This window comes from Sphingomonas sp. AC522 (genome assembly GCF_979258125.1).
On sequence record NZ_OZ409836.1, the window covers coordinates 1,618,835 to 1,672,698 of the forward strand.

Below are 53,864 nucleotides of genomic sequence, written 5' to 3' on the forward strand. Positions count from 1 at the left end.
CGTGTGGCAGTACAAAGGTCATCGGTCGGATCAAGTGCGGCGCGGCGCTCAGCAGCCGCTCGCGCTCGTGCAGCGCCTCGCGCACCAGCCGGAACTCATAGGTCTCCAGATAGCGCAGCCCGCCATGGATCAGCTTGGTCGACGCCGAAGAGGTATGGCTGGCGAGATCGTCTTTTTCCACGAGCAGCACCTTCAGCCCATGCAGGCTCGCCTCGCGCGCGATCGCGCAGCCATTGATCCCGCCGCCGACGATGAGAAGGTCATATTGCACGCTCACTGCGTACGGCGTTGGATAATTCGCCGCGAGTCCTTATCTTGAGGATCAATGACAAAGCCAAAAACCAGATCCGGGCTGCCGACCCGGCAGCAGATCCTCGACTTCGTTTCGACCACCGATACCCCCGCTGGCAAGCGCGAGATCGCCAAGGCGTTCGGCCTGCATGCGCAGGATAAGATCGCGCTCAAGCAATTGCTCAAAGACATGGCCGATGAGGGCCTGATCGACAGCGCCCCGGGCCGCGCCTTCCATAAGGCCGGCGGCGTGCCCAAGGTCACCGTACTGCGCATCGTCGACGCCGAGGGCGACACGATCTGGGCAGTGCCCGAGCGCTGGGAGGCCGAAGGCATTCCCGAGCCGCGGCTGCGAGTCCGCGAGCGCGAACGCAAGGGCGCGCTCGGTGTCGGCGACCGGATCCTCGCGCGCACCGAAGAGGCCGGTAACGGCTGGATCGCGCATCCGATGAAGAAGCTCGCGCGCGGCGAAGAGCAGATGCTCGGCGTCGTGCACGAAGAGGGCGGGCGCCTGTACCTCCAGGGCATCGACAAGAAGGATCGCTCGAGCCTGCCGATCTCGGACCGCAACGAAGCGATGCCGGGCGATCTGGTGCTCGCCGAAAAGGCCGGGCGCCCGCCGCGGATCTTCGCGCGCGTGACCGAGATATTGGGCGATCCGTTTCAGCCGCGCAGCTTCTCGCTGATCGCGATCCACAAGCACGGCATCCCGAATGTGTTCTCGGACGATCTGCTGGCCGAAGCCGAGCGGATTTCGAAGCAGCCGCTCGGCAAGCGCGAGGATCTGCGAGATTTGCCGATCGTCGCGATCGATCCGGCAGATGCGCGCGACCATGACGATGCCGTCTGGGCCGCGCCCGACGACGATCCCAAGAACGAAGGCGGCTGGAAGGCCCTCGTCGCCATTGCCGATGTCAGCTTCTACGTCCGCCCCGGATCGGAGCTCGACCGCGAGGCCCGCAAGCGCGGCAATTCGGTCTATTTCCCAGACCGCGTGGTGCCGATGCTGCCGGAAATCCTCTCGGCCGAAGTCTGCTCGCTCAAGGAAGGTGAGGACCGCGCGGCGCTGGCCTGCCACTTGCAGGTCGGCAGCAATGGCGAGCTCAAGTCCTGGCGCTTTACCCGAGCAGTGGTCAGCATCGCCGCCAATATCGCCTATGACGATGCCCAGACTATCATCGACGGCCTGACGACCGAGCGCGCCTTGCTCGACGAGCGGTTCGCCCCCGGCGCAGAGAAGCGCGTGGAGATCGAGCCCGCGCTCAAGCATCTGTGGGATTGCTGGGCCGCGCTCAACAAGGCTCGCCAGAAGCGGGAACCACTCGACCTCGACTTGCCCGAGCGCCGCATCGTCCTTGACGAGAAGGGCCGCATCCTCTCGGTCGCTCCCCGCGAGCGGCTTGATGCGCACAAGCTCATCGAGGATTACATGATCGCCGCCAATGTCGCCGCGGCCAAGGCGCTCGAGGCCAAGAAGGCGCCGGTGATGTACCGCATCCACGAGCCGCCGAGCCGCGAGAAGCTCGTCGCGCTCAAGGATTATCTCAAGACCTTCGAGATGGAGTTCGCGCTAGGCCAGGTGATCCGCCCCGCGACGTTCAACCATATCCTCAAGAAGATCGAGGAAAGCGACGCCCGCGACGATATCATGACCCAGGTGCTGCGCACGCAGACGCAGGCCTATTATGGTCCCGAGAATGCCGGGCATTTCGGGCTCTCGCTGGGCAGCTACGCGCACTTCACGTCGCCGATCCGCCGCTATGCCGATCTGATCGTGCATCGCTCGCTGGTGAGCTCCTACGGGCTCGGCGACGGGGGCCTTACCGCGGGCGAGGCGGAGGGCATGGAGCGGATTGGCGAGAGCATCTCGCAGCTCGAGCGCCGCGCGATGGAGGCCGAGCGCGACACCGTCGATCGCTATGTCGCAGCCTATCTCGCCCAGCATGTCGGCGAAGTGATGGATGCCAAGATCACCGGCGTGCAGAATTTCGGCTTCTTCGCGACCGTCGAAGGAATCGGCGGCGACGGGCTGGTGCCTGCGCGCGATCTCGGCAGCGAATATTTCCGCTACGACGAAGCCAGCCAGCGGCTGATCGGCGAACACACCGGCGAATTCTTCGCGCTCGGCATGAAGCTCAAGCTGCGGCTGGCCGAGGCCAATCCGGTTACCGGCGCGCTGCGCTTCGAGCTTCCCGATGGCAAGGGATCGGCTGGCGGCAGTGGCGACGAACGGCGCGGGCGCGGTGGACCCAAGCGCGTGATCAAGCATCGCGGACGCCCGGCCAATATCCGGCATCAGGGGCGTAAGCGATAAGCGATTGAGCGGACCTGGCTTTCGTGGCAGCTTTGCTCCGAAGCAGGGGAGGTCTCATGATCGCAGGTTCACCGGCACCGGCCATCGCGGCAATGGTGATGCGCGCGCGGCGCAAGATCGCGGGGCATTTCTTCGTCCACCACGCGACCAGCGCCGAGGACGCAGTCGCTTTCGTGCCCCAGCGCCCGATCATGCGCCGCCAGTTCGAGCGGATGCAGGCACGTGGCGTGGTCCGTCAGGCGGGCGCGGACAAATACTGGATCGATACCGCCGCCTATCAGGCGGACATCGACCGGCGCCGCCGGATATTGGTGCCGGTGGTGGTTGTGCTGGTCGTAGTGGCGTGCGTGGCGATCATGCTCGCCGGGTATCAGGGCTGACCCCCGATAGCAGGGGTCCACCGGGTCAGATCGATCGAAAAGCTCAGTCCCGCGCGCTCTTCCAGCCGCTTCTTGAGCGGCTCGGCCATCAGCGCGCCGGGCGTCCACACGCCTCCTTCGCCCTTCACGTCGCGGATCAGGCAAAGCGCCGATTCCGCGATCATCTTGCTTGTCGAGCCATAGCCGGGATCGCGATCGCCCTTCACGGTCGAGGTAACCCGCTCGCCCGAGGGCATCTCCGCGACGAAGGCGATGTCGTAGAAGCCGGTTTCACGTTCTTCCTTTGAGGGGCCTTCGCCGGGAGCGGGGCCCTTGTCGGCGTTCATTGGGTTCATCTTGGCGATCGCTTCCGCCGCCGCCTTGCCCAGATCGCCCAGGCCGGGCGCGACCATCATCTCGTCATATTGGAAGTCCTGGCCATAAGGGTGTCCGGCCAGGAAATTGGTGCGGTGGACGTTCTTGGTGTTGATCACCGCCATCATGAACGGCGCGACCCAGGCGCCCACTGCTTCGTCATATTCCGGCATCATGCCCTTGGGCTGCGATGGCCCCTCGAAGCCGGGCGTGAGCGAGAATGGATCGATCAGCGCCTTGAATACTGACGGGTCCTTCATCGCCGCGGCGGCGGTCGCCTTGCCGCTGGCGAAGGTCCCGCCTGAGAAGGTGCCCTTCATCGCGCGGACGCGACCTTTCACGCGCGGTGCGGGCCTGCCGAAGCGGCTGATGCATTCCTGCTCGACGGTCCACACGCCGAGATCGAACGGGATCGAATCGAACCCGGACGAGAAGACGATCCGCGCGCCGCTGGCCTGCGCCGCGGCGTGATATTTGCCGATCATGGCGTGCATGAAATTGGGCTCGCCGCAGAGATCGACATAGGCCGTGCCGGTCTCCACGCAGGCTGCCAGCAGGGGCTCGCCATAGAGCTGATAGGGGCCGACCGTGGTGATGATCACCTCGGCGCGGGCAGTGAGCGCCTTTAATGCGGCAGGGTCGTCGGCATTGGCGGTGAGCAAAGGCGTATCCGCAGGCGCGCGGATCTCGTCGCGGACTTCCTGCAATTTGGTCAGCGAGCGCCCGGCCATCGCCCATTTCACATCGCTATAGTTGGCCGCAAGATATTCGGCGACCAGGCGCCCGGTGAAGCCGGTGGCGCCATAGACGATGATCTCGAATTCGCGGGCTGCCACAAGCGCTCTCCATACCGGTTTTTCTAAACCTGGGTTCAAGCAGAGATAGGCGAGGTTGGAAAGAGGCTAAGCGGGGTCGTTGAACTGCAGCGCCGCGAGCCGGGCATAGAGCCCTCCCTTCGCCACCAGCTCAGCATGGGTGCCGGTCTCGGCGATGCGGCCTTCGTCCATGACGATGATCCGCTTAGCGGCGCGGACGGTGGCGAGGCGGTGCGCGATGACCAGGGTGGTGCGGTGCTCCATCAGCCGCTCGAGCGCGTCCTGGACGAGGCGTTCGCTCTCCGCATCGAGCGCAGACGTTGCCTCGTCGAGCAGCAGGATCGGCGCGTCGCGGAGCAATGCGCGGGCGATGGCGATGCGCTGGCGCTGGCCGCCGGACAGACGCGCGCCGCCTTCGCCGAGGAAGGTGTCGAGGCCCTGAGGCAGATCGCGGAGGAAATCGGCGGCGTTGGCGGCTTCCGCGGCGGCCCAGAGCTGCTCGTCGCTCGCTTCCCAGGCGCCGTAGCGGAGGTTGTCGCGGGCCGAGGCGCCGAAGATCACGGTATCCTGCGGCACGAGCGCCATGCGCGCGCGGACTTCGGCAGGGTCGGCTTGGCGGAGCGGCACACCATCGACGCGGACTTCGCCGCTATCGGGATCATAGAAGCGCTGGACCAGTTGGAAGAGCGTCGACTTCCCGGCGCCCGAAGGGCCGACGACGGCGACGGTTTCGCCCGGCTGCACGTCGAGCGTGAAATCGGCGAGCGCGGAGACTTCCGGACGGGTAGGGTAGCGAAAGATTACATTGTCAAACGTGATCCGGCCTTGCGGCGGCTGGGGCAGGGGAACCGGATTGGCGGGCGGGGCGATGTCGGGCTGCTGGCGGAGCAGTTCGGCGAGGCGGCTGGCGGCGCCCGAGGCGCGGAGCAAATCGCCATAGACTTCGGTCAGCGCGCCGAACGATCCGGTAACGAGCCCCGCGGTGATGACGAATGCCGTGATCGCCCCGCCCGAGATGCGGCCCGCGGCGACGCCCGAGACGGCGTCCCACATGATCAGCGTGATCGCCGTGAACAGCAGGCCGATGACCAGAGCAGTCATGATCGCGCGCAGGGCAAAGCGCTTCTTGCCTGCGGCGAAGGTGCTGGCGACGGCGGCCTCGAAGCGCTGGCCCTCGCGCTTTTCCTGACCGAATGCTTGGACAATGCGCATCGCGCCGAGCGTTTCGGAGGCGATCGAACCGACATCGGCGACGCGATCCTGGCTGGCGCGTGACAGCGTGCGAATGCGTCCGCCGAGCCAGACGATCGGGAGCACGACGAGCGGGATACCGATGATCAGATAGGCCGCGATCTTGGGCGAGAGCGCGAAGAGATAGATTATGCCGCCGACGCCAGTGAGGAAATTGCGCAACGCGATCGAGACCGTCGAGCCGACGACCTGTTCGACGATCGCAGTGTCGGACGTGAGCCGCGAGGCGATCTCGCTCGGGCGGTTCTCCTCGAACCATTTGGGGGGCAGGCGAAGTAAATTGCGGTGCACTGCGGTGCGAAGATCCGCGACAGTCTTTTCGGCGACCCAGGAGACGAAATAGAAGCGTACCGCAGTCGCGAGCGCAAGGACTGCGACGACCAGCAGCAGGCCCTGGAAATAGATGCCGATCCGGCTGGTGTCGGCGCCGGCCGCGAAGCCATTGTCGACGATCAGCTTGAACGTGGCTGGGATCAGCAAAGTCGCGGCGGAGGAAGTGAACAGCGCCAGCGTGGCGATGGCGAGCTGGAGCGGATAGCGGCGCGTAAAGCCCCAGATCACCGCCAGGTTGCTGAGCTTGCGGTTCGGTTGCGGGGCGGGTTCGGCCATGGCGGGGGCCTAGCGCTATTGCGGGGGAAGGGGAACACCCGAGCATACTCTCACGTTGGTGAATTCCCGGCGTTGCACTGCAGCAAGGCGCCGCTATAACAACCTACCCCATTGCCGCCTGGTGATAGGGGAAGGTGAAGGATCGCAATGCTTTACAACGCCTATGAAATTCAGCGCTCGCTGCTCGCAGGTGCCAGCGCGATGGCGAATTTCAGTGCGGGGCTGCTCAACAATCCCGCAAATCCCTTTGCCTATTTCGGCGGCGGACCGGTTCTTGGCTCCGCGCTCGAGGTTTTCGCCCATGCGTCGGCTCCACGCGGCAAACCCGAATTCGGGCTCGACCGCACGACCGTCGATGGCCGCGAAGTCGATGTCCATGAGGAGATCGTGCTGCGCAAGCCCTTTGGCCAGCTCAAGCATTTCCGCCGCGAAGGCATGGAAGGCGGCCCCAAGCTGCTGATCGTCGCGCCGATGTCCGGCCATTATGCCACGCTGTTGCGCGGCACGGTCGAGCGGATGCTGCCGCGGCATGACGTCTACATCACCGATTGGCGCGATGCGAAGCTGGTGCCGATGGCCGACGGCAAGTTCGATCTCGATGATTATATCGATTATATCATCGAATTCCTGGCGTTCATCGGCAAGGATGGCGAGGCGCGGCCGCACATGCTTGCGGTGTGCCAGCCCTCGGTGCCGTGCTTCGCCGCGGCTGCGCTGATGAGCGCGGATAAGCACCCCAATCGCCCGGCGACGCTGACGATGATGGGCGGCCCGATCGACACGCGCGAGGCGCCGACCGCAGTCAACACGCTGGCAACCGAGCGGCCGCACAGCTGGTTCGAGAACAACGTCATCGCGACGATCCCGATGACCTATCCGGGCGCGGGGCGGCGGGTCTATCCGGGCTTCCTGCAGCTCGCCGGTTTCATGACGATGAACCTCGGCAGCCACATGGTCAGCCATTGGGAGATGTTCAAACACCTCGTTCAGGGCGACGGCGAAGGCGCTGATTCCACGATGAAGTTCTACGAGGAATATCGCTCGGTCTGCGACATGACCGCCGAATTCTATCTCCAGACCATCGATACGGTGTTCCAGGATCATTCGCTGCCCAAGGGCACGATGACGCATCGCGGACGCCCGGTGGATCCGGGCGCAATCACCGATGTGGCCGTACTGGCAATCGAAGGCGAGAAGGACGATATTTCGGGCATCGGCCAGACCGAGGCGGCGCTGACACTGTCGACCGGTCTGCCCGAGGCGATGAAGCACTATCACCTCGCCGCGGATGTCGGCCATTACGGGATCTTCAACGGCTCCAAATGGCGCAACCGGATCGCACCGGTGGTCGACCAGTGGATCGCGGCGCATAAGGGCTAGCCCGCGAATCTTCCCAATCTTCGCAGTGGCCATGGGGGTCTGAGCGAGCGGGAATTCGGGTGGCATTCGGGGCAAGGCCTGGCGCCTTGGCGCGTTCGCTGCTGCCTGATTTGCGACGACGATGAGAAAGAGCAAAGGGGGACTCTTTCAGACGATTTCCTACATTGGAAGATGTTTCTGCCGCTGAGGCGCTGAACCCTCATTTGTCATCCCCGCGGAAGCGGGGACCCGGGTGCCGGAGCGGGGCTGCTTGGCTCTCGGTCCCCGCTTTCGCGGGGATGACAATTAATTGTCTGCGCCGCCCGGCTCGGCGATCTTGCGGTGGGCCTCGGCCTTCATGGCTTCTGGGGTGACGCCGGCGCCCAGGACCTGGACCTTATTGGCCAGCCCCGAGACGATATGGCCCTTGCCGGCCAGCATCGCCTTCCAGCCGTCGGCCGCCACGCCCGCCGGATCGGCTTTTTTCGCCTGGCCGATTTTGGTGTCGAGCATGCCCGCGCGTTCGAAGAACGGCGTTTCGGTCGCGCCGGGCATCAGGGTGGTGAGGGTCACGCCCTCCACATCCTTGAGCTCGTTGCGCAGTGCCTCGGTGAAATTGTCCACATAGGCCTTGGTGGCGTTGTAAACCGCGTTGAACGGCCCGGGGACGTAGCCGACGATCGAGCCGGTCACCAGCACGCGGCCTTGCCCCTTCGCGATCATTCCCGCCAGCACGCGCTGGACCAGCAGGAAGGTGCCGGTGATGTTGGTATCGATAATGTGGCGCCAGGTCGCGAAGTCCTGCTCCATGAAGGCACCGCCCATGCCGGTGCCCGCATTGGCGCAGAGCACGTCGACGTGGCGCCCTTCCGCCGCCGCGAGCAGGCGTTCGACACCCTCGGGCGTGGCGAGGTCCGCCTCCACCCCGACCGCGCCCAGTTCGGACGCGGCGGCGTGGATCTCGGGCTCGTTGGCGGCGATGATCAGCTCATAGCCGTCCCTGGCCGCGCAATCGGCCAGCGCGCGGCCGATGCCGGTCGAGGCGCCGGTGACGATCGCGAGGCCGGTCACTCCTTGCCAGTGCCCGGCTCGGCCATCTTGCGGTGCATCTCGGCGGGGACCGACTGCGGCATGATGCCCGAGGTCGCGACCTGAAGCTTGTTCTTCCAGCCCGAGATGATCGTCGCCTTGCCCGCCATCAGCGCATCCCAGCCATCCTTGGCGACGTCGGCGGGATCGGACTTGCTCTCCGACTGGCCGACGCTCGTGTCCATCATGTCGCCACGCTTGAAGAACTCGGTCTCGACCGGGCCCGGCTCCAGCGTCGTGATCGTGATGCCCTCATGCTCCTTGAGCTCGTTGCGGATGGCGGCAGTGAAATTGTCTACGAATGCCTTGGTGCCGTTATAGACCGCCTGGAAGCTGCCGGGGACCCAGCCCGCAATCGAGCCGGTGACCAGCACTTTGCCCTCGCCGCGCGCGACCATCTGGTTGAGCACCTTCTGCAGCAGATAGACCGTGCCGGTGATGTTGGTGTCGATCACGTGACGCCATTCGGCGACATCTTGCCCGAGGAAATCGCGGCCAAGGCCATGGCCGGCATTGGCGCAGAGCAAGTCGACCTGGCGCCCGCCAGCCGCGTCGAGCAGCCGATCGACACCCTCGAAGGTCGAGAGATCGACTTCGAGCGTCTGGGCGCCGGGCAGGTTAGCGGAAGGATCGACGAACGGCGTGTCGGCGACGAGGAGCATTTCGTAGCCCTCGGCTGCGGCCAGCTTGGCGAGTTCGGCGCCGATGCCGGTGGATGCGCCGGTGATGATCGCGAATTTGGACATTGGGTGGTCCTTCTGTTTCTTGCTCCTCTCCCTGCAAGGGAGGGGCGGGGGTGGGTCGAGTGCTCGCGTTACGGCGCCGCGCCGTTCAGGGGTTCGGTAGCGTCAGGAGGCTACCCACCCCCCGACCCCCTCCCTTGCAGGGAGGGGGAGAAGAAGGGCTATTCCGCCGCGAGCGCCATGCCGGGCTTGAGCACGACCTTGGTCACTTCATTCTGGTTGTCGTGGAACATCTTATAGCCCTTGGGCGCGTCCTCGAGCGGCAGCGTGTGGCTGATCAGGAAGGTCGTATCGATCTTGTCCTCCATGATCGCGTTGAGCAGGCCCGGCATATAATGCTGGACGTGGGTCTGGCCGGTCTTGAGAGTCAGGCCCTTCTGCATGAAAGCGCCGAGCGGGAATTTGTCGACGAAGCCGCCATAGACTGCGGGCATCGAGACGCGGCCGCCCTTGCGGCAGGCAATGATCGCCTGGCGGATCGCGTGGATCCGATCGGTGCCGAGGAAGGTGCTCGCCTTGATCTGATCGATGACATTGTCGGCGAAGAAGCCGTGCGCTTCGAGTCCCACAGAGTCGATCACCGCATCGGGGCCGATCCCGCCGGTCATCAGCATCAGCGCCTCATAGGTGGCGGTTTCCTCGTAATTGATCGTCTCGGCGCCGAACTTCTTGGCGAGCTCGAGCCGGTGCGGGAAATGGTCGATCGCGATGACGCGCTCGGCGCCCATCAGGAAGGCCGACTGGACCGCGAACAGCCCGACCGGACCGCAACCCCACACCGCGACGGTGTCGCCGGGCTCGATATCGGCATTCTCCGCGGCCATCCATCCGGTGGGGAGGATGTCCGAGAGGAACAGCACCTTCTCGTCCGCCACGCCGTCCGGGATGACGATCGGGCCGACATCGCTGAAGGGCACACGGACATATTCGGCCTGGCCGCCGGCATAGCCGCCGGTCATGTGGCTGTAGCCGAACAGGCCGGCCATCGGATGGCCATAGGCCTCCATGGCGATGTCCTGATTGTCGGCGGGCAGACTGTTTTCGCACGCCGAATATTGGTGCTTGCCGCAATGATAGCAGCCGCCGCACGAGATCGTGAACGGCACGACGACGCGCTGGCCCTTCTTTAGCGTGGAATTGGCGCCGATTTCGACGACTTCGCCCATGAATTCATGGCCGAGAATGTCGCCCGATTGCATCGTCGGGATATAATGGTCGTAGAGGTGAAGGTCCGAGCCGCAGATCGCAGTCGAGGTGATCTTGATGATCGCGTCGCGCGGGTTGAGAATCTCGGGATCGGGCACAGTGTCCATGCGGACGTCGTGCTTGCCGTGCCAGGTGAGTGCGCGCATCAGTTCCGCTCCTCTTGGAGTTGCTGGAGAGTGTAGGAGCCGGTGGCGATTTCGCCGGTTTCCATGAGTTGCTTGAAGCGGCGGAGGTCGCGGCGGGCCTGGATGGCGGGCTCGCGCTGAAACATCTTGGCGACCAATTTGCCGATCGCGCCGCCGGGGGGATCGTAGAGGATCGTGGCGGTGACCACGGTGCCGCGGCTGCCGGCGTCGCGGAATTCGACGCGGCCGCTATTGGGTACGTCGGCGCCTTCTTCGGAGGCCCAGGCGATCAGCTCGCCGGGGCGCTCGTCGGTGATCACCGAATCCCATTCGACCGTTCCGGTCGGCGATTTGACCACCCAGTGCGAGCGCTTGTCGTCGATCACTTCGATGCGCTCGACATTGTCCATGAAGCTCGCGAGATTGGCGAAGTTGCGCCAATAGGCGAAGAGCTCGTCGCGCGGCCGATTGATCGTCTGTGCGCGCGCGGAGACCGAGCTGCCCTGTGCCTGGGGGAGGGTGCTGGCTGTGGTCTCGGCAGCGGAATGTTTGGACGTTGCCGAGGGGGCATCGTCCTGCGGTCTGTCGAGCGTATCGCCCATTGCTTGTCCTTTCCGGAAGATTGTTCCGGCTCAACAAGGCGATTGGGGCTACGTTCCTATCGTTTCGGGGGCGCTGAACCCAGGTTAGTCAAAAGCGCTGGTGGCGGTGATGCTCCACATCAGCCAAGCCGCCGCGGCCCAGATCGCGACGATGATCGCCACGCCGATCCAACTGACCGGGCGCTCGGTTTCGATCGCGGCGCGGGCGCGGTGCTCGGTCATGAGATCGGCGGGGACGAGCTTTTCGAACAGCCAGATGCCGAGCGGGATGATCACCGCATCGTCGAGCAGGCCGATGATAGGAATGAAATCGGGGATCAGGTCGATCGGCGACAGCGCATAGGCCGCGACCAATAGCCCGACCAGCTTGGCCGAGAGCGGCGTGCGCGGATCGCGGGCGGCGAGCCAGATGGCATGGGCTTCAGTGCGGATGCGGTGGGCGAGGGTTGGGCCGGGCATGCCCTACGGGTGACCCGCTGGGGCGCAGCGCGTCAATCAAAACCGTCATCCCGGCGAAAGCCGGGATCTCATGCGGCTCCTGTCCCGCTCCATCGCACGAGATCCCGGCTGTCGCCGGGATGACGGTTTGGATCAGCTTTCCGCCGTCGTCCCCACCACGGCGTGGCTGCCTTCCTCGCTGCCCTTGATCTTGCCGCCGAACAGCATCTTGAGCTTGCCCGAGAGGCTCATGTCGCTTTCCCACAATTCGGCGCTGTCGATGTCGAAGCGGAGCAGCGCGAGATTGGGATCGTCCTTGCCGCCCGGAAACCAGGCCTCGACCTGGCTGTTCCACAATTTGTCGATCTGGGCGAAGTCGTTGTCGATCGCGGCCGTGCCATCCAGGCAGGCAAAATAATCATGCCCCTTGGAGACGAAATGCGCCATCGCCGGGCCGCCCTTGGCGAGGCGATTGTCCCTGCCGACGAAGAAGAACAAAGTATCTACCTGGTCCTTGTCGAGCTGCGCGGTCAGCGGAATGTGATGCTCGTGGCTGTCCATCAGGCCCATCATCAGGAAGGGACTTTCGGCCATCTTCTTCCACAGATCGGCTTTGAGTTGGGCGTTGTCGGCCATCGGCTTGCTCCTTCGGGATTGATTTCCCTTTGGTAACGAGCGGCTCGGCTCAGGCGTTCCCGAGCGCCGCGGCGGCGCCGAGCAGTTCGAGGTCGTTGCGATTGACCAGCGCGACGGGAACCTCGGCAAGCTGGCGGCGGAACGCGGCCTTGCCCTCCATCCGGCGGCGGAAGCCGGGATCGAGCAATTGCGGCTGGAGCGCGCGGGCGATCGCGCCGGTAAAAAACACCCCGTCCCACGCCCCGAACGCCATCGCCAGATCGCCGGCAAAGCTGCCGAGATGCTCAACGAACATCCGGACGACTGCAGTCGCGGCGGGATCGCGGCCGATGCCCCGCGTAACGTCTTCGGGCTTTGCCAGCTTCTGACCGTCCGACAGCGCCTCATACGCGAGAAGCAGACCGGATGCGCTGAGCAGCAGTTCGACATCGACCGGCATGCCCTTGCGCGCGCAGAAATCGGCGAACTTGCGCTCGTCCGGCGTGACGGCGGCGAAGGACATGTGTCCCGCCTCGCTCGATATCGGGACCAGCCGGTCGCCGGCGCTGATCAGCGCGGAGACACCGAGGCCGGTGCCGGTGCCGATCACGACATAATTGCCGCCGGGCTCGACGGCGCGAGGAGCGGGTCCGTGCAACGAAGTGAAGGCTGAGATGGGCAGCAAGGTCAGCGCCAGCGCATTGGCGGCGCATTCGTTAAGCGCCCGCGGCGGCACGCGCAGCACGGCCTCGACCCCGGCCAGGGAGATATACCAGCGGCTGCCGGTCAGGTTGATCAGGTCGCCGCGCGCCGCGCCCGCGACCGCGAGGACGCTCGGCAAGCGTGCCTCGCGCAGGCCGACATCGGTGAGATAGGCGACGAGCGCGCTGGTGAAGGTCGGATGCTCGCTGGTCATGAAGCGGCGGACGTTGCGCGGCTCAAGCCCGGCGTCTCCGCCGGTCAAGCCAAACCGCACCGATTGGCGCCCGATATCGGCGACCAATGCCAAGTCGCCCATAGGCGCGCCCTCTCCCAGCGGCTTCCCTGTCGGATGTCCGCAAACTGTTATCGCTAACACTCGTTACGAATTCAACAAAGGTTAGTGAGTGGCAGCGTTGTCAGGATGGTAATGCGCAAACGTGCGGGGATGCAAGGGCATTGGCCGCGAACCGTCATCCCCGCGAAAGCGAGGACCCAGAGCCAAAAACGGCGCTGCCAGTTAACCCTGGGGCCCCGCTTTCGCGGGGGATGACGAAAGCTTAGAGAACCTCGAACAGCCCCGCCGCGCCCATGCCGCCGCCGACGCACATCGTCACGACGACATATTTCGCACCGCGGCGCTTGCCTTCGATCAAAGCGTGGCCGGTGCAGCGTGCGCCGGTCATGCCGTAAGGGTGGCCGATCGAGATCGAGCCGCCGTTTACGTTGAGCAGCTCGCCCGGAATGCCGAGCACGTCCTGGCAATAGAGAACCTGGACGGCGAAGGCTTCGTTGAGCTCCCACAGGCCGATATCGTCCATCTTGAGGCCAAAGCGGTTGAGCAAGGCAGGGACGGCATACACCGGGCCGATGCCCATCTCGTCGGGCTTGGTGCCCGCGACCGCCATGCCGACATAACGGCCAAGCGGCGTGAGGCCGCGCTTCGAGGCGAGCGATTCCTCCATGAGGACACTGGCGGAAGAGCCGTCCGAAAGCTGCGAGGCGTTGCCCGCGGTGACCGTGCCGTTCGGGAGCACGGTGTTGAGCGACTTGAGGCCTTCGAGCGTGGTGTCGGCGCGGTTGCCTTCGTCCTTGGTGAGCGTGACTTCCTTCTGCGTGACTTCCTTGGTCTCCTTGTTGACCAGGTTCATCGTCGCAGTGACCGGCACGATCTCGTCGTCGAACTTGCCCGCCGCCTGGGCGGCGGCGGTGCGCTGCTGCGACTGGAGGGCATATTCGTCGCAGCGATCGCGACTGATGCCGTAGCGCGCTGCCACGACTTCGGCGGTCTGGAGCATCGGCATATAGACGTCGTTGTGCATCGCCAGCAGCTCGGGATCGGGCTGCACGCGCATCTGCGGGGTCTGGACCAAGCTGATCGATTCCAGGCCGCCGCCGATCGTCACGTCCATATTGTCGACGATGATCTGCTTGGCGGCAGTGGCGATCGCCATCAGGCCCGAGGCGCATTGGCGATCGAGGGACATGCCTGAGACGCTGGTCGGCAACCCGGCGCGGAGCGCGACCTGGCGGGCGATATTGCCCGCGGTGCTGCCCTGCTGGAGCGCGGCGCCGAATACGACATCGGCAACTTCGCCGCCCTCGATCCCGGCACGCTCGACCGCGGCCTTGACCGAATGGCTGCCGAGGGTGGGGGCGGGAAGGTTGTTGAACGCACCGCGATAGGCGCGGCCGATCGGCGTGCGGGCGGTGGAGACGATGACTGCGGAGCGGGACATGGATTTTCTTCCTTCTGCGGAATTAAACGTAAATCAGGCTGATCCACTCGGCGATCAAGGCGGGCTTCTCCGCACCTTCGATCTCGAGGGTATATTCGTTGATCTGCTCCCAAACACCGGGCTTGCGCTCGGTGAAGCTGAGCAGCTTGAAGCGCCCGCGCACGCGGCTGCCCGAACGGACAGGCTGCATGAACCGCGTTTTGTTACCCCCATAATTGACGCCCATTTTCGCCCCTTCGATCCGGGGCGTGTCGGTCTTTGCCGCCAGCATTGGCATCAGCGAGAGCGACAGGAAGCCATGGGCGATGGTGCCGCCGAACGGCGTCTGCGCGGCGCGGACGGGATCGACATGGATGAACTGGTGGTCGCCGGTCGCCTCGGCGAAGGTGTCGATCATCTTCTGAGTGACTTCGACCCAGTCGGAGACGCGCTCGGTGCCGACGCTTTCCGCCATTTGCTGAACGGTGATCGTATCCACTTGAGACTGCCTCCCGCGCGGGTTTCTCGCATAGCGCCCAGCATCCCTAGAGAGATTGGCGGGGCTAGAGCAAGCCTCGCAAGACCGAGAATATGAAAATGGCGACTGACGTAGCGTCTGGCGCTCGCGCAGTTGCCGGATGGCGGCTCCATTAAAGCGGACCCGATCTTCTAAACGCTCTTTGGGCGGTGCGCGCTCGTTCGAGTCGATCTGTCGCATCTTCGTCTAGCCGGTCGCGTGGCGGTGGCGCGGCCGGGGGTGCTCATGTTTTTTCCGAGGCAACGAAAGACCAGGGAGAAGACCGATGATTTTCCATGTTTCCACCGACGCTCAGAATCCGCAACGCGTCGCCAGCGTGATCGCCGAGCTTTGGGATGGCGTCGCCACGCCTTTCCCAGCCGTGATCGAGGATAGCTGGATCGCAATGGCGGGCGACGAGCGCAACAGCGCGATCGAATTTTACCCCGCGGGCACCGAATTGGTGCAGGGCGAAGGCGCTGCCGGCGGGCACGGCGTCAAAGGCGCGAACGGTCAGGGCTCGTCCGTTCATTTCGCGATGGCGACGGCGAAGACTATCGAGCAAGTCCAAGCAATCGCCGCACGCGAGGGCTGGCCCGCCAAGGTATGCAGCCGCGGCGCCGCGTTTCGCGTGATCGAATTCTGGATCGAAGGCACGCGCATGATCGAAGTGCTCACGCCCGAGATGCAGGCCGAATATCTCGCCGCATTCACCGTCCAGAACTGGCAGGGCTTCCTGGCGCAGCACGCGATGGCGCAGGCCGCCTGATCAAACCTCGCCGTTTATGTGGAGGATATTTCCGTCCGGATCCTTGAACCAGATCGCACGGAACTGGTCCTTCACATGGAGGCCGTCAGTGACGCGATCGAACCCGTCGGGATATTCCTCGAGCTTCACGCCCTTGGCGCGTAGATCGGCGGCGATCGCCTCGACATCCGCGCCGCCATCCCAGACGACGGCATTGGCCCGATTGGTGCCGGCAAAGTCGCTCTTGTAGACATGCAGCTGCGTGCTGCCGGTCTGCAGCGCGAAGATGTCGCCATGGTCCGCGACGAGGGGCAGTCCTAGCGCTTCGGAATAAAACCCCTTGGCGGCGGCCACATCGCTGCAAGCGACGATCGCTGCCGAACTCTTGTCCTTGAGCATTGCCTCAGTCCTTTCCGGGCGGGTCAGGTTTCGTCGGGATCCTTATCGACGCGCATCACCGGCTGGACGTCGGGATAGGGCATGATCAGCGTTCCGTCCGGCGCCGCCGTAAAGGCCGTCTGGATCGGGTAAGGCAGGTTGATACCCTCTGCGGCGAATCGGGTGAGGATCGCCGTGACGACTGCATCGCGGGTCTTGTTAGCCGCGGTCCAGTCGCTGCCGTCCAGCTCGATAATGAACTCGTAATCGAGTGTGCTGGCATTGAAATTGGCGAAGCCGGCACGCGCCGTCCGCACGCCGAGCCCGTCGCCGATTTCGGTGAGGATCGCGGGCAGGCGGTTGAGCGTCTCGGGCGCGGTCTCGTAGGCGACGCCGAGCATCCAGTTGAAGCGGATCAGGCGGCGATCGCTGTGGTTCTGGATTTCCTTGTCGAGCAGCTGGCGGTTCGAGATGATCCGCAGCTCGCCAGTGACCGAGCGAATGCGCGTGGACTTAAGCCCGATCGCTTCGATCGTGCCGTCGGTGCCATCATATTTGATGTGGTGGCCGACGCGGAAGGGCTTGTCGAAGATGATCGACAGCGCCGCGATCAAGTCGCCGAAAATGCCCTGCGCGGCGAGGCCGATGGCGATACCGCCGACGCCGAGACCCGCGACAAGGCCCGTCACGTTCACGCCGAGGTTCGACAGCACCATCACCAGTGCGATCGCGAACAGGATTACCGTGACGAGCATGCGGATGATGCCCAGCGCGCTGGTCAGACCGGCGCCGTGATAATCCTCCGACGTCGTCTTGTGCTCGATCGCGCCGAAGATGACTTCGCGGACCCAGATCGCCGCCTGGAACACTGCCGCGACGGTGAACAGGAATGTGATCGTCGTCGCAACCATCACCGGCGGATTGGCATAGCCGCTGACCAGCTTGATCGACGTGATCAGGATGAAGAAATGGCCGGTCTTGGAGAGCGCGCGGCCGAGGATCGAATACCAGTTGGCGACGCCCGAGCCCCGCTCGCACAGCCGCATTCCCCAGCGGCGCATTGCATGGAGTCCGAAGAAGATCGCAACGGCGATCGCAGTGGCGATCAGGATATTGAGCCAATGCCCCTGCACCCAGATCGACGCGTCGCGGAACAGCGTCTGCACCTGCGCCTGGAGCTGGTCGCCGGAGGGTAGTTTGGGGGCTTTGCTGGTTGTATTGGTGGTCATGCGGCCTTTTTACGGCTGGGAGCGGGGATCGGTTCCTCCAGATACGCAATCAGGCCGCGTTCGTAACGGCTGAGATGTGGGGTCTTGCGGGGAAGCGACAGCGTTTCGCGAAAGGCCGCCTGGGCCTGCTTGTCCTTGGCCAGCCCGATCAGCCGCGGATGGACATAGGATTTGCGCGCGATCGAGGGGGTGTTGCCAAGCGCCGCGGTTACCGGCTCGAGCAGCGATTTGATGCCCACGTACGAGTTCGCAGTGGCGAGCGCCTGATACGCCAGCACGGTCGCGCCCCAGGTGCGAAAATGCTTGGCGGTGAAATCCTCGTTCATCGCTTCGCGGATGTAGCTATTGACGTCGGTCGAGGTCACCGGATGCGCCTCGCCAGCGTCGTCGAGCCAGCGGAACAGGTGCTGGCCGGGCAGGTCCTGCATCTTCTTGACGAAGCGGCTGAGCGAGCCGTCGGTGATTGTCATGATCCGCATCTTGCCCGATTTGGCGCGGAACTGGAGCTTGAGCGACGAACCCTTTACCTTGGCGTGGCGCTTGCGCAGCGTCGTCGCGCCGAAGCTCTTGTTGGTCTGGGCGTAGCTCTCATTGCCGACGCGGATCGTGCCGAGATCGAGCAGGCGGACGACCGCGGCGACGGCCTTGTCCTTGCAAAGCCCGCGCACCTTGAGATCGGCCTCGACCTTGCGGCGAAGCCGGGGGAGGTGCTCGCCGAAGATGGCGCAGCGATCGTATTTGGCGGCTTCCTGCGCCTCGCGGAAGCCGGTGTGATAGCGATATTGCTTGCGGCCTTTATCGTCCCAGCCGACCGCCTGGATGTGGCCGGCCGGATCGGGGCAGAACCAGGCATTGGTGTAGGCCGGGGGCAGGCCGATCGCGTTCAGCCGGTCGATCTCGTCGCGATCGGTGATGCGGTTGCCTTCCGCATCCCAATAGCCCCAGCCATTGCGCACTTTTTTCCGGGTGATCCCGGTCTCCTGATCATCGACATAGACGATGTCTGTCTTGGCCATGGGCTCCCCTCGCAACGTCGCGCTCAATGCGCGGCCCACCTCTTCGTTCCGGAACCGTGCGGCTGGCCGCGCGCTTGGGGGCAAACACCATTGGAGCTTCCCATGACCGATCTCGTCAAAACCCGCGTTCTGATGCTTGCCACCGACGGCTTCGAGCAGGACGAATTGTTCAAGCCCCGCCAGGCGCTGATCGATGCCGGCGCGCAGGTCACGCTCGCATCGCTCAAGTCCGATCCGATTACCGGGGAGAAAGGCGGCGAGAAGGGCGAGAGCATCACGCCCGACACGTTGATCTCCGAAGTCGATAGCGAGGATTTCGATGCGCTGGTGCTGCCGGGCGGAGTCGGCAATCCGGACAAGTTGCGGATGGACGACCGGACGGTCGATCTGGTCGAAGAGTTCATGGACGACAACAAGATCGTCGCGGCGATCTGCCACGCGCCATGGCTGTTGATCGAGGCCGATGTCGTCGATGGGCGCACCGCTACGAGCTGGCCTTCGATCCGCACCGATCTGACCAATGCCGGGGCCGATGTGGTCGACCAGGAAGTCGTGGTCGATGGCAACCTCATCACCAGCCGAAAGCCGGACGATATCCCGGCGTTCAATCAAGCGATCATCGCGGCGCTTTCAAAGGCCGATTAGGGCCGGAAGGGGCTCGAGAATTTGGCGTCGGCGGTGAGCGCGGGGTCGTTGAGCGTCTGCAGGAAGGCGACGAGCGCGGCCTTGTCTGCCGCCGACAGGTTGAGCCGGATCGGCACGCCCCCCGGGCGCAGGCGGTTGTCGAGCGCGGGGCCGTTCTGCACGCCAGAATCGTAATGCTCGATCACTGCGGCGAGCGTGGCGAGGCGGCCGTCATGCATATAGGGGCCGGTCAGCGCGGCATTCTTGAGCGACGGCGATTTGAAGACAATGGTCTCGCCGGCATCGAGGCCATTGCTGCGAGAGTTCTGGTCGAGCCCGAAGGTCGGCGCCTGGTGGCAGGCGGAGCAGCCTGCGCCGCCGCCGGGGGCGTTGGGCGGCGCGAAGAACAGCGCACGGCCGCGATTTTCCTGGGCAGTGAAATTGGGCAGATCGAGGTTGAGCCCGCGATTGGGCAGAGCGGCGCCGAACACGCTGGCATATCCCGTGTCCCAGCGGCTCGTGGTGGAGACCATCGCGCGCTCGAACATCGCCAGCGCCTGCTGGATCCGCCCCTCGCTGATCGCGGGCGTCCCGAAAGCGAAGGTGAACAGCTCGGAATAATAAGCGATGCCGTTCATCTTCGTGATCAGCGCAGGAATCCCGCCGGCGCCGGCGTCCCAGCCCATTTCGACGGGGTTGAGGATCGGCTGGCTCGCCTGCAGCTCCACGCTGGCGGCGCGGCGGTCCCAGAACATCGATCCGGGCCGGAAATAGCGGACATTGCCTAGCCGCATCGAATGGGCAGTGGTGAAGGCCGCGCCGTTGACTCCGGTCGAGAAGCGGCGTGGATCGGTGAAGCCCGATGCCTGCTGATGGCAGGAGGCGCAGGAAATCGTGTCGTTGGTGCTGAGCCGGCGATCGTGGAACAGCACGCGGCCGAGCGTGGCGATGCGGTTGTCGAGTGCCTGGCCGACGGGCGTGTTGTCGTCGCCGTTGATTGTCGCGTCGTAATAGGCCGGTAGGACAGGCGCGTAATTGGCGAGCGCGGCCAGATCGAGCGTCGTGAAGGTGACGACTGCGGTGGTGGGAGTTGGGGTGGGCGCGGCGGGCGTGGGTGTCGGAGTGACCGCTGCGGTGACGACGGTTCCGCCGCCGCCGGCCGTCTCCCCGCCGCCGCTGCTGCACGAGACCAAGCCCGAGGCGGCAATTGCCGCGATGAAGATAGGATAGCGCACAGGCCTCTCCCCGAGTGCTGATCCCGTTACGCTATAGCAATGATCTGGAAACGCGAGGGCAATGTTGTATCAAATTGTCGCGGCGCTTCTTCGTGTGAATTTCCAGTTGTTTATGGCGCGCTGTGCAGGTCTTTCGATCCAATGGTAGAGCGCCGAGGAACTGGCGAGAACGAGTAGCAGATACAGTGCGATGAGCGGCAGCGGGACTGCGTGGGCGTTATCGACAAGGAAGAGCTTGAAGGCGAACCAGAGGAGATAATGGCCGAGATAGGTCGCGTAGCTGATCTCTCCGAGATAATGGATGGTGCGCCCTTCGAGCGGCGAACCGCGGACAAGGGCGAGCGCCAGCAATGCGGCTGCAAAGGCGGTGGGGACGGCGAGGGTCTCGGGCAGCACGCCTGCGATAGTCGCGGTGCCGAGGGCCAAGGCGAGCGTGGCACTCAGCGCCGCCGGAGCGCGCCACGCCTCGCGCCAGCGCAGCCACAGCGCGCCGATCGCAGTGCCGCTCGCAAATTCGAGGATGCAGCGGATCAGGCCCAGCTGCGGGATTTCCTGGCCGAGCGACGTCGCGCCGCGCAGCGCGAAGACGGTGTGGAGCAAGGTCAGCAATGCTGCGATCGCGGCGAGGATCGCGGGCGTCGGCACGCGGCGCCAGTCGATCGCTAGCGCCAGGAAGGGGAACAGCAGATAGGCGCCGAGTTCGCACGAGATCGACCAGGCAGGATCGTTCCAGGCGAGCGTTTCGGTAAAGCCCCAATTCTGGAGCAGGAAGACGTGGAGCGGCAGTTCGGCGAAGGGGAAATGCTCGGCCTCACGGCCGGTGGCGAGCATGGCGAGCGCAAGCGCGACGCCAAAACCGAGCATGAACAGATGCAGCGGCCAGATCCGGGCGATGCGGCGCTTGAGGAATTCGGGGACGACCGCAAAGCCGCCTTCGCGGATGCGCGGCGCATAGCTCATCCAGATAACGAAGCCCGAAAGCAGGAAGAAGAAGTCGACCGCGAGATAGCCCTTGGCGAGGATGGTCAGGCCGAGCTCGGGCAAGCCCTGGATCGATGTGCGGATGTGGAACAGGACGACCAGCCAGGCGGCGATCCCGCGCACGCTGGTCAGCGCGCGAAGCTCTCCGCTCATGCCGCCGCCAATCGCGGTTTGCGCAAGGGGCGCCACGCCGTCTCCTCGCGCTTGCGGGCCAGATAGGTGTCCAGACCGATTTGCGCGCCGATCAGCATGTAGACGAAGGGCTGGAAGGCGATCGCAATGAAGCAGCTGCCGAGCATATAGATGATGTGCGCGCTCTGCAGCGCGCTGGCGAGCGGAGCGATCCATTGCTCGCCTTCCCCGGCCTTCTTGTAGCGGCGGCGCAGCACTTCCATCCGGAAGATGCCGATCATGTTGATCAGCAGCCAGATGATCAGGCCTGCATAGCCCTGTTCGCCGAGCATCTCGAAATAGGAGCTGTGATAGGCACGCGCCTTGTCGATTTCCCAGCTGCGCTTGATGGTCATATGGCCTTCGCCATCATCGACCATCGCGACCTTTTCGTAGCGAATCTGGTTCTGGCGATAGGTTTCGAAGCCGCCACCCATCGGATGGGTTTTCACATATTCCATTGTCCACTTCCAAACCTCGATGCGCGTCGAGGCGGAGGCGTCGGCCTGGTAGGTCTGGATCGTCTCCATCCGCTCGGTAAAGGCCGAGGGCAGGAAAGGGATGGCGCAGAGTCCCAGCGTCCCGAGCCCGGCGAGATAGACTATCGGCCGCTTGAAATCGCGGATCATCAGGATCGCGAGCAGCGCGATGCAGAGCAGCCCGGTACGCGTCGAAGTGCCGACCGGGATCAGCAGGCAGGCGAAGATCAGGCAGTAGCAGAACGTCTTCACGCGCCAGTCGGGCGCGAAGATGGTGCCGAATTTGGTGAACCACAGGATCAGCGGGATGATCGCGATCGCCACCATCGAGATGGTCGAGCCCTCGTACAGCCCCGAATTGTTGGTCACCATCAGATTGAGTTCGCCGTAACCGCCGCCCGAGCCGACGGTCTTGATCCCGCCGACGATAATGATCGATGCGGCCGAGAGGATCATGAACAGCAACAAGCTTTCGATGCGGAGCTTGGTGCGCAGCGTCAGCGGCAGGAAGGCGGCGAAGGCCAGCGCCTTCCATACCCATTCCCATTTGTCCCTGGCCTCGAGCGGGAAATCGGCGTGCATCGTCGTATAGAAGCAATAAGCGAGCAGCAGAACGATAAGCCCCTGGCGAGGGGCGACGCGGACGTCGCGCTTGTCGTCCATCGCCAGCCACCCGACCACCGCCAATCCGACTGCGATCATCGAGATCGGCACCGAATTGAGCAGGATATAGGTCAGCCGCTGAGGCGAGACGATATCGATATAGGCATAGGCCAGCACGAACAGGAACGGGCGGCGAAAGCCCGTTGCGAACAATGCAGCCAGGAAGGCAACGAAGACGAGATCACGCACCGGGCTTGCCCCAGCGCTTCTTCTTGGGGCTGTCCTCGCCGTCGTGCGGGCTCGGCTCGACGTCCAGGTCGTTCCGGCGCAGCAGCAGGATTGCCGCAAGCAGCATCAGCCCGTGCGAGATCGCGAGCGATAGATTGTCGATCATGCGGGTTCCGCGCGCTCCTTCCAGTGCGGCTGTAGAGCAGGCCAGTTGACGCGCCGTTAAGGGCTATCGTGGCAGGAAAATGCGATGCGCATCCTCCACATCCTCGATCACGGGCTGCCACTGCATAGCGGCTACACCTTTCGGACGCGGGCCTTGCTCAAGGCGCAGATTGCGCGGGGCTGGGACGTGGCCGCCGTCACCGGTCCGCGACACGGCGAATATGACGCTGCAGACGAAATGGTCGACGGGCTGCAATTCTTCCGGACGCCGCCGGTCGCTTCCTCGCTGCCAGTGGTGAGCGAGTGGCGCGAAGTAGGGCGGTTTGCGCGCCGCATTACGAAGGTCGCCAAGGCGTTCCAGCCCGACATCCTCCACGCCCATTCGCCGGTGCTCGATGCGATGGCGGGGCAGCGGGCGGCGGACCGGCTGGGGCTGCCCTTCGTCTATGAAATCCGCGCCTTTTGGGAAGATGCCGCAGTGGGCAACGGAACCGGGCGCGAGGGTAGCTGGAAATACAATATGACTCGCGCGCTCGAGACCAGGGCAGTCAAGCGCGCCGATGCGGTGGCGGTGATCTGCGAAGGGCTGCGCGCCGATCTGGGACAGCGCGGGATTGTTCCGGGCAAGATCTTCGTCTCGCCCAATGGCGTGGACCTCAATGTTTTCGGCGAGCCGCTGGCCTATGACAAGGCGCTGGCCGCGGAACTGGGCGTAGAAGGCGGCGAGGCGATCGGGTTCATCGGCAGCTTCTACGATTATGAAGGGCTCGACATTTTGATCGATGCGATGCCCGAACTGGTGCGGCTGCGTCCGTCGATGCATCTGATCCTGGTCGGCGGTGGGCCGGCCGAGCAAGCCTTGCGCGCCCAGGCCGCGGCATCACCGGCAGCGGGCCGGATCAAGTTCATCGGCCGCGTGCCGCACAGTCAGGTCGACCGCTATTACAGTCTAATCGACGTGCTGGTATATCCGCGCAAGAAGATGCGGCTGACCGACCTGGTGACGCCGCTCAAGCCATTGGAAGCGATGGCGCAGCGCAAGCTTGTCGCCGCATCCGATGTCGGCGGCCACCGCGAACTGATCCGCGACGGCGATACCGGCACATTGTTCAAGCCCGATGACCCGAGAGCGCTGGCGCATTCGGTGGCCAGAGTGTTCGGGGATCGCGATCATTGGGAAGCCCGGCGGGCGCGGGCGCGGGCATTCGTCGAAGCCGAGCGAAACTGGTCGGTAAACGTCGCGCGTTATGAATCTGTTTACCAAAAACTCGCAATGTCGGCGGCAACGAAACCTTCTTGGTCGCACAGGACAGTGAAAGCGTGAATTTACCTCTGGCTCCTCTGGCAGCAGCCATACTCGGTGCGGCAGCGGCGCTTGGCGTGATCGTCATGCCGGTGCCGGTGCTCGAGGCGCTGGTGATGGATTCGGGAATTCCCGCAGTGCTGACCGCTGCCGAGCCGCCTCTCGGCTTCACGGCACGCGCAATCCTGGCGGCAGGGGCCGGTGGCGTCGCTGCATTGCTTGGCTGGTTCATGGCATTCATTCTGGTCGGCACGCGCGGGCTGAGCGTAGGCAAGGAGGCCGAGGCCGAAGCCGAAGCGCCGCACACGCCGATCATCCGCCGCGCCGATGCGCACCCCGATGCGCCGCCGCGCCCGCCCTTGCTGGCGACTCGCGACCTGGGCACACCGTTCCTCGAAGTTCGGGCGCCCGAAAAAAAAGCCGAAGCCCTCGATCTCGTGGACGCGGTCGAGCCCCCCGCTCCCGAGCCGCTGCTAGAGCAGCCGCTGCCGCGCGATCTCAATCAGCCGCTGGCGGCATTTGACCCCCAATCACTCCCGGAACGTCCGCGGCCCAAGCCGGTACCACTCGCGCCGCTGCGCCGAGAACCGCGCCCTGCGATATTCGACGAGAGCGAGCGCTTCGAAGTGTTCGAACTGACTCCACCGGTGCGCCCCAAACCAGCACCGGCGATGCGCATTCCGGTGCCCGCCGAGCCAATCGCGCGGCCCGAGACCGATGCTTCGGTGCATGCCCTGCTCGAACGGCTTGAGCGCGGCGTGATCCGCAAGGGGCTGGCTGCGGGGATCGATCACGAGCCGCGTCCGCGCGATGCCGAGCGCGGGCTGGAAGACGCGCTGGTCACGCTGCGCAACCTGGCGCGCCGCGCCTAACGCTCCTCCACCGTAAGTATTTCGAGTTCAGCCGTGACGGCGTCGCCGTCGCGAGAAACGCGCGTCACGACGAGATCCGCGACGAGATGCCCGCGCAGCGCGAACTCGGCTTCGGGCAGGCCGGCCAGCCAGGCGTTCAAGTCGGGCGATTGCGTTGCCGCCACGGTCAGTGCGTGCTGCGCGCCGATAAAGGTGGCGCTTGCCCACCGGCGGACCACCGATCGCGAGATCGTCACCGGGCAGCTTGCGGCGTCGGCACTGGCAGCAAGCGCGCGCTCGATTTGCGTCGCCGCATCGGGACCGCGGCTCACTTGCCGCGCTCCCCGGCGATGAAGGCCTCGATCCGCGCGGCGATGGCCTCACCGGGCTCGCGGCCCCGACGCAGGTCGTGGACCAGCCGCGGATCGCGTACCGCCAGCCTGCCGAATTTGCTGGCCGACATTTCGCTTCGTTTCAGAAATTGCTCAATCTTCCAATGCACCGACATTGCCATGCTCCTCGATTCGCTTGTCGATGATCATGATTTGTTCTCATTTCCTACTTGTCTAGGAAAAATCCTACGATTATGGTTCAAGTGTGGATGCGGATGCGCAACGAGCGGCCCTGGCGGCGCTGATGGACGAACAGGGGCGCAGCTTTGCCGAGCTTTCGCGCGTGGTCGGGCGCAACCCGGCATATCTTCAGCAATATCTGAGGCGCGGGACGCCGCGCATGCTCGCCGAGGCCGATCGCGGGCGACTGGCGCGCTATATGGGCGTGCCCGAGGCGCGGCTAGGCGGGCGCGGGGCGGAAGGCGTGGTCGAAGTCGCGCGGCTGGACGTGTATGCGTCGGCGGGGCCCGGACGACTGGTCGCGGGCGAGGCGCGGCGCCAGCCGGGCATGTTCCCGCCCGCGATGCTGCGCCAGCTCGGCGTACGGCCCGATGCTGCCTCTATGATCTGCGTCGAGGGCGATTCTATGTCGCCGCTGCTCGAGGATGGGGATGAGATATTGGTCGATTGCGACCAGCGCATTGTCGGGCGCGGTGGGGTGTTCGTGCTGCGGCTGGGGGGCGAGCTGATGGTCAAGCGGCTGCGCGCGGCGGTGGGCGGGCTGGAGGTGGTCAGCGAGAATCCGGCCTATCCGTTGCGCTTCGTGCGCGCGGGCGAAATCGAGGTGCTGGGGCGCGTGGCGTGGCTGGGGCGGGCACTATAGGCCTGCTTTTGCGATCTAATTTTTATGATAGAGGGGCGTCATGACCAATCCATTTAGCGATTCAGAACGGCAGGCCGCGGCCAAGCCGGCGGCGGACGGCGCACCCGGCGCCACTTTCAGCTCCAAAATGCGGAGCCTGGTGTGAACGGACATCCTTTGGAACGCGCATTCGAACTCGCGCGGAGCGGAACCGTCACGTCGATCGACGACATCAAGCGTAAGCTGTCCGCCGAGCATTTCGCCAATGTCGACAGTCATCTGAGCGGCCCGGCGGTGCGCAAGCAACTCAAGGCGCTGATGGACGAGGCGCGCTAGTGGCTGACGGGACGGAGGACCATGGAGGTGCCGGACGGCTCGATTTCGATTTCGTCCAGTTGCGCCAATAGGTCCTCGAACATCCCGTCATCCAAAACGGGGATGTGCCGCGTGAAGGTCGAACCCAAGCGGCGCATGTCGTTCTCCGTGAGAAATCCCACGGCTACTATCCGTTCGCCGGTCACGGTGAAGCTCCTTTGGCCCCCTCAACGTCGCGCGCCGGACATCGTTCAAACCGTTGCGCTATTAACCTACATTATTCGGGCAAACCGGCTTTAGGCGCTCAGGCCCGCCGGCGGTCCACCAGCCAGACGAGCAGCAGTCCGGCGAGGCCCACTCCCAGGCCCCAGATGAAGCCCATCGAAGCCTCGCCTTTGGTCATGCCGACGAACACGCCGACGATCAGGGCGATTGCGAGGATGAAGCCGCCGGCCATGGGAGTGCGAGGTGCGTTTGCCATGCCGCGCCTTTGCCACGCATCGCTGCGCGGCGCCACAATTGATGGTTTAGACCTGCTTCACCTTGTTGCGGCGCGAAAGCTTCAGCTTCCTGTGCGAATTGGAGGGCATGACCTTCAACGAGCCCGGCGCGGCGAGCGCTACCCCCGTGCTTCCCTACCTCGCCGATACACTCCAGGTGGCGGACGCAACGCATCTGATCGCCGCGTTCGGCGACAATGCCGGCTGCGAGGCGGCGGCGCGCGCGGATCATTATCGGGATCTCGGCAATCACATCAATTTCTGCCGCTGGCGCCAGATCGAGCGGCTGATTGTATTGCTGTCGATCGGGCGGGCCGTGGGTACGGTTCATTAAACCTGCCGGAGCGGAAGTCTGGCTTGCGAGTTAGGGCCTGACGTCCACTCGTGAGGCCCGATGACCCTTCCCCAGATGCTGTCCGTCGCCGTGCTCGGCGGGATGATGCTGCTCTTCATCTGGGGGAAGCTGCGCTACGACGTCGTCGCGGTGATCGCGCTGCTCGCGGCGCTGGCGGTAGGGGTGGTCAGCCCCAAGGAAGCGTTTAGCGGCTTTTCGGACGATATCGTAGTGATCGTCGCCTCTGCGCTGGTGCTTTCGGGCGCGGTGCAGCGATCGGGCGTGATCGAAAGCGCGATGCTGATGCTCCAGCGGCGGGTGAGGCGCATCCGCTCGCAATTGCTGCTGCTGTGCGCCAGCGTGGGGTGCGCCTCCGCCCTAGTCAAGAATATTGGCGCGCTGGCGATGATGATGCCGGTGGCGTTTCAGATGGCAAAGCGATCGAACGCCGCTCCCGCGGTGTTTCTGATGCCGATGGCATTCGCGTCACTGCTGGGCGGACTGATCACGCTGATCGGCACTTCGCCCAACATCATCGTCAGCCGGGTGCGCGAGGAGATGACCGGCCAGCCATTCGGCATGTTCGATTATGCGCCGGTAGGGCTGGGGCTCACCGTGATCGGGCTGATCTTCCTGCGCTTCGGCTATCGGCTGCTGCCCCGCGACCGGCGCGCTGCGGCGACGCTCGGCAAATCGCTGGATATCCAGGATTACGTGACCGAGGCGAAGATCTCGCCGGGATCGCCGGCAGTGGACGAGCCGATCGCTGCATTCCTGCAGCGCCATGACGACGATGTTACCGTCACTGCGATCCTGCGCGCCGGCATTCGCAGCGCGCCCTTTCCTGACACCAGGCTGCGAGAAGACGACCTGCTGATCCTGACCGGGGCGCCCGACAGTCTCGAGCGCGTGATCGCTACCGACGGACTCGAACTCGTGGGCCAGCATCGCGACCGGCCCAAGGAGGGCGGCGACGATGTCGGCGTGATCGAGGCGGTGATCAGCACCGGGAGCGTGCTGATCGGCCAGACCGCGGGGCGGCTGCATCTGCACGAGCGCTTCGGCGTAAATCTGATCGCCGTATCGCGGCAGGGCGAGCGGATCGCCAAAAGGCTGGCCGAAGTCCAGCTGCGCGCAGGCGACGTGATCGTACTGCAGGGGCCGCTGGAATTGCTGTTCGAGCGATTGAGCGAACTGGGCTGCCTGCCGCTCGCCGAGCGCACGCTGCGGTTGGGGAGCGCGCGAAAAGGACTGATCCCGCTCGTGGCGCTCGGCGTGGCGATGCTGGCGACGGCGCTTGGCTATGTGCCGGTCGCGGTCGCGTTCTTCGCGGCGGCGGGCCTAGTGATTATCAGCGGCGCGCTGCCGGTGCGCGAAGCTTATAATTATATCGAATGGCCAATTCTGGTGATGCTTGGGGCGCTCATCCCGGTTTCGGATTCGCTGCGCACTACGGGGACGACCGATCTCATCGGCGATCAACTCTCGGCACTGGCATCGGTGCTGCCGCCCTGGGGCGCCGTCGCATTGATCCTCGCTGCGGCGATGGCGGTCACGCCGTTTCTAAACAATGCCGCGACGGTGCTGGTAATGGCGCCGATCGCGGCGACTTTCGCGACTGGGCTGGGGTACAAACCCGAAGCTTTCCTGATGGCGACGGCGGTGGGCGCAGGCTGCGATTTCCTCACGCCGATCGGCCATCAGTGCAACACATTGGTATTCGGGCCCGGTGGCTACCGCTTCGGCGATTATGCGCGGCTGGGTGCGCCCTTGTCGCTGATCGTGTTGCTGGTAGGAACGCCGCTTATCCTATGGGTATGGCCGGTATGACGAAAGCACGCGCAGCACGGTTCGAGCGGACCGGGGGTCCCGAAGTCATCGAATGGGTCGATGTCGATCTTGCGCCACCGGGGCCGGGCGAAGTGCGAATGCGCAACAGCGCGGTGGGGCTTAATTTCATCGACACCTATCACCGTTCGGGTCTCTACCCCATTGCGCTGCCGAGTGGGCTTGGCGGGGAAGCGTCCGGCGTGATCGAAGCGCTGGGCGAGGGCGTCGAGGATTTCGCGGTGGGGGACCGGGTGGCGACTTTCGGCCCGGCGCTGGGCGCGTATTCGACTGCGCGCAATGTGACGGCGGCAACTTTGTTCGCGCTGCCCGATGATGTCAGCGACGAGACTGCGGCGGCAGCATTGCTCAAGGGGTGCACCGCCGAGTTCCTGATCGAGCGCTGTGCGCGGGTGCAGCGGGGATCGACCGTGCTGGTCCATGCCGCGGCGGGTGGCGTCGGGCAGATCGCGGTGCGCTGGCTCAAGGCGATCGGGGCGCAAGTGATCGCGACGGTCGGCAGCGAGGCGAAGATCGCGCTGGCGCGCGATGCGGGAGCGGATCACGTGCTGGTTTCGCGCGGCAAGGGCATTGCCGAGTTCGTGCGCGATGCCACGGCCGGCGTGGGCGTGGATGTCGTGCTCGATGGTGTCGGTAAGGCGACGTGGAAGGAATCGCTCGCCTCGGTCAAAAGGCGCGGGGTGGTGGTCAGCTTCGGCAATGCCAGTGGGGCGGTCGAGGGCGTCGGGCTGACCGAGCTGGCCCGCGCGGGATCGGTCTTCGTCACGCGCCCGACGATGTTCGACTATTATGTCACGCCCGAAGAGCGTGCCGCCGGCAGCGCGCGGCTGTTCGAGATGCTGCGCTCGGGAGCGGTGCGCGCCGACATCGGCCAGCGTTTCGCGCTGGAGGACGCAGCCGACGCGCACCGCGCGCTGGAGGCAGGGAAGACGACGGGATCGACGATCCTGGTGCCTTAAGCCAGCGCGTTCACCAGCGACTTCACTTCCATGAACTCTGCAAGCCCGAACTTGCCGTGCTCGCGGCCATTGCCCGATTGCTTGTAGCCGCCAAAGGGCAAATCGGGGCTCGGCTGGCCGCCATTCACATAGACCATGCCGGCGCGCAGACGCGGTGCGACGCGGCGGACGCCTTCGGGATCGCCGAACAGCACCGCGGAGAGGCCGTAATCGGTGTCGTTGGCGATGCGGATTGCGTCTTCCTCGTCCTTGTAGGGGATGATCGTCACTACGGGGCCGAAGATTTCCTCGCGGGCGATCGTCATGTCGTTGGTCACGCCCGAGAACAAAGTCGGCTTGACGAAATAGCCGGTCTCGACGCCATCGGGGCGGCCGGGTCCGCCGGTCTCCAGCGTCGCGCCTTCCTCCATGCCCTTGGCGATCAGGCCCTGGATCTTGTCCCACTGCGCCTTGTTGACCACCGGGCCGAGATGGCGGCCTTCTTCCGACGGATCGCCGGTCGCGGTGGCCTTCATCATCTCGGCGGCGATTGCCGTCACTTCGGCGGCCTTGCTTTCAGGCACGAGCAGGCGGGCCGGCGCGATGCAGCTCTGCCCCGAATTCATCAGCACCGAGAACAAAGTGCCCTTCACTGCCGCTGCCGGGTCGGCGCTTTCGAGCATCACCGAGGGCGACTTGCCGCCCAATTCCTGATGGACGCGCTTGACCGTGTCGGCAGCGTTCTTGGCGACCATCACGCCCGCGCGGGTCGAGCCGGTGAAGCTGACCATATCGACGCCCTTGTGCGTGGAAAGCGCAGTGCCGACGCCGGGCCCGTCGCCGTTGACGAGGTTGAAGACGCCGGCGGGAACGCCTGCCGCGTCCATCACTTCGGCGAAGATCATCGCGCAGCCCGGGGCTTCCTCGCTGGGCTTGAGGATCATCGTGCAGCCCGCGGCGAGGGCGGGCGCAACCTTGGAGACGATCTGGTTGAGCGGCCAGTTCCACGGCGTGATCATCGCGACCACGCCGATCGGCTCGTGGACGACCAGGCTGCTGCCGATCTGCTCCTCGAACGTGAATTCGCGTAGCGCGCTGATCGCCGACATCAGGTGGCCGATCCCCGAGCCGACCTGCGCAGTGCGTGCGAGGCTGACCGGTGCACCCATTTCCAGGCTGATCGCCTCCGCCATGTCGCCGGCGCGGGCCTTATATTCCTGCAGGATGCGCTCGATCAGCGCGATCCGCTCGTCCACGCTGGTGCGCGAGAAAGTCTCGAAGGCGCGTTTGGCGGCCGCGACTGCCTTGTCGACATCGGCAGCGGATCCCAGCGTGATCTCCGCGGTGGGCGTCTCGGTCGCCGGGTTGATCACGTCATGGCGCGTGCCGCCTTCGCTTTCGACCCATGCGCCGTCGATATAATGGCTGAGATAGCTGCGCATTTACCCGCTCCGATTTTTGAAGTTTCGGTATGCGAGATGGCCCGCCACGCGGGAGGTTGCAAGATGCAACCTAGCCGACGGTGATCATGAACACTTCGCCGGCGATATCGACGATGTAGAGGTTGCCCGCATTGTCCTGGCCGAACGAGGCGAGGCTGTCGATCGTGCCGGCATCTGGCGTGAAATCGGCGTTGCGGCGCTCATATTGCGCGGAGGGGAACAGCGACCCTTGCGTCAGCGATGCCGCGGGCAGCGTCCACAGATTGCCGCTGACGAAATCGCCGAACACATAGAGGCCGGCGAGCGAGGCAACCGGACCGCGATAGACATAGCCGCCCGTGATCGACGAGCCCTGGCGCGGTCCGGTTCCATGGCCATATTGGCTGACCGGTGCCGTGAGCCCGGCGGGCGCCGTGCCGTTATAGGGCTGGGTGCCCTCCAGGAAGCGCCAGCCGAAATTGAGCCCCGGCTGGCTGGTGTTGACGATATTGATCTCCTCGATCGCGTCCTGGCCGACATCGGCGATGATCAGCCGGTTGCCATCGAACGAATTGCGGAAGGGATTTCGCAGGCCATAGGCGAAGATGTAAGGATCGCCGCCGCCGCCGATAAAGGGGTTGCCGGGCGCGGGCGCGAAGGTCGCGCCAACCGAGAGCCGCAGGATCTTGCCAAGCCGGACACTGACGTTCTGGGCGTTGTTGCTCGGATCGCCGCCGCTGCCGCCATCGCCGATCGCATCGTAGAGTAGCCCGTCCGGGCCGAAGCCGATCCAGCCGCCATTATGGTTGTTGGCGGCGGAGTGCGGCGTCGAAAGCGCCAGCCGCATCGCACCAGTGACGACATTATATTCCCGGATCTCGACCGCGCCACCCGCGCCCGTCGCATGGACGAAGACGATGTTCGAGGTGGCGAAATCCGGACGCGCAGCAAGGCCAAGCAGCCCGCGCTCGCCATCCGTGGTTAGCCCGCCGGCCGTGAAGGCGAGCGTCTTCGCGCCGGTCGCGGGGGTGAGGTAATAGACCGCGCCGCCCTTCTCGATGACGAAGACGCGGTTATTGTCGCCGGGAATCGCCGCGACATAGAGCGGCTGGTTGAAGCCCGTGCCCACCCGCTTGACCGCAATGCCTTCGCGGCTGTTGGTCACGGTGACCTGGAGGGTCAGCGTCGAGCTCAGGCTTCCGTCGCTGGCGCCGAGCTGCACTTCATAGATATTGTCGCCGTTCGCGTCGGCCGGCAGCTCGAAATTGGGTGCGGCCACGAAGGTCAGCGCGCCTGCCGCCGTGATCGAGAAGCGCGCGGCATCGGCGCCGCCCGCGACCGAATAGGTGATGGCATTGCCCTGCGCGTCGGTCGCTGCCGCCTGGTAGGAAAGGGCGGCGTTCTCGACGAGCGTTGCGGTGGTAGCGGAAGTGAAACTGGGGGCGGTGTTCGGTGCGGAAGGGGTGGGGGTCGGAGTGCTGCCGCCGCCCGAGCCGCCACCGCCGCTGCATGCGGCGAGGAGGAGCAAAGGGAAGGCAGCGCAGGACCGCATCGCTGCGTAACGATGCGTGGAAGGCTCGGTTCCCAATATCCCTCTCCCGGCGGGAGAGGGATTGGTTACCTCTTCTCCCGCGCCAGCCGGCTCATCAGGATCGCGCTGCGCTTGGCCTGCGCCGCAATGCTCGGCACTTCCAGCCATTCGCCCTCGGCATGCAGCGTGCCGCCGACCGGACCCATTCCGGCAAGCGTATCGGCATAGGCCGCGACGAAGCTCGAATCCGCAGCGCCGCGCTTGGCTGGCGGGAATTCCGGCATCTCAGGCAGACCGAGATCGCGATTGATGGCGTTGACCCGGGTGAGCAGCGCACGGTTGCCTTCGGTCGGCGCCATCGGGGGCGTGTTGTCCTGGAAGGTGAGCGTTGCGCCGGTGCCGGGCAGATGCTTGGCGACGATCGCCTGCATCCTCTGGCGCGCCTTGGCATCCTGGTCCGGGGTGAGGCTGCGCAGGTCGCCGCGCGCGATCGCCTGGGCCGGGATCACATTGGTCTTGCCTGCCGCCTCGACCTTCACCCCGTCCGCGTCGATGCTCGCGGGCGTTCCGCCGGCGATCACGCCGACGTTGAAGGTGAGGTTTTCCTCGCGCAACTCATTCTGCCACGCGGTCAGGATGCGGCTGATCTCGTAGATCGCGCCATAGCCGAGATCAGGGCCGAACACGCTGCCGCCATGGCCGGTCTTGCCGGTGGCGGCGAGTGTCCAGTTATTCGCGCTCCGCCTCGCGACGGTGCCGAATTCCTTGCCGTCCTCCTTGGCCAGGTTTTCGAATTCGAGCGCGACATCGGCCCATTTGCCCGCCTCGATCAGCCCCGCACGCGCGACCGGGATCGGGTCACCGGTCTTCTCTTCGTCGCCGGTAAACATCACCTGGATATCGGCCTGTTTGAGGGTGCCCGCAGCCTGCATCGCCCGCAAAGCCGCGACGATCACTGCGATCCCGCCCTTATCGTCGACCACGCCGGGGCCGACTGCCCGATCACCGTCGCGGCTGAACTTCTGGAATGGCGAAGCTGCTTCGAAGACCGTGTCGACATGCGCGATGAGCAGCATGCGCTTGCCCTTGCCGCTGCCCTTGTGCGTCGCGACGAAATGCCCGGCGCGCTTGGTTTCTGGCAGCTGGATCCATTCGACCTTGAAGCCCAATGCTTCGAATTCGGGGCGCAGCATCTCGCCCATCGCGCGAACGCCCGCGAGGTTCAGCGTGCCGCTATTCTGGTTCACCATCCGCTCGATCAAGGCGAGGGTGCGATCGCTCTCCTTGTCCACCGTGGCGACCATCGCGGCCTCCTGCTTGGAGAGCTGGGCGGCGGCGGGGGTGGCGGCGCAGAGCGCGGCGGCGGCGAGAAGGATACGGAGCATGGGCGCAGCCTAACCGCTTGCCCCGCGCGGTCCAAGGCACTTGTCGCCACGCCATGCGCGTGGGAAGCAGGCGCATGGTCGAGCGCACCTATACGAACCGGGTCTATGCCGAGGGGCTGGGCCGTGCCTTTGGCGGCGCCATCATCTTCGGCTTGCCGCTGCTGATGACGATGGAGATGTGGTCAATCGGCCTTTATGTCCATCCGCTGCGGCTGCTGCTGTTCCTCCTGCTTAATTTCGTTGTGCTGATCTTCCTCTCGCGCTTTGGCGGGTTCGAAAAGACCACGACCTTCATCGAGGATGTGCTCGATGCGCTTGCGGCGTACGGCGTCGGCATACTTTCTTCGGCGGCGATACTCTCGCTGTTCGGCCTGCTGACGCCGGGCATGCCGCTCGCGGAACTGGCGGGGATGATCGCGATACAGTGCGTGCCCGCGAGCTTCGGGGCGATGATCGCGCGCAAGCAATTGAGCGCAGGCGATGCGGATGAGGACGAGGAAAAGGCCGCGCGCTCGGCGGGCTATGGCGGGCAATTGTTCCTGATGCTGGCGGGGGCGCTGTTCCTTGCCTTCAACGTTGCGCCGACCGAGGAGATGATCCTGATCGGCTTCAAGATGTCCGCCGTGCAGAGTTTGTTGCTGATGCTGGGATCGATAGTCGCGCTTCACTTGCTCGTCTTCGCCATCGGCTTTGCCGGGCAGAAGGACGCGCCGGAGGGCTATGGCTTGGTGCGGCGCTTCGTGATCTTCACGATACCCGGCTATGCGATCGCGCTGGTCGTCAGCCTCTACGTTCTGTGGACCTTCGGTCGCGCCGACGGCGGCGATCTGGCGGGGATCGCCAGCACGGCGGTAGTGCTCGCATTCCCGGGCGCGATCGGCGCTGCGATCGCCCGACTGGTGATCTAGGAGAAGATATGGCTCAGGAAGTGAAGGGCGTCGCCAATACCCCACCGCTCGAATGGATCGCGGCGGCTATCGGGCTTGCGCTGACCCTTGCGGTAGCGGGGGTGATCGCGCGAGACGCCTTTGCGGGGCGGGGGTCGGATCTCCCGGCGATTGAAGTGCGTGTACTGCGCGTCGTGCCCAGCGCGGCGGGGCATGTCGTCGAGTTTGAGGCGGTCAATTCGGGCGCCGGGACCGCGGCTGCAGTGACGGTCGAGGGGAAAGCAGGCCACGAAACCAGCATGGCGACCCTCGATTATGTCGCGGGCCATGCCAGCACCAAGGGCGGGCTGTTCTTCCGGCAGGATCCCCGCGCCGGCTTGGAACTGCGCGCGACTGGCTTTCAGACGCCCTGACATGAAAAGGGCGCCCGGATCGCTCCGGACGCCCCTTCAACCTGCCTGACGGAATCAGGCGCTATAGTACATGTCGTATTCGACCGGGCTCGGAGTCATCTCCCAGCGCGCCACGTCGCCGCGCTTGATCTCGATATAAGCGGCGATCTGGTCGCGGGTGAAGACGTCGCCCTTGAGCAGATAATCCTGATCGGCTTCGAGACTGTCGAGTGCTTCGCGGAGCGAGGCGCAGACCGTGGGGACCTGCTCGAGTTCTGCCGGGGGCAGATCGTAGAGGTTCTTGTCCATCGGATCGCCTGGATGGATACGATTCTGGATGCCGTCCAGGCCCGCCATCAGCAAAGCCGCATAGCAGAGATACGGGTTCGCCAGTGCGTCCGGGAAGCGGAATTCGACGCGCTTGGCCTTGCTGCCCGCACCATAAGGGATGCGGCACGAGGCCGAGCGGTTACGGCTCGAATAAGCAAGCAGCACGGGCGCTTCATAACCCGGGACCAGGCGCTTGTAGCTGTTGGTCGAGGGATTGGTGAAGGCGTTCAGCGACTTGGCGTGCTTGATCACGCCGCCGATGAAATAGAGGCACATGTCGCTGAGGCCGGCGTAGCCATTGCCGGCGAAGAGCGGGTTGCCCTTGTCCCAGATCGAAAAGTGCGTGTGCATCCCCGAGCCGTTATCTTCCTTGATCGGCTTGGGCATGAAGGTCGCAGTCTTACCATAAGCATGCGCGACCTGGTGGACGACATACTTATAGATCTGCATGCGATCGGCGGTCTGAACCAGCGTGCCATAGGTCAGGCCAAGCTCATGCTGCGCGGCCGCGACTTCGTGGTGATGCTTGTCGCAGGGCAGCCCCATCTCGATCATCGTCGAGACCATTTCGCCGCGGATATCGACCGCCGAATCGACCGGCGCGACGGGGAAATAGCCGCCCTTCGCGCGGGGGCGATGGCCCATATTGCCGCCTTCATATTCGCGGCCCGAATTGCCCGGCAATTCGATATCGTCGATCTTGTAATAGCTCGCGGAATAGCTGTTCTCGAAGCGGACGTCGTCGAACATGAAGAATTCGGCCTCGGGACCGACATAGACGGTGTCGCCGATGCCGAGCGTCTGGAGATAGGCTTCCGAGCGCTTCGCGGTCGAGCGCGGGTCGCGCGAATAAAGCTCGCCGGTCGAGGGCTCGACCACGTCGCAGACCAGGATTAGCATCGGCGTTGCCGAGAAGGGATCGATCCAGACCGCGTCGAGATCGGGCTTGAGGATCATGTCGCTCTCGTTGATCGCCTTCCAGCCCTCGATCGAGGAGCCGTCGAACATCAGCCCGTCGGTCAGCTCGTCCTCGCCGACCACGGAAGCGACCATGGTGAGGTGCTGCCATTTGCCCTTGGGATCGGTGAAGCGCAGATCGATCCACTCGATCTCGTTCTCCTTGACCATCTTCAGAACGTCGCTGGCCGAATTCGCCATTTTGGAAACCCTTTCGCTTTGTAATGCAGGCCCTTGCGGGCGATATTGATTAGATTGCGTTCTCGTTGCGCTCGCCGGTGCGGATGCGCAGTGCGGTCTCGACCGGGATGACGAAGATCTTGCCGTCGCCGATGCGCCCGGTCTGCGCCGCGGCGGCGATCGCCTCGACCACGCGCTCGGCAAGCGCATCCTCGACGACGACCTCGAGCTTCACCTTGGGAAGAAAGTCGACGACATATTCCGCGCCGCGATACAGTTCGGTATGCCCCTTCTGGCGGCCGAAACCCTTGGCCTCGGTCACGGTGATGCCGCTGACGCCGACTTCGTGCAGCGCTTCCTTCACTTCATCGAGCTTGAACGGCTTGATGATCGCTTCGATCTTTTTCACGCGCTTGATACCCCGCTGGAATTCGGACGAACCCTTCTTCCCCATCGCGCGTCTTACAACAAGCGTGCCAGCCTGATTCCGCGATCTTCCCCAGCGCGAGAGCATAGTGGGCGAGTTAACAACTGCCTAACAAACGGGCACAACGCTGCTGCCTGCCCGATTGCGTGGCATAAGACGGGAACAATGAGTCCTGATCTGTGTTATAGGCGTTGTGAGACGTGGGGTGCGTGTATGCAGCTTCTGCCCATGGATGTGCCCGCCGAGATCCATCGCTGGGTGGCGCTGGACGCGCAGGACGTGGTCGTCGCGAGAGGGCCGCTCGTCATTATGGCGCATGGGCTGATGGCGCTCGATCCCAATGAGCGCGGCACATGCTGGATCAGCACCGCGGCCGGCGACCTTACGCCCGGAGAAGCCGAGGAAGCGCTACGCGGCTGGTCGAAGCGGCACTGAGCAGCTCAATAAGGCGGCGCGTTCAGGCCCTTGGGGCTTTGTGTGAAGATCTCGCAGCCGGCTTCGGTGATTCCGATAGAATGCTCGAACTGCGCCGATAGCGAGCGGTCGCGCGTCACTGCGGTCCAGCCGTCATCGAGCAGCTTCACGTCGGGACGGCCGATATTGATCATCGGCTCGACGGTGAAGATCATGCCGGGGCGCAGCTCGGGGCCGGTGCCGGGGCGGCCGACATGGACGACTTCGGGCGCATCGTGGAAAAGCTGGCCGACGCCGTGTCCGCAGAAGTCGCGGACCACGCCGTAGCGATGCTTTTCGGCATGGGTCTGGATCGCGTGGCTGATGTCGCCGAGATGGTTGCCGGGCCTGGCCTGCTCCAGCCCGAGCATCAGGCACTCATAGGTCACGTCGACGAGACGCTTGGCCTTGATCGCTACGTCGCCGACCAGAAACATCCGACTGGTGTCGCCGTGCCAGCCATCGACCATCGGCGTGACGTCGATATTGACGATGTCGCCGTCCTTGAGCGTTTTTTCGCTCGGGATGCCGTGGCAGACGACATGATTGATCGAGATGCAGCAGCTATGCGTGTAGCCGCGATAGCCGAGCGTCGCCGGTACGCCGCCGCCTGCGATCGACATCTCGCGAACGATATCGTCGAGCTCCGCGGTGGTCACGCCGGGAACGACATGGGGGACCAGCGCATCGAGGATTTCCGCGGCCAGCCGGCCCGCGCGGCGCATGCCCTCGAAACCCTCGGGCCCGTGCAGCTTGATCGCGTTGCTGCGGATGCGCGGCATGTCCGCCGTGACGGCTACATATTCGGTCATGGCGCGCGATATAGGCGTTTGCGCGGGGCTTTGCGAGGGCGTACGCAGCGCGGATGAGCGAGCGCGTCTGGACTGCTGCACTGTTGGTGATCGGCGACGAGATCCTCTCGGGGCGCACGCAGGACAAGAACATCGCACAGCTCGCCACGTGGCTAAACGTGCAGGGAATCCGCCTCAGCGAAGTGCGCGTGGTGCCCGATGTGCAGGACGCGATCGTCGAGGCAGTGAACGCCTTGCGCGTGCGCAACGACTATCTCTTCACCACCGGCGGGATCGGCCCGACGCATGACGACATCACCGTCGATGCGATCGCGGCCGCGTTGGGCGTGGGGGTCGTCATCCACCCGAGCGCGCGGGCGACGCTTGAGCGCTATTACGAGACCCGCGGCGGGATCACCGATGCCCGGCTGCGCATGGCGCGTGTGCCCGAAGGCGCCGAACTGATCGTCAATCGCGTATCGGGCGCACCGGGCATCCGCATTGGCAACATCTTCATTCTGGCAGGCGTGCCGCACATCGCGGCCGGAATGCTCGACGCGCTGACGGGCACGCTGGAGGGCGGGTTGCCGGTGCTTTCGCGCACCGTGGGAAGCTGGGTCGCCGAGAGCGAAATCGCCGATTTTCTGGGGCAGACCGAGCGCGCCTATCAGGACGTGGCGATCGGCAGCTATCCCTTCTTCCGCGACGGGCGGACGGGGGCGAATTTCGTAGTGCGCGCGACGGATCAGGCCGTGCTCGATGCCTGTGCCGATGCGTTGATGGCGGGGCTGGAAGGCAAGGGATACGAAGCCATAGACGGCGGCATTTAATTTCCGGGGGGAAAATGACGGATACTAGCAAGCGGCCATTCGGCTTCTGGACGGCGACTGCGCTCGTCATCGGCAACATGATCGGATCGGGCTTCTTCGCGCTTCCCGCGCAGCTTGCGCCGTTCGGCTTCACCAGCGTCGCGGCCTGGGCGGCGGCGATTGCGGGGGCAATGGTGATTGCATGGGTCATCGCTGGCCTGTCGCGCGCGATGCCCGAGGCGACGGGGACGCTGGCGATCTGCGCGAAGGTACTGGGGCCATTGCCGGGCGTGCTGATCGGCTGGAGCTTTTGGGTGGGCGTGTGGTCTGCCAACGCCTTCATCGCGCTGACGGCGGTGCGCTATCTGGCGGTGTTCTGGCCCCCGCTCGCGGCTTCGGCGCTGACCCTGGTGCTAGGCGCTGTGGTGCTGTTGTGGCTGATCACCTTGCTCAATCTGCGTGGCGCGCCCGCGGCGGGGCGCTTCCAGGTGGCAACGACGCTGATCAAGCTGCTTCCGCTGGTCGCGATCATCGTGCTGCTCGGGCAATTGGGGGTGGGCGGCGATCTCGCGCTGGATGCGCACCCGCACGCACCCTTCGATCCGGCACAACTGGCGCCGGCGGTGACGATGGCGTTCTTCGCGATGGTCGGCTTCGAATGCGCGGGCGTGGCGGCCGAGCGGGTCCGCGATCCGGGCCGCACGGTCACCCGTGCGACGCTCACCGGAGTCGGGCTGACCGGGCTGATCTATCTGATCGCCTGTTCGGGGATCATCTTCGCGATGCCGCAGGAAATCGTGGCGGGCGCCAATGCGCCGGTCGCCTTGTTCGTCGAGACCTTCTGGGGGCGCGGCGCCGGGCTGGCAGTGGCGGGCTTCGCCGCGGTGGCGGCGATCGGCGCGCTCAACGGCTGGGTGCTGCTCCAGGGCGAAGTGCCGCTCGGCATGGCGCGCGCGGGCGTGGTCCCCGCGGCGATCGGGCGAACCAGCCGCCGCGACGTGCCGGTGGGGGCGCTGATCGCGTCGACGATATTGGCGAGCGTGCTGATCCTCAGCAACGCCTCACGCGAGACCTCGGCGATCTACGATTTCATGCTGCGCGTGACGACCGCCGCGACCTTGTGGTTCTATGCGGGGGCATGCGTTTCCGCGCTGGTGATCGGGGTAGCGCGGCCGGCGGCGGCGGTGGGGCTGGTCTTCGCGCTATGGGCGATCTGGGGGGCGGGGACCGAGGCGGTGGTGCTCAGCCTGTTGCTAATGGCGACTGCGGTGCCGCTCTATTTCCTGGCGCGGCGATCAACGAAACAGCCGTCCCAGCAAGCTCCGGCCGCGTAGGATCTCGCGCGCGGCGTTGTGCCCTGGCGCGCCGGTGACGCCCCCGCCGGGATGCGCGCCCGAGCCGCACATATATAGCCCCGCGATTGGCCCGCGATAATCGCCATGCCCGAGCACTGGTCGCGCCGCCCAGAGCTGATCGAGCGACATGTGCCCGTGCATGATGTCGCCGCCGATCAGCCCGAACTTGCGCTCCAGATCGAGCGGGGAATGGATTTGGCGGGCGATGATCGAAGATTTGAAATTGGGCGCGTGCTTCGTCACCGTGTCGATGATCCGGTCGGCCGCAGCTTCGCGATGCGTGTCCCAATCATGGCCCGGCGCGAACTGCTGGCAGAAGAGCGCGGCAACATGTTGGCCGGGCGGGGCGAGGCTGTCATCGACCGTGGAGGGGATGGTGATCTCGACGATAGGCTCGTCGGACATGCCGTTCGCCTTCGCGCTGGTAAAAGCGCGGTCCATATAATCGAGCGTCGGGCAGATCATGATGCCGGCATTGTGGTGTTCGCCCTTGCCGGGGAGCACGGTGAAGTCGGGCAGCTCCGAGAGCGCGACGTTCATCCGGAAGGTGCCCGAGCCGGCCTTGAAATGGTCGATACGCCGCGCGAAGTCGGCGGGCATGTCGGTACGGTCGACAAGCTGGCGGTAGAGCAAGGCGGGGCCGACATTGGCCGCGACGATCTTTGCCGCGATCTCCTCGCCGCTTTCCAGCCGGACGCCCGCGACCTTGCCCCCATCCACCAGCAGCTTCGCAACCGGCGCTTCGAGGCTGATCTCGACCCCCGCCTCGACACATGCCTCGGCCATCAGCTGGGTGATCGTGCCCATCCCCCCGATGCTGTGCCCCCAGGCGCCCTTCTTGCCATTCACTTCGCCGAAGACGTGGTGGAGCAAAACATAAGCGCTGCCGGGCGTATCGGGGCTGGCATAATTGCCGACGACGGCGTCGAAGCCGAACGCGGCCTTGATATAGTCGTTCTCGAACCAGCTATCGAGAAAGTCGCGCGCCGATTTGACGAACAGGTCCATCGTGTCGCGCTGCGCTTCCAAACTCATGCCCGCGAGCTTACGTCCCTGCCCGGCCGCGGCGAGCAGCGCGCGAATTCCGCCGCCTGCATTCGGGGGCGTCTTGAGCGCCATGTCGCGCAACACTTCGGCTACGCGCTCCAGCGCCGCCTCATAGCCCGCAAGCGCTTCGGCATCCTTGTTCGAAAAGCGTGCGAACTCGGCGCGGGTGCGCTCGGGCCCGCCGCCGATTTTCAGATAGCCTCCGTCATGCGGCAGGAAATTCGAAATCTGTCGCTCGATGACGCGCCAGCCGCGCTCGTAGAGCCGCATGTCGGCGATGACCTTGGGGCGGAGCAGGCTGACGGTGTAGCTCGCGGTGGAGTTGCGGAAGCCCGGCGCGAATTCCTCGGTGACTGCCGCGCCGCCGACCACATGCCGCCGCTCGAGCACGCGTACCTTCATCCCGGCGCGCGCCAGATAGAATGCGCAGACGAGCCCGTTATGCCCGCCACCGATGATCAGGGCATCGTAGCGGGCAGTCATGCGCTTACTTCGCAAGCTCTCTAAGCATCGCCCGGTAATAGACGATCGATGGCGCGATTTCGCTCAGCGGCGTGCGCTCGTTGAGCCCGTGCGCAAAGCCGTCCGACGACTTCATGAAGATCGGGCTGATCCCATAGCTCGGCACGCCGCGCGCGCGGAACCACATGCTGTCGCTCGCGCCGGAGGACATGCTCGGGGTGACCGGGACGCCGGGGAAGCGTGCGTGAATCAGTCTGGTGACCAGCTTCATCAGGTCCGGCCTGAGCGGCGAGGCGGGGCTGGCGACCGACCCGGCATCGAGCGTGACGATCTTGAGCTCGGGATCGCCCACCACCTTGGTCAGCGTTTCCTGCACTTGCGCCATGCTGGTGCCCGGGAAGATGCGGCAATTGATGTTGGCGGTGGCGCGCTGGGGCAGGGCGTTGGTCGCATGGCCGGCATTGACCATCGTTGCGACGCACGTCGTGCCGGTCTGGCCGATCAATCCCGGATAGGAGCGCAGATAGGCCAGCGCCTGCGGGTCGTCCTTGTTGGCGAGGAAGCGCCGCGTGGCCTCCGCCATCGGCTTGTCCGAAGTGGGAATCGCCGCCTCGAAGCTCGCCCGCGTGATTTCGTTGATCTCGGCGGGGAATTGATAGGCGGCGATTTTTTCCAGCGCGCGGGCTAGCGAGTAGATCGCATTGTTCCTGCTGGGTGCGCTCGAATGTCCGCCGGGATTGGTGAAGGTCAGCTCGTAATCGGCATAGGTCTTCTCGGCGCCCTGGATGCCGAAGCCGACCGCCTTGCCGGTCTCGTCGATCTCGCCGCCGCCGCCATCGATATTGATCAGCAATTCGGCATCGTGGAATTCCTCGGCGAGCTTCTGCGTCGTCTTCATCGAGGTTTCTTCGTCGCCCGAGGCGAGGAAGAGGATATCGCGGCCGGGCTTGAAGCCCTCGCGCTTGAGCTGAATCAGCGTCGCGACCAGCGTTGACAGATCATACTTCATGTCGCTGGCGCCGCGGCCCCAGATATAGCCTTTCTCGATCACCGGCGTGAATGGATCGCGGGTCCAGTCGGCAGGCTTGGCCTCGACCACGTCCATATGGCCTGAGATGTAGATCGGCTTCCTGGCCGGCGCAGTGCCGCGATAACGCGCGACCAGATAGGCGGTATCGCCCAGCTTCTCGACGCGGACATCGGCATCGGCAAAGCCGCCCGCGACGAGCTGGGTTTTGAGATAATTCGCATAGTCGAGCGTCTGATTGCCTTCGCCGGCAACGGTGCGGAAGGCGATGCCGCGCTTGAGCATCTCCAGCGCCTGCGCTTCGGCCTGTGGATTGGGACCAGCTGGAGCCTGGGCATAAGCAGCCGGAGCCGCAGCGAGCGCCAGTGCGAGGAAAGCCGCGGCGTGGCGCATGGGGAGGCTCCGAATCAGGGGACTGGAGCGGGTGAAGGGAATCGAACCCTCGTCGTAAGCTTGGGAAGCTTCTGCTCTACCATTGAGCTACACCCGCCCGAGGCGCGGAAATCCAAGCTTTCTCGGCTTGTGTCAAGCGCGCATTCCGACGCTTTGCTTGTCGAAATCCCGATGCGGCAGCTCAGGCGCGAACAAACAGATTCTTGAGCCAATGCGGGCCGGTGCGGGTGGCTTCGCGCCAGTCCGCCGCTTCGCCCTCGGCATCGGGATCGAAGCTCCACGGATCGAGCAGCTTGATCCGCCCGGTGCGGAAGGCGCCCGTGCGGCGCGTGGCCAGGGTTAGGCTGTGCTCGGCAGCGGTCGCGGCGAGCAGGCCGTCGCGGATCTCCGGATAGCCCAGGCGCGCGGCGCGGAGGGCGATGGCGCTGTCGACGGGCAGGATGCGGCCCTCGAATGCCGGGAGCAGTTGTTCGTTGAGCCAGGCCTGCCAGGCCGCGCCGCCGTCCTTGCTCCGGCGCGTTGCCCGGGCGCCGGCATATTCGAGTTCGAGCAGCGCCATTGCGGAAAGGAACAGGCTGTGGCGCGGGGTCATTGCCGCCCAGGAGAGCAGGCCGGCGCTCGATCCCGCCAGCTTGCGGTCGCGCAGCACGAGGAGGATTTCGGTGTCGAGCAGAAACATCAGCGCCTTCCCCAGGCACCCTGCAGATCGGCCGGATCGAGCGCCTCGCCTCCCGATGCGGCGAGCAGATCGGCGAGATTGTCGGCCTGGCCGCTCATGCGCTGATAGGCATCGATGCTGAGCAACACGTGCGTCGGGCGGCCGCGATCGGTCACTATCACCGGCTCGATCCGCGCAAGCCGCTTGGCCAGGCTGACATCCTGGTTGAACTCGCGGCTGGTCACCATTTTCACTAAATCGCCCTCCCGAACCGTAGGTACATTACTAGTTGGCCGGGCGCGGGCAACAAATATGCGCGGCTCTGCTAGCAAGGAGGTGGGACAATCGGTCCACTGGCAGCGCCGATTGCGAGCCGGTACGGTGGGGCGCACCCGTGGAGCCCGAGATGCAGATCACCGAAGACGATATCGCGAGGCTGGTTCCGGCCTTTTACGACCGCGTTCGCGCGGATGCGGCGCTCGGCCCGATCTTCAACGGCGCGATCGAGGATTGGCCGCATCATCTCGCAAAGCTCCGCGCCTTCTGGTCGTCGGTGATGCTGACGAGTGGGCGTTACAAGGGCCAGCCGATGGTCGCACACGTGAAGCATGAGCAGCACATGACACCTGAGAATTTCGCTCGCTGGCTGGCACTGTGGCAGCAGACGGCCACCGAATTGCTCGGACCCGAAGCGGCTGCGTTGTTCCAGGAAAAGGCAGACCGGATCGCCGAGAGCCTGCAGCTGGGCGTGCAATTCTATCGCGACCGCAAGTCGCCTGACGCCTGACAATTCGCCGTTTCGGCAATGGTTTATCCCCTTCGCGGGGTTGCCACGGCTGGCCTCAACCTTAAGGGTGACCTGCCGCTGCCCAAGGGCCGCGACCACCGAAGAGGAGAGCCGGTGTCGAGTGACGCTCTATTATGGTTGATGCTGGTGCTCCCGTTTGCGGGGAGCCTTGCCTCCGCGTTTCTGCCGGTTCGTGCGCGCGATGCGGCGGGTTTGCTGGCGGGCGCGGTGGCGCTTGCGGGGGTGGTTATCGCCGGCCTGCTTTATGCCCAGGCGTCGGGCGAGCGGGTGCTGCGGACCGAAATGGAATGGCTGCCCTCGCTGGGCCTCAACCTGGTTCTGCGTCTCGACGGGCTGGCCTGGATCTTTGCTTTCGTGATCCTCGCGGTCGGCTTCCTCGTCGTCATTTACGCGCGTTATTACATGTCGCGCGAGGATCCGGTCCCGCGCTTCTTCTCGTTCTTGCTCGCCTTCATGGGCTCGATGCTGGGGCTCGTCCTGTCCGGAAACCTCGTCCAGATCGCCTTCTTCTGGGAGCTGACCAGCCTCTTCTCCTTCCTGCTGATCGGCTATTGGCACCAGAACCAGAGCGCGCGCGATGCGGCGCGAATGGCGCTGATCGTCACCGGCACGGGCGGGCTGTGCCTGCTGCTCGGCATATTGCTGATCGGCAAGATCGTCGGCAGCTATGATCTCGACGTGGTGCTGGCCGCGGGCGATCTGATCCGCGCGAGCGACCTCTATACCCCGGCCCTGATCCTGATCTTGCTCGGTGCCTTCACCAAGAGCGCGCAGTTTCCGTTTCACTTCTGGCTGCCGCGCGCGATGGCGGCGCCGACGCCGGTATCGGCCTATCTCCATTCCGCGACGCTGGTGAAGGTCGGGATCTTCATCCTGATCCGCTTGTGGCCGGTGCTCGCCGGAACCGACACCTGGTATGTCATCGTCTCCAGCATCGGGCTTGCGACTTTGTTGTTCGGCGCCTGGGCGGCGATGTTCCAACAGGATGTGAAGGGGCTGCTGGCTTATTCGACGATCAGCCATCTCGGGCTGATTACGCTGCTGCTCGGGCTAGGCAGCCCGCTGGGGCTGGTGGCGGCGATCTTCCACACGCTCAACCATGCCACGTTCAAGGCATCCCTGTTCATGGCGGCGGGGATCATCGATCACGAGACCGGAACGCGCGACTTGCGGCGGCTGAGCGGGCTCTTCAAGTTCATGCCGATCACGGCGACGCTGGCGATGGTGGCCGCCGCGGCGATGGCGGGCGTGCCCTTGCTCAACGGTTTCCTGTCGAAGGAAATGTTCCTCGCCGAAGCGCTTGAAAACCATCGCGGCACGGTGATCGATCAGGCGCTGCCGGTGCTCTCCACACTCGCGCTGACCTTCAGCGTCCTCTATTCGGTGCGCTTCATTCATCAGAGCTTCTTCGGACCGCCGCCAAAGGATCTGCCGCACCAGCCCGAGGAAGCGCCGGTCTGGATGCGGCTGCCGATCGAAATCCTTGTCCTCGCCTGCCTCATCATCGGCGTGGTCCCGGCGATGACCGTCGGCCCGTTCCTCGATGCGGCGGCGCGATCGGTGCTGCACGATCAGACCCCTGAATACAGCCTGGCGATCTGGCATGGGTTCACCGCGCCGCTGCTGCTCAGCGTGCTGGCGCTAGTGGCGGGCACGATCGGCTATCTGGTCTTCCGCGACCGGCTGAACCGGCGTGAGAGCGCACCGCTGATGCGCCGGGTGAAGGGCCGCAAGGTCTTCAATTCGGTGCTGGCCACGATCATCTCCGCCGCGCGCACGCTCGAGCAACGGCTCGGCGCTCGCCGCCTCCAGACCCAGCTGCGGGTGCTCGTCTCGATCGCATTGCTCGCGGCGGCGCTGCCGTTCGTGCGCTATGGCTATAGCTTGGGGAGCCATCCGGGCACGATCATCGATCCGGGCTTCGCAGTGATCTGGGTCGTCGGCGGGGCATGCGCGATCGGCGCTGCCTGGCAGGCCAAATATCATCGGCTCGCGGCGCTGATCCTGATGGCGGGCGCGGGGCTGGCGAGCTGCGTCAGCTTCGTCTGGCTTTCGGCACCCGATCTGGCGATCACCCAGCTGCTGGTCGAGACCGTCACCACCGTCCTGCTGCTGCTCGGGCTGCGCTGGCTACCCCCGCGGGTCAAGGACGCGTGGCCCGAAGGCCATTCGCCGTGGAAGGTGCATCTGCGCCGCAGCTCGGATCTCACCATCGCAGTGCTGGCCGGGGCGGGGATGGCGCTGCTCTCTTATGCAGTGATGACGCGGCAACTGCCCGATACGATCTCGCGCGAATTCATCGCCCGGAGCTATTCGGAGGGCGGCGGCACCAATGTCGTCAACGTAATCCTCGTCGATTTCCGCAGCTTCGATACGCTGGGCGAGATCAGCGTGCTGGCGATCGTCTCGGTCACGGTGTTCGCGCTGCTGCGCCGCTTCCGGCCTGCCGTGGAGAGCATCGCGCCGCCGCCGCAACAGCGGCTCCAGAATGCGTTCGACCATGTCCAGGACGATCGCCGCGTCGGCGATACGCTGCGCGACTATATGTATGTGCCGCGGGTGATCATGCAGTGGCTGTTCCCGGTCATGCTCCTGCTTGCATTCTATCTGTTCCTGCGCGGGCACGACATGCCGGGCGGCGGCTTTGCGGCGGGTATCACGCTGTCGATCGGCCTGATCCTGCAATATATGGCGATGGGCACACGGCAGGTGGAAAGCCGGCTGCGCGTGCGCCCGATCCGCTGGATCGGCAGCGGGCTGCTGATCGCGACCGCGACCGGCGCGGGAGCGTGGCTGTTCGGCCATCCCTTCCTGACCTCGTGGTTCCGCTATCTCGACCTGCCGATCGTCGGGGAGGTGCCCGCGGCGAGCGCTCTGCTGTTCGATCTCGGCGTGTTCATTCTCGTGGTCGGCGCGACGGCGCTGATCCTGGTGGCGCTCGGCCATCAATCGAGCCGGACTGCGCGCAAGAGCGTCCAGCCTGCCGCAGTGAGGGAAGACTGATGGAAATCGTCCTCGCCCTCGCCATCGGCGTGCTGACCTCTTCCGGGGTGTGGCTGATCCTGCGCCCGCGCACCTTCCAGGTCGTGGTCGGCCTGTCGCTCCTCTCTTACGCCGTGAACCTGTTCATCTATGCGATGGGCCGCCTGCGCGTGGATGCACCGCCGATCGTCGAGAGCGGCGGTGTGGCCGATCCTTCGAACTATGCCGATCCGCTGCCCCAAGCGCTGGTGCTCACCGCGATCGTGATTTCCTTTGCGATGACGGCGCTGCTGCTGGTCGTCCTGCTCGCCTCGCGTGGGCTGACCGGCACAGATCATGTCGATGGCAAGGAGCCCGATTGATGGCACTTGTCGATCAGCTCATCATCGCGCCGATCCTCGTGCCTCTGGCCGCGGCCGGCCTGCTGCTCCTGCTCAGCGAGCGGCGTGTTCGGGCGAAGCGCGCAATCAGCATCACCGCGACGCTGCTCCTGATCGGCATCTCCATCGCGCTGCTGCGCGAGGTCATTGCCGTCGGGCTGGACGGCGCACCCGCAACGCGGACCTATCTGGTGGGAAATTGGCCGGCGCCGTTCGGCATCGTGCTCGTGATCGACTGGCTCTCGGCGCTGATGCTGGTGCTCACCAACATCTTGGGCTTCGCCTCTCTGGTCTATTCGATAGCGCGGTGGGACACGGCAGCCCCGCGCTTCCATGCATTGTTCCTGCTCCAGCTCGTCGGGCTCAACGGCGCCTTCCTGACCGGCGACCTGTTCAACCTGTTCGTCTTTTTCGAGGTGCTGCTTGCGGCGTCCTATGGCCTGATGCTCCACGGCTCGGGCGCGGCGCGGGTTAAGGCAGGGCTGCATTATGTGGCGATCAACGTTGCCGCATCGCTGCTCTTCCTGATCGGCGTGAGCCTGATCTACGGCGTTGCCGGCACCCTCAACATGGCCGATCTGGCCATTCGGATCCCGCAGATCGCCGGGTCGGACATGGCATTGTTCCAGGCCGGGATGGGCGTGCTCGGAGTCGCCTTCCTGCTCAAGGCGGGGATGTGGCCGCTCGGCTTCTGGCTGCCGACCACTTATTCGGCGGCAGCGCCTCCCGCGGCGGCGCTGTTTGCGATGCTGAGCAAGGTCGGCGTCTATGCCGTGCTGCGTGTGTATCTGTTGCTGTTCGGAACCGAGAACAGCCCGATCGCCAGCTTCGGAGGCGAATGGCTGCTGTACGGCGGCATGGCCTCGATCGCCTTCGGGACGATCGGCGTGCTTGCCACGCGCACGCTTTCGCGGCTGATCGGGTTCAGCGTGCTCATCTCCTCGGGCACGTTGCTCGCCGCATTGGGATCGGGGGAGGGCGCGGTGCTCGGCGCGGTGCTCTTCTATCTGGTCAGCTCGACGCTGGTCATCGGCGCCTTCTATCTGCTCGCCGAACTCGTCGACCGCCAGGAAGCCGGCCCCGATGCAACCGCGCCTTTCGAGGCCGTGTTCGACGATGAGGACCCGGTCGTCCTCGACACGCCGGATAACGAAATCGGCGTCGTCATCCCCGGCACGATCGCGATCCTGGGGGGTGGTTTTGCGCTGTGCGCGTTGCTGCTTGCTGGCCTGCCGCCGCTCTCGGGCTTCATCGCGAAGTTCGCGCTGATCGACGGGCTGCTCGGGCTGGACGAGCAAGTCGCACCCTCGACCTGGACGCTGATCGCATTGATCATCGCCTCGGGCCTCGCCACGCTGATTGCCACCAGCCGTGCCGGGATCGACTTGATCTGGACCCCCTCGGAGAGGCCCCAGCCCGCGCTTCGCCTCGCTGAGGCCGCGCCGGTGGGGCTGTTGCTGGGAATATGCCTGGCGCTGATGGTCTTTGCGGGGCCGGTGATGCGCTACATGGAGCGCACCGCCCATTCGCTCGAGGACCGCGAGAGCTATATCCAGTCGGTGATGCAGGCGAGGGGCCGATGAAGCGCTGGATCCCGCACCCGCTGCTCGCAATCGCGCTGCTGGTAATGTGGCTGCTCCTCAACCAGTCCGTGTCGCCCGGCCATATCTTGCTCGGCGCGATCGTCGCGCTGCTGGCGTCGCATGCGCTGGCGGCGATGCGCCCAGAGCCGGTCCGCTTCGCCGCCGCCGGGCCTGCGCTGGGGTTGGCTGGTCTGGTGCTGGTCGATGTCGTCCGGTCGAACTTCGCAGTCGCCAAGGTCGTTTTGTTCTCCCAGCAACGGGGTTCGGGTTTCGTCCGCGTGCCGCTGGAGATGACCAACGTCCATGCGCTGACGGTTCTCGCCTGTATCATCACGGCGACCCCCGGCACGCTGTGGGTCCAGTTCGATCGCGCCAATAGCGTCCTCCTCCTTCACGTCCTCGATCTGACCGACGAGCAGGCCTGGATCGACCTGATCAAGAGCCGCTACGAAGCGCGCCTGCTGCGAATCTTCGCGCAATGACGACGCTTGCCCTCGCCATCGCGATCACTGCGGCGCAGATTATGCTCGGCCTCGCCATGGGCTGTGCCGCCTGGCGCGCATTGATCGGCCCGCGCGCGCAGGATCGAATCCTCGGGCTCGACACGCTCTATGTGAACGCGATGCTGCTGCTGCTCACCTTCGGGATCCAGACCGGGCGGACGATCTATTTCGAAGCCTCGCTGATCATCGCCTTGCTCGGCTCGGTGGGCACGGTGGCGCTCGCCAAGTTCCTGATGCGCGGGGAGGTAATCGAATGATCGAGGCTCCGGATCTTCCCAGCTGGGCTGCATTGCTAGTTGGGCTGCTCGTTCTCAGCGGCGCGGCTTTCACTTTGGTCGGGTCGCTCGGACTGCTCCGTCTGCGCAGCTTCTACGAGCGCGTCCACGCGCCGACGTTGGGCACCACGCTGGGCGTGGCGCTGATCATCCTGGGTTCGATGCTGTGCTTCTCGGTCCTCCAGACCAAGACGCTGGTTCACGAGCTGATGATCCTGATCCTGGTCAGCCTGACCACCCCGGTCACCTTGATGCTGCTGGCGAGGGCCGCGCTCTACCGCGACCGCACCGCGGGAAGCCGCGATGTGCCGCATACCGACGATGACGCCAGCAACTGAGCGTCAGTTGCCGTTGTTGGCGACCATGTCGATATCGGTGCCGCCGTCGCTGCGCGAGGTGAGGAAGAGCACATAGGCGCCGCCGTCGCGCTCGCGCGTGCCGCCCAGGATATGCTGTTCGCCATCCACCTGATGCTCGGACGTGTAACCCGATTTGGTGGCGCGGGTGTAATACCAGTCGAGCATCGCCTGCATCGGCTGGGCTGCCGAGAAGCTGACTGCGCGCAGGGCGCATTGGCCGGCTTCGCTACCCGCGGCTTCGGTCACGCGCGCCTGTGGGAAGAGCGGAAGATCACGCGGCAGGCGAGTCGCCCAACCGGCGCCATAGCTCAGCGATGCGGCGCATTGGCTGGTGCGGCCATCGCGCTGGCGTGCTGCGAGCCCGCCCAGCGTCACGCTTTCGCGTGCCGCGGCGCACTGGGTGCAATCCTTGCCCGCCTGGGTGGGGGCGGGGGCTTTCATCAGCCCGGCCATGTCGACCTGGTCGGTATTCGCGGCGACGCCGTCATCGGGAACGCCGGCCGAATAGGGCTGGGCCGGCGGACGGACCGCGTCGCCATTGGCCTGACGGCCGAGCTGGGGATCGACCATGATCTGATCCTGGAGCGCGCTCGCCAGTGCCGGATCGGCGGCGTTGCCGCTTGCTTCGTCGACATTGGGAATGCTGCCCGCGCCACCGCATCCCGCCAGCGCAAGCGGCAAGAGGAAAGGCAATAGATAAGCTCGGCTGCGGGCCATTCACACGCTCCTTTGGGCTCCAACGTCATGGGCGAGGAAGGTTAAGGAAGCGTTGGAAAAGCTGGCGGAGCGGCGAATTTCGCGTTAACCATTCGGAACCCCGGACGGATCGAGTGCGTTTTCCGCAATCGAATCAAAGGGCATTCCATGCATCTGAACGCGAAGTTCGTCGGCGGCGGCGTCGCCGCTACCGTGGCGGCCGGTATCGGCTATCTGCTGCTCTCGCGTGGCGAACAGCCGGCATCGTTCCGCACCGTCGCACGCGAAGGCGCGTTCAGCGTGCGCGATTATCCGCGGTTGTGGGTCGCCGAAACCGTGATCGAGGGAATGCGTGAATCCGCAGTCGCGCGCGGGCTCGGCCGGCTGGCGGAATATCTGTTCGGGCGCAGTGGCGCGTCGCGGGTGACTATTCCGGTGCTCGCCGATGGCGACGAAGACGGGCGTGGCTGGCGCACCCGGCTGGTGATGCCAGCGCGGATGCATCCTGAGAGTCTTGCGCCTGAAGAGGGCGTATCGCTGCGTGCCTTGCCCGCACGCAGGATCGCAGCGTTGCGCTTTTCGGGCGAGAGCGACGATCACGCGCTCGGCGCGCACGAGGCGGAACTGCGCCAGTGGATGAACGCCCGTGGCCTGCGCGCGGCCGGGCCGGTCGAGCACGCTTTCTACAATTCGCCGCTCACCCCGGCGCCGCTCCGCCGCAACGAGATACTGATCCCGCTCGCGGCGTGACTGCTTTATCTTGCTAACACACTAGCCGGACCCTATAGTCGCATCATGCTAAACATCCTCTCGATCCTCATCGGCATCATCGCCTTCCTGATCGCTTTGGTCGGGATCGTGCCGATTCCCTTGGTGCCGCTGCTCAATTGGATCGCGCTGCCGATTGCGATCGTCGGCGCGGCCCTTGGCGTCGTTTCCGGCCGCACCTCCGGCCGCAATCTAAATCTGCTAGTATGCATAATCAGCGGCCTCCGCCTGTTTTTGACCGGCGGCCTGATCTGATCGAGTAGCTGTCGGGCAGCTCCGTCTTCCCCGCTTGTACGGGGTCAAGTACGCGGCAGGTCCGGAAGCGCGAACTGACCTCTCGAACACGGCAAAAGGCCCGGCGGTTTCCCACCGGGCCTCTCTCGCCTGCGTGGCTGAGCTTGTTAGCGGCAGCGAACGTTGTTGCGGTCGACCGACGAGCCGAGCGCAGCACCGGCAGCCGCGCCGAGCAGCGTGCCGAGCGTGGAATTGCCACCGCCAGCGATCGCGTTACCGAACAGGCCGCCTGCCACACCGCCGACGATCAGGCCGGTGGTGCCATCCGAACGGCGGCAATAATAGCGTCCGTCGCGGCCGCGATAGACCCGGTCATTCCGGCTCAGGCGGCGTTCCTGGTAATAGCGGCCGTCGCGATAATAATCGTCGGCATAATATTGACGCTCGCCCGGGGGCAGGCGGTTGTAATCATAGCTGCGATAACGGCGCCAATCGCGCTGCCACGC

The 53,864-nt window shown here is 64.9% G+C and carries 61 protein-coding genes and 1 tRNA gene (2 of these 62 running past the window's edge); 26 read left to right on the top strand and 36 right to left on the bottom strand.

Features of this window, described 5'->3' with window-relative positions; translation table 11 throughout:
- Positions 1–271 carry the 5' end (the start) of a glycerol-3-phosphate dehydrogenase gene (glpD, locus tag ACZZZM_RS07875; RefSeq protein ID WP_463594553.1) on the bottom strand. 1,178 nt of this gene lie to the left of the window's left edge, so 271 of the gene's 1,449 nt are visible here — the first part of the coding sequence; it begins with the start codon at positions 269–271; the stop codon falls past the left edge of the window.
- A 54-nt stretch (positions 272–325) separates the two neighbouring features.
- Here glpD and rnr point away from each other — a divergent pair, with 54 nt between their 5' ends.
- Together rnr and ACZZZM_RS07885 are read left to right on the top strand one after the other, a co-directional pair.
- Positions 326–2,605, top strand: coding sequence for a ribonuclease R (gene rnr, locus ACZZZM_RS07880; protein ID WP_463594554.1), 2,280 nt, complete (start codon positions 326–328; stop codon positions 2,603–2,605).
- A 56-nt stretch (positions 2,606–2,661) separates the two neighbouring features.
- The gene (locus ACZZZM_RS07885) at positions 2,662–2,985 is read left to right on the top strand and encodes a hypothetical protein (protein WP_463594555.1); all 324 of its coding nucleotides are present in this window, start codon (positions 2,662–2,664) and stop codon (positions 2,983–2,985) included.
- On the opposite strand, the gene ACZZZM_RS07890 is transcribed toward ACZZZM_RS07885, so the two are convergent.
- Both ACZZZM_RS07890 and ACZZZM_RS07895 read right to left on the bottom strand, forming a co-directional pair.
- Entirely contained in the window at positions 2,976–4,175 is a 1,200-nt protein-coding gene (locus tag ACZZZM_RS07890) for a saccharopine dehydrogenase family protein (RefSeq protein ID WP_463594556.1), read from the bottom strand. The two genes, ACZZZM_RS07885 and ACZZZM_RS07890, sit on opposite strands and share 10 nt — an antisense overlap.
- Positions 4,176–4,241: 66 nt before the next feature.
- Positions 4,242–6,014, bottom strand: a complete 1,773-nt coding sequence (locus tag ACZZZM_RS07895) for an ABC transporter transmembrane domain-containing protein (RefSeq protein ID WP_463594557.1) — start codon at positions 6,012–6,014, stop codon at positions 4,242–4,244.
- A gap of 147 nt (positions 6,015–6,161) precedes the next feature.
- On the opposite strand from ACZZZM_RS07895, the gene ACZZZM_RS07900 reads away from it, so the two are divergent.
- Positions 6,162–7,394: a polyhydroxyalkanoate depolymerase gene (locus ACZZZM_RS07900; protein WP_463594558.1), complete on the top strand. Its 1,233-nt coding sequence runs from the start codon at positions 6,162–6,164 to the stop codon at positions 7,392–7,394.
- A 285-nt stretch (positions 7,395–7,679) separates the two neighbouring features.
- On the opposite strand, the gene ACZZZM_RS07905 is transcribed toward ACZZZM_RS07900, so the two are convergent.
- The 9 genes from ACZZZM_RS07905 to ACZZZM_RS07945 all read right to left on the bottom strand — a co-directional run bounded on the left by ACZZZM_RS07905 (position 7,680) and on the right by ACZZZM_RS07945 (position 15,107).
- Positions 7,680–8,444, bottom strand: a complete 765-nt coding sequence (locus ACZZZM_RS07905) for an SDR family NAD(P)-dependent oxidoreductase (RefSeq protein WP_463594559.1) — start codon at positions 8,442–8,444, stop codon at positions 7,680–7,682.
- Positions 8,441–9,208, bottom strand: a complete 768-nt coding sequence (locus ACZZZM_RS07910) for an SDR family NAD(P)-dependent oxidoreductase (protein ID WP_463594560.1) — start codon at positions 9,206–9,208, stop codon at positions 8,441–8,443. Before ACZZZM_RS07910 ends, ACZZZM_RS07905 begins: the two co-directional genes overlap by 4 nt.
- Before the next feature lie 158 nt (positions 9,209–9,366).
- Positions 9,367–10,557, bottom strand: coding sequence for a zinc-dependent alcohol dehydrogenase (locus ACZZZM_RS07915; protein ID WP_463594561.1), 1,191 nt, complete (start codon positions 10,555–10,557; stop codon positions 9,367–9,369).
- Complete coding sequence (locus tag ACZZZM_RS07920; RefSeq protein ID WP_463594562.1) at positions 10,557–11,138, bottom strand: SRPBCC family protein; 582 nt, start codon at positions 11,136–11,138, stop codon at positions 10,557–10,559. The genes ACZZZM_RS07915 and ACZZZM_RS07920 overlap by 1 nt, the downstream gene beginning before the upstream one ends.
- Before the next feature lie 84 nt (positions 11,139–11,222).
- The gene (locus tag ACZZZM_RS07925; RefSeq protein ID WP_463594563.1) at positions 11,223–11,597 is read right to left on the bottom strand and encodes a YkvA family protein; all 375 of its coding nucleotides are present in this window, start codon (positions 11,595–11,597) and stop codon (positions 11,223–11,225) included.
- A gap of 132 nt (positions 11,598–11,729) precedes the next feature.
- Positions 11,730–12,212: a pyridoxamine 5'-phosphate oxidase family protein gene (locus tag ACZZZM_RS07930; RefSeq protein ID WP_463594564.1), complete on the bottom strand. Its 483-nt coding sequence runs from the start codon at positions 12,210–12,212 to the stop codon at positions 11,730–11,732.
- A 49-nt stretch (positions 12,213–12,261) separates the two neighbouring features.
- A complete protein-coding gene (locus ACZZZM_RS07935; protein ID WP_463594565.1) occupies positions 12,262–13,209 on the bottom strand; it encodes a glucokinase in 948 nt (315 codons plus the stop codon).
- A gap of 241 nt (positions 13,210–13,450) precedes the next feature.
- Complete coding sequence (locus ACZZZM_RS07940) at positions 13,451–14,629, bottom strand: acetyl-CoA C-acyltransferase (RefSeq protein ID WP_463594566.1); 1,179 nt, start codon at positions 14,627–14,629, stop codon at positions 13,451–13,453.
- Between the two features lie 22 nt (positions 14,630–14,651).
- Positions 14,652–15,107 (bottom strand): MaoC family dehydratase, encoded by a 456-nt coding sequence (locus ACZZZM_RS07945; RefSeq protein ID WP_463594567.1) that lies wholly within the window; start codon positions 15,105–15,107, stop codon positions 14,652–14,654.
- Positions 15,108–15,411: 304 nt separating this feature from the next.
- Between ACZZZM_RS07945 and ACZZZM_RS07950 the strand changes: the two genes are divergently transcribed.
- A complete protein-coding gene (locus ACZZZM_RS07950; protein ID WP_463594568.1) occupies positions 15,412–15,894 on the top strand; it encodes a hypothetical protein in 483 nt (160 codons plus the stop codon).
- Here ACZZZM_RS07950 and ACZZZM_RS07955 read toward each other — a convergent pair whose 3' ends face one another.
- From ACZZZM_RS07955 to ACZZZM_RS07965, 3 genes are read right to left on the bottom strand one after another with little or no spacing between them, the layout of a single operon-like run.
- Positions 15,895–16,272, bottom strand: coding sequence for a VOC family protein (locus ACZZZM_RS07955; protein ID WP_463594569.1), 378 nt, complete (start codon positions 16,270–16,272; stop codon positions 15,895–15,897).
- Between the two features lie 23 nt (positions 16,273–16,295).
- Complete coding sequence (locus tag ACZZZM_RS07960) at positions 16,296–17,480, bottom strand: mechanosensitive ion channel family protein (protein WP_463594570.1); 1,185 nt, start codon at positions 17,478–17,480, stop codon at positions 16,296–16,298.
- The gene (locus ACZZZM_RS07965) at positions 17,477–18,496 is read right to left on the bottom strand and encodes a DNA topoisomerase IB (RefSeq protein WP_463594571.1); all 1,020 of its coding nucleotides are present in this window, start codon (positions 18,494–18,496) and stop codon (positions 17,477–17,479) included. Before ACZZZM_RS07965 ends, ACZZZM_RS07960 begins: the two co-directional genes overlap by 4 nt.
- Positions 18,497–18,598: 102 nt before the next feature.
- Here ACZZZM_RS07965 and ACZZZM_RS07970 point away from each other — a divergent pair, with 102 nt between their 5' ends.
- Positions 18,599–19,141, top strand: coding sequence for a type 1 glutamine amidotransferase domain-containing protein (locus tag ACZZZM_RS07970; protein WP_463594572.1), 543 nt, complete (start codon positions 18,599–18,601; stop codon positions 19,139–19,141).
- Here ACZZZM_RS07970 and ACZZZM_RS07975 read toward each other — a convergent pair.
- The 4 genes from ACZZZM_RS07975 to ACZZZM_RS07990 all read right to left on the bottom strand — a co-directional run bounded on the left by ACZZZM_RS07975 (position 19,138) and on the right by ACZZZM_RS07990 (position 22,983).
- Positions 19,138–20,355 carry a cytochrome-c peroxidase gene (locus ACZZZM_RS07975; RefSeq protein WP_463594573.1) on the bottom strand — a complete coding sequence of 406 codons (1,218 nt, stop codon included), beginning with the start codon at positions 20,353–20,355 and terminating at the stop codon, positions 19,138–19,140. The two genes, ACZZZM_RS07970 and ACZZZM_RS07975, sit on opposite strands and share 4 nt — an antisense overlap.
- A gap of 69 nt (positions 20,356–20,424) precedes the next feature.
- Positions 20,425–21,489: an acyltransferase family protein gene (locus tag ACZZZM_RS07980; RefSeq protein WP_463594574.1), complete on the bottom strand. Its 1,065-nt coding sequence runs from the start codon at positions 21,487–21,489 to the stop codon at positions 20,425–20,427.
- Positions 21,486–22,838 (bottom strand): putative O-glycosylation ligase, exosortase A system-associated, encoded by a 1,353-nt coding sequence (locus ACZZZM_RS07985; RefSeq protein WP_463594575.1) that lies wholly within the window; start codon positions 22,836–22,838, stop codon positions 21,486–21,488. The genes ACZZZM_RS07980 and ACZZZM_RS07985 overlap by 4 nt, the downstream gene beginning before the upstream one ends.
- Positions 22,831–22,983 (bottom strand): hypothetical protein, encoded by a 153-nt coding sequence (locus tag ACZZZM_RS07990; protein ID WP_463594576.1) that lies wholly within the window; start codon positions 22,981–22,983, stop codon positions 22,831–22,833. The genes ACZZZM_RS07985 and ACZZZM_RS07990 overlap by 8 nt, the downstream gene beginning before the upstream one ends.
- 84 nt (positions 22,984–23,067) lie before the next feature.
- On the opposite strand from ACZZZM_RS07990, the gene ACZZZM_RS07995 reads away from it, so the two are divergent.
- Positions 23,068–24,306, top strand: coding sequence for a TIGR04063 family PEP-CTERM/XrtA system glycosyltransferase (locus ACZZZM_RS07995; RefSeq protein WP_463594577.1), 1,239 nt, complete (start codon positions 23,068–23,070; stop codon positions 24,304–24,306).
- Entirely contained in the window at positions 24,303–25,157 is an 855-nt protein-coding gene (locus ACZZZM_RS08000) for a hypothetical protein (RefSeq protein WP_463594578.1), read from the top strand. Before ACZZZM_RS07995 ends, ACZZZM_RS08000 begins: the two co-directional genes overlap by 4 nt.
- Here the strand turns inward: ACZZZM_RS08000 and ACZZZM_RS08005 are convergent.
- Both ACZZZM_RS08005 and ACZZZM_RS08010 read right to left on the bottom strand, forming a co-directional pair.
- A complete protein-coding gene (locus ACZZZM_RS08005) occupies positions 25,154–25,468 on the bottom strand; it encodes a hypothetical protein (RefSeq protein WP_463594579.1) in 315 nt (104 codons plus the stop codon). The genes ACZZZM_RS08000 and ACZZZM_RS08005 overlap by 4 nt on opposite strands.
- On the bottom strand, positions 25,465–25,644 hold the full coding sequence (locus ACZZZM_RS08010) for a hypothetical protein (protein ID WP_463594580.1): 180 nt from the start codon (positions 25,642–25,644) through the stop codon (positions 25,465–25,467). Before ACZZZM_RS08010 ends, ACZZZM_RS08005 begins: the two co-directional genes overlap by 4 nt.
- Positions 25,645–25,772: 128 nt before the next feature.
- Between ACZZZM_RS08010 and ACZZZM_RS08015 the strand changes: the two genes are divergently transcribed.
- Both ACZZZM_RS08015 and ACZZZM_RS08020 read left to right on the top strand, forming a co-directional pair.
- Positions 25,773–26,351 (top strand): S24 family peptidase, encoded by a 579-nt coding sequence (locus ACZZZM_RS08015; protein ID WP_463594581.1) that lies wholly within the window; start codon positions 25,773–25,775, stop codon positions 26,349–26,351.
- A 141-nt stretch (positions 26,352–26,492) separates the two neighbouring features.
- Entirely contained in the window at positions 26,493–26,666 is a 174-nt protein-coding gene (locus tag ACZZZM_RS08020) for a hypothetical protein (RefSeq protein WP_463594582.1), read from the top strand.
- Here the strand turns inward: ACZZZM_RS08020 and ACZZZM_RS08025 are convergent.
- Both ACZZZM_RS08025 and ACZZZM_RS08030 read right to left on the bottom strand, forming a co-directional pair.
- Positions 26,663–26,851 (bottom strand): hypothetical protein, encoded by a 189-nt coding sequence (locus ACZZZM_RS08025; protein ID WP_463594583.1) that lies wholly within the window; start codon positions 26,849–26,851, stop codon positions 26,663–26,665. The two genes, ACZZZM_RS08020 and ACZZZM_RS08025, sit on opposite strands and share 4 nt — an antisense overlap.
- Before the next feature lie 98 nt (positions 26,852–26,949).
- Positions 26,950–27,126: a hypothetical protein gene (locus ACZZZM_RS08030; RefSeq protein WP_463594584.1), complete on the bottom strand. Its 177-nt coding sequence runs from the start codon at positions 27,124–27,126 to the stop codon at positions 26,950–26,952.
- A 107-nt stretch (positions 27,127–27,233) separates the two neighbouring features.
- Here ACZZZM_RS08030 and ACZZZM_RS08035 point away from each other — a divergent pair, with 107 nt between their 5' ends.
- From ACZZZM_RS08035 to ACZZZM_RS08045, 3 genes are read left to right on the top strand one after another with little or no spacing between them, the layout of a single operon-like run.
- Complete coding sequence (locus ACZZZM_RS08035) at positions 27,234–27,479, top strand: hypothetical protein (RefSeq protein ID WP_463596407.1); 246 nt, start codon at positions 27,234–27,236, stop codon at positions 27,477–27,479.
- 60 nt (positions 27,480–27,539) lie between these two features.
- Positions 27,540–29,309, top strand: a complete 1,770-nt coding sequence (locus ACZZZM_RS08040) for an SLC13 family permease (RefSeq protein WP_463594585.1) — start codon at positions 27,540–27,542, stop codon at positions 29,307–29,309.
- Positions 29,306–30,286 carry a quinone oxidoreductase family protein gene (locus ACZZZM_RS08045; RefSeq protein ID WP_463594586.1) on the top strand — a complete coding sequence of 327 codons (981 nt, stop codon included), beginning with the start codon at positions 29,306–29,308 and terminating at the stop codon, positions 30,284–30,286. Before ACZZZM_RS08040 ends, ACZZZM_RS08045 begins: the two co-directional genes overlap by 4 nt.
- On the opposite strand, the gene ACZZZM_RS08050 is transcribed toward ACZZZM_RS08045, so the two are convergent.
- From ACZZZM_RS08050 to ACZZZM_RS08060, 3 genes are all read right to left on the bottom strand, one after another.
- Positions 30,283–31,707, bottom strand: coding sequence for an aldehyde dehydrogenase family protein (locus ACZZZM_RS08050; RefSeq protein ID WP_463594587.1), 1,425 nt, complete (start codon positions 31,705–31,707; stop codon positions 30,283–30,285). The two genes, ACZZZM_RS08045 and ACZZZM_RS08050, sit on opposite strands and share 4 nt — an antisense overlap.
- 70 nt (positions 31,708–31,777) lie before the next feature.
- Complete coding sequence (locus tag ACZZZM_RS08055) at positions 31,778–33,238, bottom strand: PQQ-dependent sugar dehydrogenase (protein ID WP_463594588.1); 1,461 nt, start codon at positions 33,236–33,238, stop codon at positions 31,778–31,780.
- A gap of 65 nt (positions 33,239–33,303) precedes the next feature.
- Entirely contained in the window at positions 33,304–34,602 is a 1,299-nt protein-coding gene (locus tag ACZZZM_RS08060; protein WP_463594589.1) for a M20/M25/M40 family metallo-hydrolase, read from the bottom strand.
- Between the two features lie 53 nt (positions 34,603–34,655).
- Here ACZZZM_RS08060 and ACZZZM_RS08065 point away from each other — a divergent pair, with 53 nt between their 5' ends.
- Complete coding sequence (locus ACZZZM_RS08065) at positions 34,656–35,510, top strand: TIGR02587 family membrane protein (protein ID WP_463594590.1); 855 nt, start codon at positions 34,656–34,658, stop codon at positions 35,508–35,510.
- Positions 35,511–35,518: 8 nt separating this feature from the next.
- Entirely contained in the window at positions 35,519–35,902 is a 384-nt protein-coding gene (locus tag ACZZZM_RS08070; protein WP_463594591.1) for a hypothetical protein, read from the top strand.
- A 54-nt stretch (positions 35,903–35,956) separates the two neighbouring features.
- Here ACZZZM_RS08070 and glnA read toward each other — a convergent pair whose 3' ends face one another.
- Together glnA and ACZZZM_RS08080 are read right to left on the bottom strand one after the other, a co-directional pair.
- Positions 35,957–37,369 carry a type I glutamate--ammonia ligase gene (gene glnA, locus ACZZZM_RS08075; protein WP_463594592.1) on the bottom strand — a complete coding sequence of 471 codons (1,413 nt, stop codon included), beginning with the start codon at positions 37,367–37,369 and terminating at the stop codon, positions 35,957–35,959.
- A 49-nt stretch (positions 37,370–37,418) separates the two neighbouring features.
- Positions 37,419–37,757: a P-II family nitrogen regulator gene (locus tag ACZZZM_RS08080; RefSeq protein ID WP_294092475.1), complete on the bottom strand. Its 339-nt coding sequence runs from the start codon at positions 37,755–37,757 to the stop codon at positions 37,419–37,421.
- A gap of 231 nt (positions 37,758–37,988) precedes the next feature.
- Here ACZZZM_RS08080 and ACZZZM_RS08085 point away from each other — a divergent pair, with 231 nt between their 5' ends.
- On the top strand, positions 37,989–38,210 hold the full coding sequence (locus ACZZZM_RS08085; RefSeq protein WP_463594593.1) for a hypothetical protein: 222 nt from the start codon (positions 37,989–37,991) through the stop codon (positions 38,208–38,210).
- A 5-nt stretch (positions 38,211–38,215) separates the two neighbouring features.
- On the opposite strand, the gene map is transcribed toward ACZZZM_RS08085, so the two are convergent.
- Positions 38,216–39,040: a type I methionyl aminopeptidase gene (gene map, locus ACZZZM_RS08090; RefSeq protein ID WP_463594594.1), complete on the bottom strand. Its 825-nt coding sequence runs from the start codon at positions 39,038–39,040 to the stop codon at positions 38,216–38,218.
- A 53-nt stretch (positions 39,041–39,093) separates the two neighbouring features.
- Between map and ACZZZM_RS08095 the strand changes: the two genes are divergently transcribed.
- Positions 39,094–39,849 (top strand): competence/damage-inducible protein A, encoded by a 756-nt coding sequence (locus tag ACZZZM_RS08095; protein WP_463594595.1) that lies wholly within the window; start codon positions 39,094–39,096, stop codon positions 39,847–39,849.
- A gap of 14 nt (positions 39,850–39,863) precedes the next feature.
- The gene (locus tag ACZZZM_RS08100; RefSeq protein ID WP_463594596.1) at positions 39,864–41,162 is read left to right on the top strand and encodes an APC family permease; all 1,299 of its coding nucleotides are present in this window, start codon (positions 39,864–39,866) and stop codon (positions 41,160–41,162) included.
- On the opposite strand, the gene ACZZZM_RS08105 is transcribed toward ACZZZM_RS08100, so the two are convergent.
- The 5 genes from ACZZZM_RS08105 to ACZZZM_RS08125 all read right to left on the bottom strand — a co-directional run bounded on the left by ACZZZM_RS08105 (position 41,124) and on the right by ACZZZM_RS08125 (position 45,018).
- Complete coding sequence (locus ACZZZM_RS08105) at positions 41,124–42,713, bottom strand: phytoene desaturase family protein (RefSeq protein WP_463594597.1); 1,590 nt, start codon at positions 42,711–42,713, stop codon at positions 41,124–41,126. The genes ACZZZM_RS08100 and ACZZZM_RS08105 overlap by 39 nt on opposite strands.
- Positions 42,714–42,717: 4 nt before the next feature.
- A complete protein-coding gene (locus ACZZZM_RS08110; protein WP_463594598.1) occupies positions 42,718–44,112 on the bottom strand; it encodes a M20/M25/M40 family metallo-hydrolase in 1,395 nt (464 codons plus the stop codon).
- Positions 44,113–44,135: 23 nt separating this feature from the next.
- Positions 44,136–44,209 (bottom strand) — tRNA-Gly (locus ACZZZM_RS08115).
- Positions 44,210–44,293: 84 nt separating this feature from the next.
- Positions 44,294–44,791 (bottom strand): PIN domain-containing protein, encoded by a 498-nt coding sequence (locus ACZZZM_RS08120; protein WP_463594599.1) that lies wholly within the window; start codon positions 44,789–44,791, stop codon positions 44,294–44,296.
- Positions 44,791–45,018 carry a type II toxin-antitoxin system Phd/YefM family antitoxin gene (locus ACZZZM_RS08125; RefSeq protein ID WP_463596408.1) on the bottom strand — a complete coding sequence of 76 codons (228 nt, stop codon included), beginning with the start codon at positions 45,016–45,018 and terminating at the stop codon, positions 44,791–44,793. Before ACZZZM_RS08125 ends, ACZZZM_RS08120 begins: the two co-directional genes overlap by 1 nt.
- 158 nt (positions 45,019–45,176) lie before the next feature.
- Between ACZZZM_RS08125 and ACZZZM_RS08130 the strand changes: the two genes are divergently transcribed.
- From ACZZZM_RS08130 to mnhG, 7 genes are all read left to right on the top strand, one after another.
- Positions 45,177–45,557, top strand: a complete 381-nt coding sequence (locus ACZZZM_RS08130; RefSeq protein WP_463594600.1) for a group III truncated hemoglobin — start codon at positions 45,177–45,179, stop codon at positions 45,555–45,557.
- A gap of 114 nt (positions 45,558–45,671) precedes the next feature.
- The gene (locus ACZZZM_RS08135; protein ID WP_463594601.1) at positions 45,672–48,581 is read left to right on the top strand and encodes a monovalent cation/H+ antiporter subunit A; all 2,910 of its coding nucleotides are present in this window, start codon (positions 45,672–45,674) and stop codon (positions 48,579–48,581) included.
- On the top strand, positions 48,581–48,922 hold the full coding sequence (locus ACZZZM_RS08140; RefSeq protein ID WP_463594602.1) for a Na+/H+ antiporter subunit C: 342 nt from the start codon (positions 48,581–48,583) through the stop codon (positions 48,920–48,922). Before ACZZZM_RS08135 ends, ACZZZM_RS08140 begins: the two co-directional genes overlap by 1 nt.
- Positions 48,922–50,523 carry a monovalent cation/H+ antiporter subunit D gene (locus ACZZZM_RS08145; RefSeq protein WP_463594603.1) on the top strand — a complete coding sequence of 534 codons (1,602 nt, stop codon included), beginning with the start codon at positions 48,922–48,924 and terminating at the stop codon, positions 50,521–50,523. The genes ACZZZM_RS08140 and ACZZZM_RS08145 overlap by 1 nt, the downstream gene beginning before the upstream one ends.
- Complete coding sequence (locus ACZZZM_RS08150; RefSeq protein ID WP_463594604.1) at positions 50,520–51,005, top strand: Na+/H+ antiporter subunit E; 486 nt, start codon at positions 50,520–50,522, stop codon at positions 51,003–51,005. The genes ACZZZM_RS08145 and ACZZZM_RS08150 overlap by 4 nt, the downstream gene beginning before the upstream one ends.
- The gene (locus ACZZZM_RS08155; protein ID WP_463594605.1) at positions 51,002–51,283 is read left to right on the top strand and encodes a K+/H+ antiporter subunit F; all 282 of its coding nucleotides are present in this window, start codon (positions 51,002–51,004) and stop codon (positions 51,281–51,283) included. Before ACZZZM_RS08150 ends, ACZZZM_RS08155 begins: the two co-directional genes overlap by 4 nt.
- The gene (mnhG, locus tag ACZZZM_RS08160; RefSeq protein ID WP_463594606.1) at positions 51,280–51,639 is read left to right on the top strand and encodes a monovalent cation/H(+) antiporter subunit G; all 360 of its coding nucleotides are present in this window, start codon (positions 51,280–51,282) and stop codon (positions 51,637–51,639) included. Before ACZZZM_RS08155 ends, mnhG begins: the two co-directional genes overlap by 4 nt.
- A gap of 3 nt (positions 51,640–51,642) precedes the next feature.
- Here mnhG and ACZZZM_RS08165 read toward each other — a convergent pair whose 3' ends face one another.
- Positions 51,643–52,377 (bottom strand): hypothetical protein, encoded by a 735-nt coding sequence (locus tag ACZZZM_RS08165; protein ID WP_463594607.1) that lies wholly within the window; start codon positions 52,375–52,377, stop codon positions 51,643–51,645.
- 147 nt (positions 52,378–52,524) lie between these two features.
- Here ACZZZM_RS08165 and ACZZZM_RS08170 point away from each other — a divergent pair, with 147 nt between their 5' ends.
- On the top strand, positions 52,525–53,106 hold the full coding sequence (locus ACZZZM_RS08170) for an SOUL family heme-binding protein (protein WP_463594608.1): 582 nt from the start codon (positions 52,525–52,527) through the stop codon (positions 53,104–53,106).
- 45 nt (positions 53,107–53,151) lie between these two features.
- Positions 53,152–53,379: a hypothetical protein gene (locus ACZZZM_RS08175; RefSeq protein ID WP_463594609.1), complete on the top strand. Its 228-nt coding sequence runs from the start codon at positions 53,152–53,154 to the stop codon at positions 53,377–53,379.
- Between the two features lie 146 nt (positions 53,380–53,525).
- Here the strand turns inward: ACZZZM_RS08175 and ACZZZM_RS08180 are convergent, their stop codons facing one another.
- A protein-coding gene (locus ACZZZM_RS08180; RefSeq protein WP_463594610.1) for a glycine zipper 2TM domain-containing protein crosses the window boundary here: on the bottom strand, positions 53,526–53,864 show its 3' portion. It continues 222 nt past the right edge of the window; the window shows 339 of its 561 coding nt (coding positions 223–561); its start codon lies off the right edge, out of view — the gene reads right to left on this strand; its stop codon occupies positions 53,526–53,528.

Coding starts and splice junctions, on each gene's coding strand:
- rnr (WP_463594554.1), top strand. CDS start 326: ATGACAAAGCCAAAAACCAGATCCGGGCTGCCGACCCGGCAGCAGATC.
- ACZZZM_RS07885 (WP_463594555.1), top strand. CDS start 2,662: ATGATCGCAGGTTCACCGGCACCGGCCATCGCGGCAATGGTGATGCGC.
- ACZZZM_RS07895 (WP_463594557.1), bottom strand. CDS start 6,014: ATGGCCGAACCCGCCCCGCAACCGAACCGCAAGCTCAGCAACCTGGCG.
- ACZZZM_RS07900 (WP_463594558.1), top strand. CDS start 6,162: ATGCTTTACAACGCCTATGAAATTCAGCGCTCGCTGCTCGCAGGTGCC.
- ACZZZM_RS07910 (WP_463594560.1), bottom strand. CDS start 9,208: ATGTCCAAATTCGCGATCATCACCGGCGCATCCACCGGCATCGGCGCC.
- ACZZZM_RS07915 (WP_463594561.1), bottom strand. CDS start 10,557: ATGCGCGCACTCACCTGGCACGGCAAGCACGACGTCCGCATGGACACT.
- ACZZZM_RS07920 (WP_463594562.1), bottom strand. CDS start 11,138: ATGGGCGATACGCTCGACAGACCGCAGGACGATGCCCCCTCGGCAACG.
- ACZZZM_RS07925 (WP_463594563.1), bottom strand. CDS start 11,597: ATGCCCGGCCCAACCCTCGCCCACCGCATCCGCACTGAAGCCCATGCC.
- ACZZZM_RS07930 (WP_463594564.1), bottom strand. CDS start 12,212: ATGGCCGACAACGCCCAACTCAAAGCCGATCTGTGGAAGAAGATGGCC.
- ACZZZM_RS07935 (WP_463594565.1), bottom strand. CDS start 13,209: ATGGGCGACTTGGCATTGGTCGCCGATATCGGGCGCCAATCGGTGCGG.
- ACZZZM_RS07940 (WP_463594566.1), bottom strand. CDS start 14,629: ATGTCCCGCTCCGCAGTCATCGTCTCCACCGCCCGCACGCCGATCGGC.
- ACZZZM_RS07950 (WP_463594568.1), top strand. CDS start 15,412: ATGATTTTCCATGTTTCCACCGACGCTCAGAATCCGCAACGCGTCGCC.
- ACZZZM_RS07955 (WP_463594569.1), bottom strand. CDS start 16,272: ATGCTCAAGGACAAGAGTTCGGCAGCGATCGTCGCTTGCAGCGATGTG.
- ACZZZM_RS07960 (WP_463594570.1), bottom strand. CDS start 17,480: ATGACCACCAATACAACCAGCAAAGCCCCCAAACTACCCTCCGGCGAC.
- ACZZZM_RS07965 (WP_463594571.1), bottom strand. CDS start 18,496: ATGGCCAAGACAGACATCGTCTATGTCGATGATCAGGAGACCGGGATC.
- ACZZZM_RS07970 (WP_463594572.1), top strand. CDS start 18,599: ATGACCGATCTCGTCAAAACCCGCGTTCTGATGCTTGCCACCGACGGC.
- ACZZZM_RS07980 (WP_463594574.1), bottom strand. CDS start 21,489: ATGAGCGGAGAGCTTCGCGCGCTGACCAGCGTGCGCGGGATCGCCGCC.
- ACZZZM_RS07990 (WP_463594576.1), bottom strand. CDS start 22,983: ATGATCGACAATCTATCGCTCGCGATCTCGCACGGGCTGATGCTGCTT.
- ACZZZM_RS07995 (WP_463594577.1), top strand. CDS start 23,068: ATGCGCATCCTCCACATCCTCGATCACGGGCTGCCACTGCATAGCGGC.
- ACZZZM_RS08010 (WP_463594580.1), bottom strand. CDS start 25,644: ATGTCGGTGCATTGGAAGATTGAGCAATTTCTGAAACGAAGCGAAATG.
- ACZZZM_RS08015 (WP_463594581.1), top strand. CDS start 25,773: ATGGACGAACAGGGGCGCAGCTTTGCCGAGCTTTCGCGCGTGGTCGGG.
- ACZZZM_RS08030 (WP_463594584.1), bottom strand. CDS start 27,126: ATGGCAAACGCACCTCGCACTCCCATGGCCGGCGGCTTCATCCTCGCA.
- ACZZZM_RS08035 (WP_463596407.1), top strand. CDS start 27,234: ATGACCTTCAACGAGCCCGGCGCGGCGAGCGCTACCCCCGTGCTTCCC.
- ACZZZM_RS08040 (WP_463594585.1), top strand. CDS start 27,540: ATGACCCTTCCCCAGATGCTGTCCGTCGCCGTGCTCGGCGGGATGATG.
- ACZZZM_RS08045 (WP_463594586.1), top strand. CDS start 29,306: ATGACGAAAGCACGCGCAGCACGGTTCGAGCGGACCGGGGGTCCCGAA.
- ACZZZM_RS08050 (WP_463594587.1), bottom strand. CDS start 31,707: ATGCGCAGCTATCTCAGCCATTATATCGACGGCGCATGGGTCGAAAGC.
- ACZZZM_RS08055 (WP_463594588.1), bottom strand. CDS start 33,238: ATGCGGTCCTGCGCTGCCTTCCCTTTGCTCCTCCTCGCCGCATGCAGC.
- ACZZZM_RS08060 (WP_463594589.1), bottom strand. CDS start 34,602: ATGCTCCGTATCCTTCTCGCCGCCGCCGCGCTCTGCGCCGCCACCCCC.
- ACZZZM_RS08065 (WP_463594590.1), top strand. CDS start 34,656: ATGCGCGTGGGAAGCAGGCGCATGGTCGAGCGCACCTATACGAACCGG.
- ACZZZM_RS08070 (WP_463594591.1), top strand. CDS start 35,519: ATGGCTCAGGAAGTGAAGGGCGTCGCCAATACCCCACCGCTCGAATGG.
- glnA (WP_463594592.1), bottom strand. CDS start 37,369: ATGGCGAATTCGGCCAGCGACGTTCTGAAGATGGTCAAGGAGAACGAG.
- ACZZZM_RS08085 (WP_463594593.1), top strand. CDS start 37,989: ATGCAGCTTCTGCCCATGGATGTGCCCGCCGAGATCCATCGCTGGGTG.
- map (WP_463594594.1), bottom strand. CDS start 39,040: ATGACCGAATATGTAGCCGTCACGGCGGACATGCCGCGCATCCGCAGC.
- ACZZZM_RS08095 (WP_463594595.1), top strand. CDS start 39,094: ATGAGCGAGCGCGTCTGGACTGCTGCACTGTTGGTGATCGGCGACGAG.
- ACZZZM_RS08100 (WP_463594596.1), top strand. CDS start 39,864: ATGACGGATACTAGCAAGCGGCCATTCGGCTTCTGGACGGCGACTGCG.
- ACZZZM_RS08105 (WP_463594597.1), bottom strand. CDS start 42,713: ATGACTGCCCGCTACGATGCCCTGATCATCGGTGGCGGGCATAACGGG.
- ACZZZM_RS08110 (WP_463594598.1), bottom strand. CDS start 44,112: ATGCGCCACGCCGCGGCTTTCCTCGCACTGGCGCTCGCTGCGGCTCCG.
- ACZZZM_RS08120 (WP_463594599.1), bottom strand. CDS start 44,791: ATGTTTCTGCTCGACACCGAAATCCTCCTCGTGCTGCGCGACCGCAAG.
- ACZZZM_RS08125 (WP_463596408.1), bottom strand. CDS start 45,018: ATGGTGACCAGCCGCGAGTTCAACCAGGATGTCAGCCTGGCCAAGCGG.
- ACZZZM_RS08130 (WP_463594600.1), top strand. CDS start 45,177: ATGCAGATCACCGAAGACGATATCGCGAGGCTGGTTCCGGCCTTTTAC.
- ACZZZM_RS08140 (WP_463594602.1), top strand. CDS start 48,581: ATGGAAATCGTCCTCGCCCTCGCCATCGGCGTGCTGACCTCTTCCGGG.
- ACZZZM_RS08145 (WP_463594603.1), top strand. CDS start 48,922: ATGGCACTTGTCGATCAGCTCATCATCGCGCCGATCCTCGTGCCTCTG.
- ACZZZM_RS08150 (WP_463594604.1), top strand. CDS start 50,520: ATGAAGCGCTGGATCCCGCACCCGCTGCTCGCAATCGCGCTGCTGGTA.
- ACZZZM_RS08155 (WP_463594605.1), top strand. CDS start 51,002: ATGACGACGCTTGCCCTCGCCATCGCGATCACTGCGGCGCAGATTATG.
- mnhG (WP_463594606.1), top strand. CDS start 51,280: ATGATCGAGGCTCCGGATCTTCCCAGCTGGGCTGCATTGCTAGTTGGG.
- ACZZZM_RS08165 (WP_463594607.1), bottom strand. CDS start 52,377: ATGGCCCGCAGCCGAGCTTATCTATTGCCTTTCCTCTTGCCGCTTGCG.
- ACZZZM_RS08170 (WP_463594608.1), top strand. CDS start 52,525: ATGCATCTGAACGCGAAGTTCGTCGGCGGCGGCGTCGCCGCTACCGTG.
- ACZZZM_RS08175 (WP_463594609.1), top strand. CDS start 53,152: ATGCTAAACATCCTCTCGATCCTCATCGGCATCATCGCCTTCCTGATC.